We start from the raw sequence: 55,839 nt of genomic DNA, 5'->3' as shown, positions 1-55,839 counted from the left end.
GGGCGCCGCCGCCGAGGGCCCAGCGGTGGACCTGGCGGAAGGGGCGGCCGTCGACGGCCGCGGCGTGCAGCCAGCACTTCAGGAGCGTTTCCGCGGTGTCGGCCGTCGCCGCGTCCATACGGGCCTGCGGCCGGACCGGGGCGAGCAGCGCGGCGGAGCGGGACGCGGCGGTGTCGGGGTCCTCGCAGCCTGTCGTGGGAGACCAGTGCAGACGGGCCGGGGTGTCGCAGAGGTGGCCGGGGTCGTAGACGAGGACCGGGCCGAGCTTGGCCCGGGGACCCTTCGTCTCCGCCCAGACCGTGGGGTCCGAGGTGACGACGAGCGCGGGCCCGTCGGCCTCCAGGATCGCCCGGACGACGGTGGGGCGGCGGGAGGCGGGCGGACCGTGGACGACGAGCGGGGCGCCGGGGGTGGTCCCCGCGACGGGACCGGCGCCGGGGCCGGGCTCCGGAGCGGCGGGTGTCCTCGCGGCCGGGGCGGTGGCGGCCTCCGGAGCGGGGCCGGGCACGGGAACGGGGTCCGTCGCGGCCGCGGCGGCGGAGTGCGGTACGGGTGTGGGAACGGGGTCCGTCGCGGGCGCGGCGGCGGAGTGCGGTACGGGTGTGGGTTCCGGTGCGACCCCGGGGTGCGGCGTGGGCTCGGGGGCGAGGGGCCGAGGGGCGGGCACCGGGTGACGGGCCGCCACGGCTGCTTCCGCGGGCCCGCCCGTGTCCCTGCCTGCCTCTTTGCCTGTCTCCCTGCCCGTCTCGCCGTCCTCGAACAGGGCCGCGTGCCGTTCGGCGCGCTGCCGGGCCCGTACCGCGCGCCAGCGGGTCACCACTCCCAGCACGAAGATCGCGAGCACCACCAGCACCATCAGTTCGCCTATGAACAGGCCCCAGAACAGCCCGTATCCCGAGAGGGCGTCCGCCGGGGTGCCGGGCCAGGCGGCCGGGAGGTCGTGCGGCGCGGTGACGAGCCTGCGCATCGCGAGGGGGGTCTCGGCGAGGGTGACCCCTTTTGGCCAGGCGCCGTGCGCGAACAGACCGGCCAGACCGGTGGCCGTCCACGCCAGGAGTGCCAGCCCGAGCAGGAACGCCAGCAGGCCGATCAGCATCCCGTCCGGGATGCCTCCGCCGCCGTTGCCGTCCCGGCCGGCTGTGCCGTACCCGTTCCCTTCTCGGTTCCCGCCCCCGCCTCCCGTGCCGCGTACTCCACCGTGCCCCGCCATGTCAGGCCACCGTTGACTCGGACGACTCGTTCAGCCGCCGCTGCTGGTACTCGATCCGTGCCGCGCGCTCCTCCGCCTCCAGGTCGGCGGCGCGCTCGTCGTCCGGGACGGTCTCGTCGGAGGAGGACTCGGTCATCGCACGGTCGGTGAAGACGAGCGGCCGTTCCGCCTCGGTGATCAGGTGTTTGACGACCTGGACGTTGCCGTTGACGTCCCAGACCGCGATGCCGGGTGTGAGCGTGGGGATGATCTCGACGGCCCAGCGCGGCAGGCCGAGCACCCGTCCTGTCGCTCTGGCCTCGTCGGCCTTCTGGGCGTAGATCGTGCGGGTCGAGGCCATCTTGAGGATCGCCGCGGCCTCGCGGGCCGCCGCTCCGTCGACGACGTCGCTGAGGTGGTGGACGACCGCCACGAACGACAGGCCCAGCCGTCGCCCGAACTTCAGCAGGCGCTGGAAGAGCTGGGCCACGAAGGGGGAGTTGATGATGTGCCACGCCTCCTCGACCAGGAAGATGCGTTTCTTCCGGTCGGGCCGGATCCAGGTGTGCTCCAGCCAGACGCCGACGATCGCCATCAGGATCGGCATCGCGATCGAGTTGCGGTCGATGTGCGAGAGGTCGAAGACGATCAACGGGGCGTCGAGGTCGATGCCGGCGCTGGTCGGCCCGTCGAACATGCCGCGCAGGTCGCCGTCGACCAGTCGGTCCAGGACGAGCGCGACGTCCAGGCCCCAGGCCCGTACGTCGTCTATGTCGACGTTCATCGCCTCGGCGGACTCGGGTTCCGGGTGCCGGAGCTGCTCGACGATGTCGGTCAGGACGGGCTGCCGGTCGGTGATCGTCTCGTTGACGTACGCGTGGGCGACCTTCAGCGCGAAGCCGGACCGTTCGTCCAGCCCGTGTCCCGTCGCCACCTCGATGATGGTGCGGAGCAGGGCGAGCTGACCGGTCGTGGTGATCGCGGGGTCGAGCGGGTTGAGCCGGATGCCGCCGTTGAGCGCGGCGGCCGGGTCGAGGCGGATCGGGGTGAGCCCGAGCTGCTGCGCGATCAGGTTCCACTCGCCGACGCCGTCCTCGCCCTGTGCGTCCAGGACGACGACCTGGCGGTCGCGAAAGCGGAGCTGGCGGAGCACGTACGTCTTCTCCAGCGCGGACTTGCCGTTCCCGGACTCGCCGAGCACCAGCCAGTGCGGGGCGGGCAGCTGCTGCCCGTAGAGCTGGAACGGGTCGTAGATGTAGCCCTTGCCGGAGTACACCTCACGACCGATGATCACGCCGGAGTCGCCGAGGCCGGGGGCCGCGGTGGGCAGGTAGACGGCCTGGGCCTGTCCCGTCGACGTACGGACGGGCAGCCTCGTCGTCTCCACCTTCCCGAAGAGGAAGGCGGTGAAGGCGTCCGACAGCGCGGACAGAGGATCTCGCATGGCGGGACCGGCCTCCCTCTCGTGTCTCTCGTGTCTCTCGGTTGTCTCGGTGGGGTCGGTCGCGCGGTCAGCGGCGGATGCCGGTGGCGAACGGCAGGGTGTTCACGAAGGCGCGGTGGTGCTCGCGGTCGCACCACTCCAGCTTGAGGTACGACTTGCCGGCGGAGGCGCGGATCGTCCGCTTGTCGCGGGCGAGGGCCTCGGGGGAGCGCGAGGACACGGTGATGTACCCCACGAGGTTCACCCCGGCCGCACCGCTCGCGAGGTCTTCGCCCCGCTGGTCGAGGCGGCCGTGCGCGGCGATGTCGCGCGGGTCGACGGTGCGGTTCATCTTGGCCTGGCGGCTGGCCTCCGCCTCGTCGTTGGTCTTCTCGGTGAGCATCCGCTCGATGGCGATCTCGGTGGGTTCGAGGTCCATGCAGACCGCGACCGTACGGATCACATCGGGCGTGTGGACGAGGAGCGGGGCCAGGAAGTTGACCCCGACGGGCGTCATCGGCCATTCCTTCACCCAGGCCGTGGAGTGGCACCAGGGGGCGCGGGTGGCCGACTCACGGGTCTTGGCCTGGAGGAACGTCGGCTCGACCGCGTCCAGTTCGGCGGGCCAGGCGTTGCGCTTGGTCATCGCCTGGATGTGGTCGATGGGGTGGTCGGGGTCGTACATGGAGTGCACGAGGGAGGCGAGCCGGCTCTGGCCGAGCGGCTGGCGCACCCTGATGTCGGCCTCGGCGAGACGGGCGCAGATGTCGGTGAGCTCGCGCGCCATGACGACGGCGAGGCCCGCGTCCCGGTCCAGCTTGCGGCCGGACGCGGGGCGGGCCGCACGGGCCATGGCGTTGGCCTCGGCGGCGAGCTCACGGGTGTAGTGCATGCAGGCCACGAGGTAGGCGCGGTGCTGCTCGCTGGAGGTGGACACCATGGACTGGAGCTGGTCGTACGAGTCCCGCAGCCAGGCCGGGGAGGAGTCGTCGCCGCGCTGGCCGACGTCCTTGGCGTGCGCGTCGGGGTCGGCGGGGAGGGTACGGGCCAGCATCTGGATGCGGGTCACGAAGCCGTCCCCGTTGGCGACGTGCTTCAGCAGGGTGCCGAAGCGGTCGACGAGAGCCTCCTGGTCCTCGCTGTCGCGCAGGCCGACGCCGGGGCCCTCGATCTCGATCGCGGCGGTGACGGTACGGCGGTCGGCGTGCAGCAGCACGGCGATCTCGTCCGGGCCGAAGGGGGCGGCGAGCCAGTTGATCCGGCCGATGCCCGGGGGCGGGCCGATCTCGACCTCCCGCCCGTCGGCGCGCACCCCGGCCTCCATGGCGCCGGAGCGGTAGGACGTGCCGCGGCGCAGCAGCCGCTTGTAACTCCGGTTGATCTCGTACCACTTGTAGAAGGTGCGGTGCCGGTACGGGACGTACACGATGGCCAGGGCGAGCAGCGGGAAGCCCGCCAGCAGCACGATTCGCGGGGCCAGGTAGGGGATGGCCAGTCCGCTCACCATGCCGAGGAACGCGCCGACGATGATCAGCGCGATCTCCCCGGTCTCGCGGTTCTTGCCGACGATCGCGTTCGGCCGGGCGCGGCCGATGAGATACGTGCGGCGGGGCGCGATCGTGTGGGCCGGAGTCGTCAACGCCCTCCACCTCCCGTGCTGTTGTTACCTGTACTGCCTGATCCGCCGCGCGGGGTGCGGCTGCCGTGCGGGGTGCCGGAGGCCGGACCCGATCCGCTGCGGGGCGGGGGCGCGGTGGGGGAACCGGTGCCGCGGGAGCCGTGCGCGGCGACGCCGCCGCTGACCGGGTTGGCGGGCCGGGGGCCGCCGCCGGTGTCGCCGCCGTTCTGGCCACCGCGGCCGCTGTGCGTCTTGATGCCCTGGGAGACGAGGGCGGCGGGGGAACTAATCAGCGCGGCGGCCTGGGAGCCGTCGGTGGCCTGCTTGCGGTTGGTGCGCGCGCCCTGGATCTCGTCGCCGAAACCGGGCACGAAGCGGTAGATCATCGCGGAGGCGAAGATCGCGAGCAGGATGATGGCGAGCCCGGACACCACGGAGGAGAACGCGTTCGGTCCGTCGTCGCCGGAGAGGGCGCCGGCCAGTCCGAGGACGATGACGATGACCGGCTTCACCATGATCACCGCGATCATGATGCCTGCCCAGCGGCGTACGTGGCCCCACATGTTCTTGTCGACGAGCCCCGCGTAGACGACGGTGCCGAGCAGGGCGCCGACGTAGAGCAGGGCGGCGCGGATGACGAGTTCCAGGTAGAGGACGCCCGCGGCGAGGATCGAGACGAGCGAGACGACGATCAGCATGATCGGCCCGCCGCCGATGTCGGAGCCCTTCTTGAGCGCTTCGGCGAAGGACCCGAAGAAGACGTCTGCCTTGTTCCCGGTGGCCGAGGCGATCACGTCGCTGATGCCGTCGGTGGCGGACACGACCACGTACAGGACGAGCGGGGTGAACGCCGACGCGATGACGGTCAGCCAGAGGAAGCCGACCGCCTCGGAGATTGCGGTGCTGAGCGGGACGCCGCGGATGGCGCGCTTGGCGACGGCGAACAGCCACAGGACGAGCGTGAGGAAGGCGGAGGCGGCGAAGACGATCGCGTACTGGTTGCGGAAGGTCTCGTTGGTGAAGTCGACGTTCGCGGTCTGCTTCACGGCCTCGCTGAGCTTGTCGATGATCCACGCGGCGGCGTCGGCGCAGCCCCGGGCGAGGGAGGAGAGGGGGTCGAGGGATTCGTCGACGGTGGAGCGGTGGGTCTGGCCGGTGGCCGCCTCGCCCTTCTCGCAGTAGTCCTTGGCGAGTCCGACGATGAGGTCGCAGGCGCCGTCGCTCGCGCCGGGCGAGGGCGTCGACGACGGCTGGGGCGGGGACGACGGCGTGGGGTCCGCGACGGCCGGTGAGGCCAGCAGGAGCGACACGACCGGCAGGAGCGCCGCCACCACCGGCAGACCCGCGAGGACCGTCAGGAGGGCGCGGGCGCGCGGGCGTCGGCCGAGGAACGCCGCGAGGGTGCGCGGGCACGGGCGTCGGCCGAGGAGTGTCGGGAAGGAGCGTGTGTGACGGCGTCGGCCGAGGGCCGATGCGGGAACGCGCGCCGATGGGCGGTGACGACGAGACCTGGTGCCCCTCCCGGCGACGTCTGCCCCGCAAGCCATTCCGGTCGCGGCACTAGTGCCGCGACCGGCAACATGTGCCCCGTCGCGTCGTCCGGCACGCCCGCTCGCGGCGTTAGCCGAGAGCCCACGTAGCCCGCTACGAGGGCTTTCGGCCGCCTTGCGATCGCACGCACCGGACGACGCTCCTTCCGGGCAAGCCTTTCCGGTCGCGGCACTAGCGGGCATAGGTGAAGCCTCCGTATCCCTGAACGGCACTGGCGATCTCGTCCGCGGTAGAGGCCCGGTTGTCGCCGTTGACGGGGGTGGGGCCCTCCGTCTGGCTCGACGACTCGATCCGCCAGTCGCCACCGACCCACTTGAGCTTCTGCGTGAGGGTGAACCACCGTGAGGTGACGGGCTTGGTGGAGTCCTGGCCGGCCATGCCGACCAGACCCGTGCACCAGACCTCGACGGTGGCGGTGTCGCCACCGTGCTCGACCACCTTCGTGCCCACGGGCACGGTCCGGGAGACGAAGGTCAGGCCGGACGGGGTGGTGCCGTCCGCGTTGAGACCGATGTTCTCCAGCAGGCCCGGCGAGTACGCCTTCGTCAGGTCGGTCAGCAGGCTCTCCACGACGGCGGGGTCATGGGTGGCCTCGACGATGGACCGGCGGGTGTCGGCGCTGAACATCCCGGCCGAGCCCAGTGCCACCGCGAAGTTGGACGCCGCGCTCTGTGCGCCCTGCTCGTCGTGGGCGAACCCGGTGGGGATCGAACCGTTCTTCCCCGTCACCGGTCTGGTGCCGGTGGCGGCGGTGGACGAGGAGTCGGGCCTGCCGCCCGCGCTCCCCGGGCCGCCGTCCTTGCCGTCCTTGCCTCCTCCGCCCAGGTTCGCGAACGCGATGGCGGCGATCAGGAGGACGACCACGCCGACGACCATGACGAGGGAGCGGGAGGAACGGGCCGGGCGTCGGGCGGCGCCGTAGTCGTCGCACTCGCCGTCGGGCAGGCGCGTACGGGTCTGGCGCGTACCGCCGATGGTGCTGTACGGGTCGGCGGTACGCCCCGGGCCGCCGTAGCCGCGCTCGTCGCCGGTGCTCATCTCTCGCACGCCCCCTCAACCGTTTGCTCGGCCGCTTCCTGAACCGGGTGATACGACGGTAGCCGCACGGCTTCCGGTGCGGGCGCGGTGTGGTGACTCGACATCAGGGGGACGCAACCTCTGCCGGTGGGCACGACGGGCGGGTGGTGGAGGTGGGACGGACAGGGAACGGAGGAATGGGCGCGGAGCGCCCCTGGCGCGGGTGACTGCCGGTCAGACGGCCATCCCGTAGACGATGGTGAACAACGTCCCCAGAGATCCGATGATGAACACACCGGTGAGCCCCGCGACGATCAGCCCCTTGCCCTGCTCCGCGCTGAACGTGTCGCGCAGTGCGGTGGCGCCGATGCGCTGCTTGGCCGCACCCCAGACCGCGATGCCGAGGCAGAGCAGGATGGCGATGGCCATCACCACTTCGATCATCACGCGGGCCTCGTTGCCCAGGGTCCCGAACGGCCCCCAGTTCGGGGCGATTCCGCCGATGATGGTGGTGATGTCGCCCTTTTCAGCTGCCAGGATCATGTAAGTCACCGCCCCTGTTGGGTAGTTCGATGCCCCTGCCACACGACACGGGTCGCCCTCTATCTTCGCTGATGAAACTGCTTTCGTACGACGGCTTGACGGCTCTCTTTACCCGAATCTCGCACGTGTGACCGGTTCGACCATCTGACTGGCGGATCGAATCGGTGTATGAGCGAATACGTATGGTTACTCTGTGTATCACGGAGAGTGACCTCGGGCAATGATCGCCATCGCGTCACCCCGGCCGGAGCCCGGTGTGGACCTGGTGCGTTCAAGGCATGGAGCCGGTCCGTTCCGGGTCGGGACGGGATCCGGTCAGAGCAGAGGGTGACGGGGGACGGGGCGGCGGGGTGGCGTCGTCCAGGTCGGTGGTGGCTGAAAATCGCACCAGGTGCCGTCGAAGGGAAACGTTCCGGTCTCGGCGAGTCGAGCGACCGCGCGGCCCTCGTCCCGGATGGCCGACGCCTCGTCGGGGGTCCAGTAGGCCGGGTGCCCGGTCTTCTCGGCGAAGGACCGTTCGTCCTTCCACCGCCAGCTGCGGTCCGGGGCCACGTCGATGTCGAGTTCGTGGTCGGCGACGTCGATGTCGTCACCGCGGTGGACCCGGTGCTCCAGGTTCACGTACCAGCCGCGGAACCTGCGGTGGCGGCCGAAGAGCCAGAGCACCGAGTATCCGGCACCGGCCGGCTGGTGGAAGAGGGCGCTGCCCATCGGCCACCGGTCGGCGACCAACGGGTATCCCTCGGCCGGGCGTTCGTGCGGCGCGATGTCCCGCAGATGCTTTCCGCGCGGGAGCCTGGTACGCCACATGGGCGTGCCGGTCTCCATCCAGACCAGCTGACCGCTGTCGGTGCGCTCGACGAGGCGCACGGGTACCGAGGTGCTCAGGTGGCCGCCGATGAAGAAGTTCCAGTGAAGTATCCGGCCAGGGGCGTCGTCCATGCCGCTGATCGTGCCCACGGCGCGGAGCGCGGACACGTGGCGTGGTTCGCGGGTCGGTGGCGCGGTACGCACGTGGGTGGTGACGTGCGAGGGCATGTGGAGCGACGGTCGGGCGGGGTTCGGTCGTGGCACGCGTCCCATGCATCTCATGTGTCCCGTATGTCCCAGGTGATTACTTCGGGAGTAATCGCGTGGAGGCGGCGGCGCCCGTAGGAATGGTGTTCCTCTCCGCGCCGACCGGGTGCGGAGTGCCGACATCTTCGGAGGGATCGGCCTTGTCGGTCATACCCACGACCACCCGCGCCGTGGTGGAGGAACTGCTGGGCCGCATCGGTGCCGGCGACCCCGAGCTCATCGCGGAGCTGTACGCCGAGCGGGGCGACTGGAAGCTGAACTGGCCGGAGGGCGAGCACGGTCGCCGTGCCACCCCGTGGATCCGCCACCGCTCCACCCGCGCCGATGCCGTCGCCCATTACCGTGAGCTCGCCGAGCACCATGTGGCGGGGCGGGCGGCCACGGTGATCGAACGGATCCTCGTCGACGGCGACGACGCGGTCGTGCTCGGCGAGATCCGCCAGACCGCCCGCTCGACCGGACGCGCGTATCGGGCCCGGTTCGCCCTGCACCTCACGGTCGAGAACGGTCTCGTCGTCCGGCACCACGTCTACGAGGACAGCCTGGCCGTCGCCCGCGCCTTCGCAGAGGCCGACGCCGTCGATGTCCCGGACGCCGTCGACGTCCCCGGCGCCGAGGGCTCGTAGCGGACCGGACGCGGGCGGCTCAGGGTCGGGCGGAGGCGCCGTCGTCGGCGGTCCCGTCGATGTCCTTGCCGATGCGCGTGTCGGTGTCGGTGTCCGTGTTGGAGACCGTGTCCGTGCCGGAGTCCGTTTCGGAGTCCACGTCGTCGATGAAGTGGTCGAATTCGCCGGCCTGGACGCCTTTGGCGAAGGCATCCCATTTGGCGCGGGTGGTGGTCACGATGTTGGTGGGGTCGCCGGTCTCGCGGAGACGGACGAGTTCGTCCGGGCCGAAGGCGATCTCGATCCGGGGGCCGGTTCCCTCGTCGTCCTCGGGGACGGCGCGGATCCAGGTCAGGTCGGCGGGGATGTCGGTCATGGACGGGATTCTCCTTGACGATGCGTGTGGACGGCGCGTGTTGACGGTGCCGTGGGGAAGCCGGCCGGGCGCCGGGGGCGTGCGTGGGGCCGTGCGCGGGGCCGTGCCGGAGCGCGCGGATCTCCGCAGGACGGACCGCGCCGGGGGCGGGAGCGGGGCGACAGGCGGCGAAGCCGGGCGAGCGGGATCCGCCCCCGCCGTGGGTGCGAGGGATCCGGCCACGTGCGGACCGACGACGACCGCGGGCAGTCCGGTCACCGCCGCAGGTGGTCCGGCGACAGCCGCGGGTGGCCCGGCGGCCTCGTGCACGGTTCGGCGACGGCCGCGGGCAGTTCGGTCACCGCCGCGGGCGGTCCGGCGACCTCGTGCACGGTTCGGCGACGGGTTCTCTTCAGAGGCCCCGGGCGATGGCGTCCACCAGATCGCGCGACTCGGCGGCGTCCAGCGCGAGGGACTCCATGCGGTCCAGCACCTGCCGGTACTTGTGCAAGTGGGCCTCCGCGTCCAGAAGGGCCATGCCGTGCGCCTGGTCCAGCTGCACGGTGTCCAGTTGCGGCACGGATCCGTGCACGTAGTGGACCGGCTGGCCGGTCCCCGGATATCCGCCGGCCCGGAACGGGACCACCCGGATCGTCACGTGATCGCGCTCGCTCATGGCCAGCAGGTGGCCCAGCTGCTGTCTGGCCACGGCCGGACCGCCGAATCGCATGTGCAGGGCGGCCTCGTGGACGACCGCCCGGTAGGGCGCGGGGTCCTCGCGGAAGATGACGGCCTGACGCTTGATCCGGAACGACAGGTGGTGCTCGATCTCCGGGGGCGTGAGGGCGGGGACGACCTGGCGGAAGACCTCGCGGGCATGGTCCGTGGTCTGGAGCAGGCCGGGCAGGCCGGAGACATGGGCGGTGCGCAGCGCGGTTCCGTGGTGTTCGAGTTCCGCCAGGTCCAGCAGTTCCGCGGAGAGGATTTCCCGGTACTCCTCCCACCAGCCCCGTTTCCGGTCGCCCGTCATGGCGGCCAGCGCGTTGACCAGCGCCTCGTCGGGGCAGTGGTAGTGGCAGGACAGCGTGCGCACCCGTTCGGCGCTCACGCCGTAGCGGCCGGCTTCGATGTTGCTGATGCGTGCCTGGTTGCCGCCGAGCAGGCGTGCGGCCTCGGTCGCGGTGATCCCGGCGCGTTCGCGCAGCTTGCGGAGCTCGGCCCCCAGTCGTCTGCGGCGGGCCGTCGGTGTGGCGCTGGGCGGCATCACTCACTCCCCGTCTTGGTCACCCACACGAGCGTATCTGTTACGTAATCCATGGATTTCATGGAATGTATTCCGCATCGGGCTCTAGTGTGTGACGCAGGCCACCGGTCCGGAAGTACCCCGCTCGACGGAGCGGCCTCGTCACCGGACAACCCGAAGCGCATCTTCCGACTTCCCTCCGTGAACGGAGACTTCCATGGTCAGTGCCACGGTATCCCCGCCCTGGACGTACACCCTTCAACTCCCGCGAGATCCCCGTGCTCCCGGTGTGGCCCGCGCGATGCTCCGCACCGCGCTGCGCCTGCACGGCATGCCCGAACTCGTCGAGAACGCCGAACTGCTGGCGAGCGAGCTGGTCACGAACGCGTACCTGCACTCGTCGGGGCCGTACTCATTGCGTCTGCGCAAAGCCGGGCGAGGCCGGATCCGGCTCGGCGTCCGCGACACCAGCCCGCGCATTCCCGCACCGTTCCGATGGAGCGCCGGGGCCCCGGCGGAGCTGGCTGAACGGGGGCGCGGGCTGTATCTGGTGACACTCTACGCGGAGAGCTGGGGAGCGGTTCCCTTGAGCGGCGGAGGGGTCGGAGGCCGTGGGCGGCCCGAACACGCGCCGAGGGCTGCGGAGTTGCCGGACAGAGGCGTCGTCTCGGGGCAGGGCGGAAAGCTGCTCTGGGTGGAGTGCGTGGCCAAGGGGGCAACGGATCGTTCCTCTACGTGAGTTGGGAGCATTCCGGATGCCCACTTCGGCCACTTCGACCCGAACAGGGGCGCCGTGTCGGCCGACAGTACTCCGCGTCGATCGCTTCCCGGGCATGCGGAAAGGGGTCGAGGCGGAGCGATACCGATGGGACGGAATGCGGCGATCGTTGTTTTGCCATTCCAACGGCTACGGCTTTGACGGGCTGTTTCTGAGAGGGGGTTTCCGGTGAGTGGCAGGGAAACAGGCCCGCATGGACATGGAAGCCGCGGCGGGCCGGGCCGGCGCGCAATCCTTGCCCCTTTCGGAGAGATTCGTCCGGAGACGCGCCGAGATCATTCCTCGCCCCGACGCCCACTCCGCCTTCTGGTCCGCCGGGGCGCGCCGATGGGTGGGCCGTCCTCAATGCCCCGGATCCAGGCGGTCGGTGACGGTACGGGAGACGCGGATCACCTGGGTTTTTGAGCCTGGTATTAGGCCCTGGGGCCCATGCCGCGTCCTGTAGTGCTGTGGTCGCATAACGGTACCGGGGGGAACTGTCGCTGCACCCACTCACAAAGCTGGGGAGACTCGCCGTGTCTGGCATACGAGAATTAGCGGTACCGGGCGGTGCCGGCATCGGTGCCGCCGACGTTCCTCCGGGTAGACAGCCGTTGTCGCGCCCCTTGCAGGCGGTGCTGATTCTCGTACGGCTTCTCTTCGCCGTCACCGTCATCGGTGTGATCGACGCGCTCGTCGTGGCGTCGGCCGTCGATGCGGTGGACGGGCGGCTGTTGGGCATGCTCGTGTACGCGGCCCTGCCCGGCGTGATCGGGTTCGTGCTGTCGCTGTACGTGCGGACCGGGGGCGTCTGGATCCGGCGCGGGCTCCTCGCCGTACACATCTGGCTCGCCCTGGGCGCGTTCGCGACCCTGAAGGACGGCACCGCCGGGCAGGGCCTGGCGCAGGTGGTCCTGCCGGTCGTCGTCATCGTCCTGCTCTGCCGGGCCGGTTCGCGCGAGTGGTTCCGGCTGCGGCCCGAACAGCGCGTCCAGTACCGCCCGTTCAGCGTCGCGCGGATGCTGAAGTGGCGTCGTGCCGACGCCGGGCAGACGGCGATGGAGTACCTGGGCATGATCCTCGTGGTCGTGGCCCTCATCGGGGCGCTCGTGGCCACGGGAATCGGCGCGCAGCTGACAGGGCAGATCCAGAATGCCATCTGCCAGCTGACCGGGGGCGCGTGCGCGCCGCCGGACGGCAATGTGGAGGCGGGCAAGGGCTCGGGTGCGACCGGCGGAGGGTCCGGCTCGTCGGGCGGTGCGGGCTCCGAAGGCGCGACCGTGACCGGTGGTACCGGCAGCGGCGGGTCGACCACCTCCGGTGGTACGGACTCGGGCGGTTCGGCCGCGTCCGGGGGATCCGACGCGTCCGGTGGCACGGGCTCGTCGGGCGGCTCCGGCGGCTCCGGTGGCACGGGTGGGACCCAGGGTTCCGGTGGGACCCAGGGCTCAGGCGGCACCGAGGGCTCCGGTGGCTCCGGCGAATCGACCGGCGGCAATTCTTCTTCGCCGGTTGACGCGGGTAGACAAGACGGTTCGTCGGGTTCCTCCGGCTCCTCGGAGGGCGGCTTCCTCGACGGTGTCGTCGGCGACGGCGGCCTGTGGGGCGACGTCACCGGCGTCGTCGACGCGGTCTTCCACCCCGGCGACACGGTCAAGGGCATCGCCGACCAGTACGGCCAGGCGGCACGGGGCGCGGGCAACAAGTGGGACAAGGGCCAGTACATCGCCGCCGCCTGGGACATGACCAAGGCGTCCGGCGGGGGCGGCGGCGCGGTCGCCGGACTGCCCGGCTCCGGGCCCCGGGTCGAGGCGGCGGTGCAGGGCGCGACGCGCGACTACCTCAACGACCGCATCCCGTACAACGCCTCCGCGGCCGATCGCAAGGCGTGGTGGGACGGCCTGTCGCAGCAACAGCGCGACCAGTACCTCGACCTCTCCTCGGACAAGATCGGCTACCTGGACGGCATTCCGGCGGCGGACCGGGACAAGGCCAACCGCAAGAACCTGCCCGAGCTGATCTCGAAGCTGGAGGGCAAGACCGACTCCAAGTCGAAGGAGCAGCTGGCCGGTCTGCGGGAGATCCAGCGTCAGCTGAACGAGGGCAGTCAGCCGCCGATGTACCTGCTCGGCATCAGCGACGAGGGCAACGGGAGGGCCATCGTCTCGTACGGGAACCCCGACACGTCGAAGCACGTGTCGGCCTATGTGCCGGGCCTGAACACCGCGCTGGACGAGGACTTCGCCAAGACGGGCCTCAAGCGCGCCCGCGACACGGCGATCGGTGCCCAGGGCTACGACCCGTCGACCGCGGCGATCGTCTGGCTCGGCTACGACGCGCCGCAGTCGCCGGACGGGCTGCACAGCCTGGCCGTCGCGGGCACCAGCCGGGCGGAGAAGGGCGGAGCCGCGTACAACGACTTCATGTCGGGCATCTCGGCCACCAACCAGAACGCGGACCCGCACATCACCGCCATCGGTCACTCCTACGGTTCCCGCGCCGTGGGGGCCGCGACACAGCACCCGGGCGGTATCCCGGGGGTCGACGACATCATCCTGGTCGGCAGTCCCGGAGTCGGCGTGGACCGCGCCGTGGACCTCGGCGTCGGTGCCGGGCACGTCTTCGTCGGTGCCGCCCAGAACGACCCGGTCACCCACCTTCCGTCCAAGACACAGGTGGTCGTGGGTACGGTGGGGATGATCCTGGGAGGCCCGGCCGGCGCGTACATCGCGGGCGACCTGGCCGACAAGGGCGACGACGACCTCTGGTTCGGCAAGGACCCGGCGAGCAAGGCGTTCGGGGCCAAGCGGTTCCCGGTGGCCCCGGGGACGCCGTTCATCAGTACCGGTGGTGTGAGCTTCGACGCGCACTCCAACTACTTCGACCCGGTACGGGACGCCATGTCGGCGGACAGCATCGCCCTGATCGTGTCCGGCAACTCCGACAGGCTCAAGATGGAGGAACAGCGATGAAGCGAAGGTTCCGGTTCGTCGCGGTGGCACTGGCCGTCGGCTTCGCGCTGACGGGCTGCGGCAACGAACACGCGGGTTCGGGCGGCGAGAGCCCGGGCAATTCCACCGAGAGCAACATGAGCACCAAGGGCACCGGCGGCGACGAGAACACCCAGGAGACCGACGGCGTCCGGCGAGCCAAGAGGACCGACATGAACATGCAGGAGGCCGCGGAACGCTCCGACGGCATGCTCGACTCCGTGCTGGAGGCGATCGACCCCGAGGTGCAGTGGGCGCACGGCCCGACGACCACCGGCACCTGCGACGTGACCCGCAGGCGGACCGTGATGACCATCGTGTCGGCGGAACGCCGCCAGAGCTTCCTGGACCAGGTCGAGAACCACTGGCGCGAGAACGGCTACCGCATCAAGGGCAAGAACGACGACAAGGTCTTCCCCGCGGTCTACGCGCAGACCAAGGACGGCTTCGGGATCAGCGTGAGCGTCCGCGGCAAGGGCCAGGTCTTCTTCGAGGCGGACAGCCCCTGCGTGAAGGAGTCGAAGGTCGCCGAGTCCACGTCCGAGCCGAACGGGCCGGCGTACAAGGGGGTCTACCCGCTCCCGCGCCCCAATGTGCGGTCCGATCACTGGTCGAGCGGCGCGGCCTGACGGGATGTCGGCACGGTGTGGTCCGTGCCGACGCGCGAGGGCTCCGGATCGGCACGCTCTGACTCGTGTTCAGAGCGTGCCGACCGCCGTTCGGCGCACGCCCGTCGGAGTTCGGCGCACCGTGATCCCGTGGCGGCGCGGCGTGCGCCCCGTCGGGAAGCGGTGCGCCCCACCGGGCGGTGGGTGCGCCCCCTGTGTCACCCGAGGTGCGGGAAGGGCCCGTGAACGACCCCGGTGACCCGGTTGATTCGTACACACCCGCGAAAGTGGCCATGAAAACCGCCCCGATGGGGGATGGTTGAGGGGTGCGCAAATTCTGGGTGATCGGTGGGCTAGGCGTCGGCATGGCCATGTGCTTCGTGACGCTGCTCGTCGTCGGCACGTATTCCGCCGCCGCCGGACTCACGAGTTCCGGCAGGAGCGGGGCGGTCGGGCTGGCGAAGGGCGCGGTGCCGGCGAAGTACCAGGGGCTGGTGCAGAAGTGGGGCAACCTCTGCCCGGCAATCAACCCGGCCCTCCTGGCCGCCCAGCTGTACCAGGAGAGCGGATGGAACCCCCGGGCCGAGAGCCCGGCGGCCGCCCAGGGGATCGCCCAGTTCATCCCGGGCACCTGGGCCGGGCACGGGATCGACGGCAACGGCGACGGCAGACGCGACGTATGGGATCCACAGGACGCGATTCCGTCCGCCGCCTCGTACGACTGCGAGCTGGCCGGGTACGTGAAGAAGGTGCCCGGCGACCAGACGGACAACATGCTCGCCGCGTACAACGCCGGGGCGTACCGGGTGATCCGCTCCGGCGGGGTCCCCAATATCGCGGAGACGAAGAACTACGTCACCATCATCCGGTCGCTGGAGAAGAGTTTCGCCCGGCCCGTGGGGCGGGTGCGGCCCTCGGAGCAGGCGGCCGGGGCCATCCACTTCGCCCAGAACAAGCTCGGCACGCCGTATCTGTGGGGTGGCAACGGCACACCGGAGCAGGGCGGGCGGTTCGACTGTTCGGGGCTGACCCAGGCCGCGTACCGCACCGAGGGGATCGATCTGCCCCGGGTGGCGAACGACCAGTACAACGCCGGGCCGCATCCCTCGCGCGACGAACTGCTCCCCGGTGACCTGGTGTTCTTCTCGGACGACCTGACCAACTCGCGGGCCATTCGGCACGTGGGGCTGTACGTGGGAGGGGGCTACATGATCAACGCGCCGTACACCGGGTCGGTGATCCGGTTCGACAAGATCGACACCCCCGATTACTTCGGCGCGACCCGCGTGACGAGGGAAGGGGCCGCGGCCCTCCCGACCGACCTTCCCGGCGACCGTCCGGAGGTCTGACGCGGCGACGGCGGTGGCCAGAACTCTCCGTAAGGCCCAGGCCCTGAGCTGCGACGATGAGTCACTCTTCGATAACGTCATAGTGATCATTCGGTGGAGAGTGGAACGCGCGCACGGACCGCGTCGTTCCCTGGGTGGACTGGATGACCCGGGTGGACCGGGCGGCCCGCGGGCAGCTGTGAGCCGACCGCGCGCACGCCCTCCGGACCGGCCCTCGCCGGCAGGTCCGTACGGACGGGTCCGCACGGGCAGCGCAGCCACGCGGTGATCGAACCAACACGGGGGTTCGTCAGGGCGGTGCACGGGTGTGCCCCGCGTCAGCAGACAAGACAAGGGGCCGCAGCGGATGGCTGGACTCGCAATGGATGGGTCGAACCCCGACGTCGGCCTGCTCTACGAGATCAACGGGCTCGCGAAGTCCGCCCCCGCCTGGTTCGACCGGATCATGGGGTTCGTGGGCGAGTACGGGATCATGCTCGGCATGGTCCTGGTGGTCCTGTGGTGCTGGTGGAGCGTGCGCCGGCGCGGCACGGCCGAGGACTCGGTGACGGCGGTCGCCGGGATCGTCTGGGCGCCGCTCGCCGCCGGGATCGCGCTGCTCGTCAACATCCCCATCCGCGGATTCGTGGAACGGCAGCGTCCGTTCCGCGAACACGCGGGGCTGGAGGTCCTCGTGGAGGGGAAGAACGACTTCTCCTTCGTGAGCGATCACGCCACGATGGCCATGGCTCTGGCGGTCGGACTCTTCGTGGTCAACCGGAAGTTCGGTGTCGTCGCGATCGGCCTGGCCCTCCTGGAGGGCTTCTGCCGGATCTACATGGGTGTCCATTACCCGACCGACGTCGTCGGCGGACTGGCGCTCGGCACGGCGGTCGCCCTGCTGCTCTCCCCGCTCGCGATGATGCTGCTGACGCCGTTGACGGCGGCCGTCTCCCGCTCGGACCGCCTCGGACGGCTCGTCAGGTCGCGCGGTGCGTCGTCGGCGGCGAGGCCCGGTGGCCGGACGGGGACGATCGGGATTCCCGAGCCGCGCCCGGGGTCGGTCTGCCGGGACGGTGAGAAGGACCTGGCCGCGTAGGCCGCGCTTCGAACTCGTGCGCCGGTCGGCCGGGCCGACGCGCTGCCCGTCGGGCCCGGGGCCCGGAGCGCCGCTCCGCCGGTTCCGGGCCGCGATGTGGTGGTGCGTCAGAAGCCGAGGAATCAGAGGGCCTGCGGGAACGAGAACAGGCGCTCGGGGTCGTAGCGCTTCTTCAGGTCCGTCAGACGCTCGGCGGCCGTGCCGTAGTAGGCCCGGCGCCAGTCGCCCAGCGAGGGATCCGGGTAGTTCTGGTACGCCGCCCCGGACGCGTACCGGCCCATCGCCATGTGGGTGTTTTTCAGCCAGTCCTGCTGTGCGCTGCCCGCCGTGCCGTGCTCCCAGGCACCGACGTACTGGGCCAGGACGCGTGAACGGCGGTGGACGAACGCCGTGGCCCGAGGGGCGACCCGGTTGATCGCGCCGCCGAGCGCGGTCAGCGTGATGGTGCCCGCGCCGCCCCCGGAGACCGGGACGCGGGTGAACGCCTCGGCCCGGTCGAGGAGGGCGCCGACGCCCGCCGGGGACAGCGAGCGGTCGTAGAAGTCGGAAGCGGCGGCGTACGTCTCCCGCTGGAGCGTGCCCTGCTCGGTGCGGCCGGGCGTCGAACCCGGCAGATGGCACTGGGCGTCGGTGATGCCCGCGCAGCCCGCGTACCCGAGCATCGCCTCCTGGTAGCCGCGCCGGCGCAGCGACACGGAGGACGCAGGGGCGCCGATCCGGTCGGCGAGACGGTCGACGGCGTTCTGCAGCTCGTCGTACGTGCCGAGACCGAACGCGGCCACCGTGACGGTCGGGCCGCCGCCCGGACCGGCGGCGAGGTGCAGCGAGGACCAGATCTCGTCGGGCTGCGACGGCCCCCACTCCTGCCACGCCGTGACGGCGGAACGGGCCCGCGACCAGGGCCAGGACAGGTAGGCGGTGACGGCCTGCGGGGTCGGGCGGGTGCGGAACGTCAGCTCGGTGACCACGCCGAAGTTGCCGTTGCCCGCACCGCGCAGCGCCCAGAAGAGGTCCGGGTGGTGGTCCGCGTCCGCGGTGACGGTCCTGCCGTCGGCCGTGACGAGGGTGGCGGAGGTGAGGCTGTCGCAGGTCAGACCGTACGCGCGGGAGGCGACGCCGTGGCCGCCGCCGAGGGTGAGGCCCGCGATGCCGACCGTGGGGCAGGAGCCGCCGGGGATCGTCAGGCCGTGGCGGGCGAGGCCCTGGTAGACCTCGATGAGTCTGGCGCCCGCGCCGATCGTGCCGTTCCGTTCGACGCGCGACAGCGACGAGACGTCGATGACGAGGCGTCCGTCGCCGCTCGACCAGCCCGCGTAGGAGTGGCCACCGCCCCGGATCGACACGGGGGTGCCCGTGCGGCGGGCGAAGGCCAGGCATTCGCGGACATCCGCAGCGTGCCCCACGTAGGCCACGGCGGCGGGCTTCAGACCGTCGAACCGGGTGTTGTAGAGCTGACGGGCAGTCGGGTAGTCCCCGTCCCGGGGCCGTACGAGCCTGCCGTCGAGGCCCTTCGCGAGGGCGGACCAGTCGGCCGGACCGGCGGGGGAGGGTTTCGACGAGAGGGATGGGTCCGGTGAGGCGGGTGAGCCGGGGGCGGTCCCGCCCGAGGCGCCCGAAGTGCCCGACGCTCCTCCCGTTCCCGCCGGATCGTCGCCGGGCACGGAAGCGTTGTCGCACGCGCTCGCGGCGCCGGCGAGCACCGCGACGGCGCCCGCGGTGAGCACCGCGCGCCGGCCCGGCCCCGTGCGCGGTTGGGGCACGGGGGGCTGATGGGGCGTGTTCATCGGACCTCCGGGGCATGGGCCGGTGCGGGCCGTCAGGTGGGGGGAGAGGCCGGGCGCGAGGTGAGTGGGGGTGTGCGGCGTGGGGTCAGGGCGAGGCGCGGTGCTCCGAGGCGTCGGCCCGGGCCCGGTCGCGGGAGCGGCGGGCCGGTCCCGACCATCCGCAGGCGCAACGGGCGATGCAGAACGAGCCGCGTTCCACAGTCGTGGGTTCGTGTCCGAAGGACGTGGGAGCGGGGGCGGCCGGCGGGGCCTCTGGGGTGTGTTGGACGTACACCCGTCCACGGTACTGGGCGCCGCCACTCGGCGGTGTGGCGTTCGGGAACGGCGTGACGGGGGACACGGGTTGTCGTTATCCGGAACGGATGGGGGGCTCGGGCAAGCGGTACGGCGTTGGGGGTTGACAGGCGATGGTGGTGCAGCGGCACAGGTCCGGAGGCGGGGCGCGCGCTGTCTGCGCCCTCGCCGTGGTGGGCGTGATGGCGGCGACCGCCGGATGCGGGGGTGATCGGGGCCGCGGCGACAGCACCGTGGCCGACGAGCGGGGCGGGGCCGACTCGCTCGACGCGGTCCGCCGTGCGGCCGAGGTGCTCGGCGGGACGGTGTCCGGCACCGGAACGGGGACGGTGGCTGGAGCCGGGGGCGGGGACGTCGGGGGAAGCGCCCGGGTGCGTACGTCGATGCAGACCGCGGCGGGCGGGACGCGGGTGACGATCAGGGGCCGCGGGGCGTACGACTTCCGCAGGCGCGCCGGCCGGCTGGAGGTCGTACTGCCCGAGGACGCCGCCGGGGCGGACGGGCACCGCCCCGTCACCGAGCTGCTGGTCCCCGACGCGCTGTACATGATGAATCGCGGCGCCGGGGTGCCCGCGGACAAGTGGGTCAAGGTCGACACGACGACGCTGGCGGACGGCAATCTGGTCACCGGCGGGGTGACCGACCCCATGATCGCGGCGGAACTGCTGCGCGGGGCACGGCAGGTGGAGTACGTGGGGCAGGCGGTGCTCGCCGGTGTGAGCGTGCGGCACTACCGAGGGGTTTCGGACATCGGGCGGGCGGCCCGCGAGGCGTCACCGCAATCGCGCGGGGCGCTGGTCGCGGCGGCGAAAGGATTTCGCACCCGAACCGTGCCGTTCGACGTGTACCTGGACGAACAGGGGCGGCTGCGTGAGGTGCGCCACCGGTTCGCCTTCGCCGACGCGGGGCCCGCGGTGGAGGTGACGTCGACGACGTCGCTGTCCGATTTCGGGGTGCCCGTCTCCGTCCGGCTGCCGGACGACGACGACATCTACACCGGGAAGATCGAGGAGCGCTAGTGCTGTGACCGGGAAGGTTTGCCGGGTGGCTCGCGACGTCCGGTGCGGTACATCGCAAGGCGGAGCATCGTCCGCGTACTGGACGTACGCGGGTGATGCGACAACACCGCGAGGTGCCGTGCCGGGCATCGCGAGCCGGTGAACCTTCCCGGTCACAGCACTAGGCGGGGCGCGGAACGGCTTCGTGTGCCGGTACGTCTGTGGAGCACGTGTCGGCACGGCGGCCGGCGCGATGGTGGAACGGAGGACGGGATACGCGTCGGCACGGCGGCGGGTGCGTCCCGGCCGGGGCGGCGGTGGCGGGCGCGAGCGGCCGGGCGGGCCGGGCGGGGTCGGACGTAGGCAAGCCGGCGGAGCAGAAATGGTCCGTCCGTGCCATGCGCGGTGCGTGCTCCGCTCCCTACGCTGGGAAGTCGGCGACGGCAATGAGAGGTGAGTGGCGTGGTGACGCTCGGCACACGGACCGAATCCGACCATGTGGCTCTCGCCGAGATCGAGCTCTGCGGCGAGCTGATGATCGCAGCGTCGGCCGCGATCGGGGAGCGGCTCAGCTCCGCCCGCATCGACGAGGTGCTGAACGTGGGGGTGGTCGCCGAGCGGGCCACCGCTCCCCGGTCCGGTGACCGCCTGGCCTGACCAGTGGTCCTTCCGGCAACGTTCGCCCCGCCACGCCGCCCGGCACCTCCCCAGGCCCACACCTTCGTTCGAGCAGGGGAGATCCCGTCCGAGGGCTTCCGGCCGCCTTGCGATCGCACGCGCCGGACGACGCTCCTTCCGGGCAGATCTTTCCGGTCACGGTACCGGTGGTGATCCGGTTCGTCCTGTTCGATCATCCGCCGTGACGGGTGATGCCCGGGGCCCGGTCGGCGCCCGCCGGGCGTGACCGGTCGTCGCCCGGCCCGCCCGGCTGCGGGCCGGACCCCGTCGTCAGGTGCGGAGCAGGCGGGCGATGGCCTTGGTGGCCTCCTCGACCTTGGCGTCCACCTCGTCGCCCCCCTTGAGCGCGGCGTCCGCCACGCAGTGCCGCAGATGCTCCTCCAGCAGCTGGAGCGCGAAGGACTGGAGGGCCTTCGTGGACGCCGAGACCTGGGTGAGTATGTCGATGCAGTAGACGTCCTCGTCGACCATGCGCTGCAGGCCGCGGATCTGGCCCTCGATCCGGCGCAGCCGTTTGAGGTGCTCGGCCTTCTGGTGGTGGTAGCCGTGGATGCCCCGGTCGTGGTCGGTGACGACCGGCTCGGCCGCCCCGGTGGTGGCGGAACCGGCCACGGGGTCGGGGGCGGTCGAGGCGCCCGAGGTCGTGGCATCCGCCGTGGCGTCGGCGCTCGCGGTGCCGGCGTCCGAGGTGGTCGCGGCGGTCCCGGTGGTGGTCATGGCTGCCTCCCGTATTCCCTTTACTACTGCCATTCGTATACCCCTGGTGGGTATAGCTTAACGAATTCTGCCGAAACGTGACCGGGGGTCCGTGCTGATCTCCGCGCCCCATGCGGGACACTGAAGAACGCCGGTTAGCCGTGGCCGGATGATGCGCCTAGCATCAGCCTGACCGAATCCAAAGCACCCCGAGGACCCCACGTGCGCTTTCGTCTGACCCCCAGGGAGACGAGCTTCTACGACATGTTCTCCGCCTCCGCGGACAACATCGTCACGGGCTCGAAACTCCTGATGGAAATGCTGGGGGCGGACCCTGCCTCCCGAGCCGAGATCGCGGAGCGCATGCGGGCAGCGGAGCACGCGGGGGACGATGCCACCCACGCGATCTTCCACCAGCTGAACTCCTCTTTCATCACGCCGTTCGACCGCGAGGACATCTACAGCCTCGCTTCGTCGCTCGACGACATCATGGACTTCATGGAGGAGGCCGTCGACCTGGTCGTGCTGTACCAGATCGAGGAACTCCCCAAGGGCATCGCGCAGCAGATCGAGGTGCTGGCCCGCGCGGCCGAGCTGACCGCCGAGGCGATGCCCGGGCTGCGGACCATGGACAATCTCACCGAGTACTGGATCGAGGTCAATCGCCTGGAGAACCAGGCCGACCAGATCCACCGCAAACTGCTCGCCCATCTCTTCAACGGCAAGTACGACGCCATCGAGGTGCTGAAGCTCAAGCAGATCGTGGACGTACTGGAAGAGGCGGCCGACGCGTTCGAGCACGTCGCCAATACGGTGGAGACCATCGCGGTCAAGGAGTCCTGAACCACGTGGACACCTTTGCGCTGATCGTGACCATCGGGGTCGCGCTCGGCTTTACGTATACGAACGGCTTCCACGACTCGGCGAACGCCATCGCCACCTCCGTCTCCACCCGGGCGCTCACCCCGCGTGCCGCGCTGGCGATGGCGGCGGTGATGAATCTCGCGGGCGCGTTTCTCGGCAGTGGTGTCGCCAAGACCGTCAGTGAGGGTCTGATCGCGACGCCCGAAGGCGACAAGGGGATGGGAATCCTCTTCGCCGCCCTCGTCGGTGCCATCATGTGGAACCTCGTCACCTGGTATTTCGGGCTTCCGTCCTCCTCCTCGCACGCATTGTTCGGCGGCATGGTCGGCGCGGCGCTCGCCGGCGGGACGATGGTCCACTGGGACGGGGTGATCGACAAGATCGTCATCCCGATGTTCCTCTCGCCCGTCATAGGGCTGGTCGTCGGCTATCTGGTGATGGTCGTGATCATGTGGATCTTCCGGAAGACCAATCCGCACAAGGCCAAGCGCGGTTTCCGGATAGCGCAGACGGTCTCGGCGGCGGGCATGGCGCTCGGCCATGGGCTCCAGGACGCGCAGAAGACCATGGGTGTCGTGGTGATGGCCCTGGTCATCGCGGACATCGAGAGCCCGGAGGATCCGATTCCGGTCTGGGTGAAGCTGGTCTGCGCGCTGATGCTGTCACTGGGCACGTACGCGGGCGGCTGGCGCATCATGCGCACGCTGGGCCGGAAGATCATCGAGCTGGATCCGCCGCAGGGGTTCGCGGCGGAGACCACCGGCGCGTCGATCATGTTCGGCTCGGCGTTCCTGTTCCACGCGCCGATCTCCACCACGCATGTGATCACCTCCGCGATCATGGGCGTGGGCGCCACGAAGCGGGTGAACGCGGTGCGCTGGGGCGTCGCCAAGAACATCATCCTCGGCTGGTTCATCACCATGCCGGCCGCGGCCCTGGTCGCCGCCGCCAGCTACGGGGTCGTGCTGCTGCTCTTCGGCTGACGAACGGCCGTGAGGGCCGCCGGCACGCGCCGGTACGGAAGTCGGGTCCGCCCCGCTTCCCCGTGGGGGGAGCGGGGCGGACCCTTTGCCTTACGGGTGGCACCGCCATGCAGCACCCAAAGGCCATCCTTGGGGGTCGGGGATCCGGCCCTCCGCCGGTCCGGAGGAGGGCCCGGCCTCCGTTATCCGAACCGGCCCGAGATGTAGTCCTCGGTGGCCTGGACGGACGGGTTGGAGAAGATGCGCTCCGTGTCGTCGATCTCGATCAGCTTGCCGGGCTTGCCGACCGCCGCGAGGTTGAAGAACGCCGTGCGGTCCGAGACGCGGGCCGCCTGCTGCATGTTGTGCGTCACGATGACGATCGTGAAGCGCTCCTTCAGCTCGCCGATCAGGTCCTCGACGGCGAGGGTGGAGATCGGGTCCAGGGCGGAGCAGGGCTCGTCCATCAGCAGCACCTCCGGCTCGACCGCGATCGCGCGGGCTATGCACAGACGCTGCTGCTGACCGCCGGAGAGGCCGGAGCCGGGCTTGTTCAGCCGGTCCTTGACCTCGTTCCAGAGGTTGGCGCCGCGGAGCGACTTCTCGACGATGTCGGGAAGCTCGCTCTTCTTGTACGAGCCGTTCAGCCTGAGGCCCGCCGCGACGTTGTCGAAGATCGACATGGTCGGGAACGGGTTGGGGCGCTGGAAGACCATGCCGACCGTGCGGCGCACGGTGACCGGGTCGACGCTCGGCCCGTACAGGTTCTCGTCGTCCAGCAGCACCTTGCCCTCGACGCGGCCGCCGGGGGTGACCTCGTGCATGCGGTTGAGGGTGCGCAGGAAGGTGGACTTGCCGCAGCCGGAGGGGCCGATGAAGGCGGTCACGGAGCGGGGCTCCACGGTCATCGAGATGTCCTCGATGGCGAGGTGGGAGCCGTAGTAGGCGGACAGGCCGCTGACGTCGATGCGCTTGGCCATCTGAATCACTGCTTCTTTCTGTGGCCGCGTCGGCGGCCGGTCACGGGGCGGGAGCCGCACGTATCAGTGCTTCGGGGCCTTCCAGCGGGCGATGCCGCGGGCCACGAGGTTGAGGATCATGACGAAGGCGATCAGCACGAGGGCGGCGGCCCAGGCCCGGTCGTACGACTGCTCGGTGCCGACCTTGTACTGCTCCCAGATGTAGAAGGGGAGCGAGGACTGGGCGCCCGAGAACGGGTTCGTGTTGATCAGCTGGCTGCCGAAGACCAGCAGCATGATCGGTGCGGTCTCACCGGCGATGCGGGCGATCGCGAGCATCACACCGGTGGTGATGCCGCCGAGCGCGGTCGGGAGGACCACCTTCAGGATGGTGCGCCACTTCGGGACGCCCAGGGCGAGCGACGCCTCGCGCAGCTCGTTCGGGACGAGCTTGAGCATCTCCTCGGTGGAGCGGACCACGACCGGGATCATCAGGATCGTGAGCGCCAGCGCGCCCATCAGACCGGACGGGTCGGTCTGCGTCATCAGCATGATCGAGAGGATGAAGAGACCGGCGACGATCGACGGGATGCCCGTCATGACGTCGACGAAGAAGGTGACGGCGCGGGCCAGCGCGCCCCGGCCGTACTCGACCAGGTAGACGGCGGTCAGCATGCCGATGGGGGCGGCGATGAGGGTGGCGAGGCCGACCTGCTCCAGGGTCCCGATCAGCGCGTGGTAGACACCGCCGCTGGCCTCGGAGCCGAGCACCCCGGCCATCGAGTGGGTCAGGAAGTACAGGTCGAGGCGTTCGGCGCCCCGGCTGATCGTCGTCCACAGCAGGGAGGCCAGCGGGGCGACGGCCAGCAGGAAGCACACCCAGACGATGCTGGTGGCGAGCCGGTCCTTGGCCTGGCGCCGGTTCTCCACGACCGAGGTCGTGATGTACGAGATGACGACGAAGAGGAGGGCGGAGAAGAGCCCCCACTGGGTGCGGCTCTCCCAGCCGGCGGCGATGCCGGTGCCGACGCCCAGCACGAGCGCCACGGCCGCGAAGCCGAAGGGAGCCCAGCGGGGGAGCGACCGTGTGCCGAGGCCGGTCCGGGGGGCGACGGTCGCCGCGCGGGCGGGGACCTCCTGGACGCCGGTGTTCGCTGCGTGGCTCATGCGTTGGCCCCCGAGTACTCCTTGCGGCGGGCGATGATGAGCCGGGCCGCGCCGTTGACCAGCAGGGTGAGGACGAAGAGGACGAGGCCGGAGGCGATCAGGGCGTCACGCCCGAACTGGTCGGCCTCGTCGAACTTCGCGGCGATGTTCTGGGCGAACGTTCCGCCACCCGGGTTGAGCAGATGCCCGGAGATGACGAAGCTCGGCGACAGGACCGTGGCGACGGCCATCGTCTCGCCGAGCGCCCGGCCCAGGCCCAGCATCGACGCGGAGATCACGCCGGAGCGGCCGAAGGGGAGCACTGAGAGGCGGATGACCTCCCAGCGGGTGGCGCCGAGGGCGAGGGCGGCCTCCTCGTTCATCCTCGGGACCTGGAGGAAGACCTCGCGGCTGACGCTGGTGACGATCGGCAGGATCATGATCGCGAGCAGGATGCCGACGGTGAACAGCGAGCGGGCGACGCCGACCTCGGTCTTGTCGAAGATGTACGTCCAGCCGAAGAAGTCGTCGAGCCAGAGGTTGAGGCCCTCCAGGTACGGGACCAGGAAGAGGGCGCCCCAGATGCCGTAGACGATGCTCGGCACGGCGGCGAGCAGGTCGACGACGTATCCGAGGGGCGCGGCCAGCTTGCGCGGCGCGTAGTGCGAGATGAACAGGGCGATGCCGACGGCGACCGGGACGGCGATGATCATCGCGACGATCGAGCTGACGACCGTGCCGAAGAGCAGGACCGCGATGCCGAAGACCGGCGGGTCGCCGGCCGGGTTCCAGTCGAAGGCGGTGAAGAAGTTGCCCTCGTTCTTGGAGACGGCCAGTGCGGCGCGGTAGGTGAGGAACACGGCGATCGACGCCATGATCACGAGCAGCAGGATGCCCGAGCCCCGGGAGAGCCCCAGGAAGATCTTGTCGCCCGCGCGCCCGGTACTGGGGGCGCGGCCGGTCGCCGCCGGTGGTACCGGCGGCGTGTCTATCGGTGTGGTGGAAGCCATGGTCTTTCCGGTCTGTGTGGGGGAGCGGCGTGGCTCCCCTGGCGGCGGTGCACCGGATGGGGGGTGGCGGGCCGGTCCGGAGGGGTGCGCCGGACCGGCCTGCCGGGTGTTGCTGGTGTTGCTCTGGTGTTGTGGTGTCGCGCGACGCGTGGTACTGCTCGTCGCGCTTCCGGGTTACGAGAGGGAGGCGATGGTCTCGCGGACCTTGGCGTTGATCTCGGCCGGGATCGGCGCGTAGCCGGCGTCGGTGAGGAGCTTCTGGCCCTCGTCACCGGCGGTGTAGTTCAGGAAGGACTTGACCGTCGGCAGGGTCTCGGACTTGTTGCCCTTGTCGCAGACGACCTCGTAGGTCACCAGGACGATCGGGTAGGCGCCGTCGGCCTTGGTCGCGTAGTCGAGGTCGAGGGCCAGGTCCTTGCCGGTGCCCTTGATCTTGGCGGCGGCGATGGCCTTGGAGGCGTTCTCCGGGGTGGCCTTGACCGGGGTGGCGGCACCGGTGGCGATGTCGACGGTGGGGATCGACTGCGCGGTGGCGTAGCTGAGCTCGAAGTAGCCGATCGAGCCGTCGACGGCCTTCACCTGGGAGGCGACACCGGAGGAGCCGGACGCGGCCTGGCCACCGGGGGCCGGCCACTTCTTCTCGGCCTCGTACTTCCAGTCGCTCGGCGCGGCGGCGTTCAGGTACTTGCCGAGGTTCTGCGTGGTGCCGGAGTCCTCGGAGCGGTGGAAGGGCTGGATCGCCTTGTCCGGGAGCTGGACGCCGCTGTTGAGCTTGGCGATCGCCGGGTCGTTCCACTTCTTGATCTTCGTGTCGAAGATCTTGGCGAGGGTGGGGGCGTCCAGCGTCAGGTTGTCGACGCCCTCCAGGTGGTAACCGATGGCGATCGGGCCGCCGACCATCGGGAGGTTGATGCCCTGGCCGCCCTTGCAGATCTTCTTCGAGTCGGCGACCTCTTCGGGCTTCAGCGCGGAGTCGGAACCGGCGAAGCCGACCGTGCCCTGGTTGAAGGCGATGATGCCTTCACCGGAGGAGGACGACTTGTAGTTGATCTCGACGCCCGAGCACCCGGCCATGTAGTTCTTGGCCCAGAGGTCCATGGCGTTCTTCTGCGCGCTGGAGCCGGAGGCGAGCAGCTGGCCCTTGGCGTCGTCGCACTTGATGTCCGACGCGGCGCTCGTCTTGCCGCCGTTGCCGCCGGCGGACCCGTTGCTGTTGTCGTCCGAACCGCACGCCGTGAGGACCAGGGCGCCGGAGACGGCGAGGGCACCGAGCGCGGTGGCACGAAGCCGGTTCTTGCGCTGAAGCTTCACTTTTCGGGTGTTCCTTCCAGGAGCCGCCGATGCCTTTTTTCTTCTACGACGGCGCGCGATGTGGTGGGTGCTGCGGCTTTTCGCCGTGCACCGTGCACCGCCGAAGTTAGGCAGAACAGGTGAAGCGGTTTACGGGGGCGGGTGAACGGGAGGTGAACCGTGCTGGACGGTGCGGTTCTCGCCACCGGTCGCCCGGTCCGGTCCGGGGGCGGTTCCGGTCCCGGACCGGGGCGCGGTCCGGGAACGGCGGTGGCGCGGGCACGGGCACGGGCCACGAGGCCGGTACGGGAGTGTCGGACGGCCGACGGGCGGGCCGGTGCTGCCGGACACCGGCCGACGGGCCGGGCCGGGAGGTCAGACGGCCGACGGGCCGGGCGGGGAGGTCAGACGGCCCGCAGCCCGGCGAGCCAGACGTCGAGCAGGTCCCGGTCGTGGTCCTGTGTGAGACGAGCCCGGGCGTCCGCCGGGGCGAGCCAGGCCAGCCGGTCGACCTCGGATCCCGGCACGAACGTGCCGCCAGTGGCCTCGGCCGCCCAGTAGGCGACCTCCTTGGGCCGCCCGTTCACGGCGTACCGCACCGTGGGGAGCACGGTCCCCAGCGCGCAGTGGTGTCCGGTCTCCTCCAGGACCTCACGGCGGGCGGCGTCCCGGGCCGACTCGCCGCGCTTCAACTTGCCCTTGGGGTGCGACCAGTCGTCGTAACGGGGCCGGTGCACCAGGCAGATCTCCATGCCGCCGGTGCGTTCCGAACGCCGCCACAGCACGCATCCGGCTGCCAGGACCGGTCCGTTCGCGGAGGGTTTGCCCGCCGGCCTTCCGGCCCGGGCGGCGGCGTCGGTTCCTGCGGCACGGGCGGCGGGCCTTCCGGCGGACGCGGCGTCGGAACCGGGCGCGGGCGGCCTGCTCATGGCGTGGTCACCGCCGCCGAGGTGTACGGCCAGCTCGCCCGGAACATCCCGCGCGCCGCCCCCGCCTCGTGCCGCTGGTCCGCGTGCAGCACCCCGAGGGCGTACGCGGTCGCGGGCGCGATCCGGGGGGTGCGGGCCGCCGATGCCGCCGCCGCGGCGGCCTCCGCCGCATCCCGGTGCAGGTCGAGGGCGCGCCCCGCCGCGGTCAGGACCGGGTCCGGGGCGCCGCGGACCACCTCGTGGGCGTACCGGTGCAGCCGCAGCAGCAGCCGGGTCCGGTGCCAGGGCGCGTCCAGCGCCTCGTTGTACGGCTCGGTTGCCCCGTCCGGCGGCAGCGCGGCCACCACGCCCAGCAGCTGCTGCTCGGCCCGCTCGGCGGGGCCGTGCAGCATCTCGTGGGCCGGTGCGGCGGCCGACGCGGCGAGCGGGACCTCGGAGGCGAGCAGCGCCACGGCGTCGGCCACCGCGTGGAAGCGGGAGGAGCCGAGTGCCTGGAGCGCGGCGGAGTGGGCGCGGGTCCGGGCGAGGGTCAGCTGGCGCTCCAGCAGGGCCCCGGCGCGGGCCGCGCCGACGCCGAGGGCGGCACGGTCCTTGTCGTCGGGTCCGTGGGGTCCGGCCCCCGTTGCCTTGCGGGCGGCGGGCAGTGGTCCGCCGGACACGTGGTGCAGCGCTTCGAGGAGCCGGTTCAGCCGGGTCGCGTAGGCGTGTTCCCGGGCCAGGGTGCCCGACAGCCAGGCCAGTTCGGCGCGCAGATGCTCGGCCCAGGCCGGGTCCAGCACTGCCCGGAAGGTGTGCAGGGTGCCGCCGATCCGGCGCGAGGAGCGGCGCAGCGCAGCGGCGGCCTCCTCGGCGGATCGGGTCCCGGCATCCGAGGATGCGCTGTGCTCGCGGTGCAGGCGCAGGCTGCGGAGGAATTCGGCGGCCCGTTCCTGAAGGTAGGGCGCGAGCACCGCGCCCGCCGTAAGGTCCGCCTGCGTCGTCGTCTGGTGGTCATGGCGTCGCACGCCGGCGCCTCCGGGCGTCAATGAGCATTTCCTGTACGTGCCGCAGTGGCTGGCCGTCCGTGTCCGTGGAATGGCGGGTCCAGTTCCCGTCGGGACCGAGGTGCCAGGAGGAGGTGGTGTCGGCCATGCCGGTCTCCAGGAGCCGGTTGAGTGCGGCGCGGTGGGCGGGGTCGGCGACCCGGACCAGTGCTTCGATCCGGCGGTCGAGGTTGCGGTGCATCATGTCGGCGCTGCCGAACCACACCTCGGGTTCGTCGCCGTTGCCGAACGCGAAGATCCGGGAGTGCTCCAGGAAGCGTCCCAGGACCGAGCGGACCCGGATGTTCTCGGAGAGGCCGGGGACGCCGGGGCGTATCGCGCAGATGCCGCGTACCCAGATGTCCACCGGGACCCCGGCCATCGCCGCCCGGTAGCAGGCGTCGATGACCGCCTCGTCGACCATGGAGTTGACCTTGATGCGCACGTAGGCGGTCCGCCCGGCCCGCTGGTGGGTGATCTCCTTGTCGATCCGGGCGATCAGCCCGTCGCGCAGCGAGCGCGGGGCGACCAGGAGGCGGCGGTAGGTCTCGCGGCGGGAGTAGCCGGAGAGCCGGTTGAAGAGGTCGGAGAGGTCCGCCCCGACCTGCGGGTCCGAGGTCAGCAGGCCGAGGTCCTCGTACAGCCGGGCGGTCTTGGGGTGGTAGTTGCCGGTGCCGACGTGCGCGTAGCGGCGCAGCGTGTCGCCCTCCTGGCGGACGACGAGCGAGAGCTTGCAGTGGGTCTTGAGGCCGACGAGCCCGTAGACGACGTGGCAGCCGGCCTCCTCCAGCTTGCGCGCCCACTTGATGTTGGCCTGCTCGTCGAAGCGGGCCTTGATCTCGACGAGGACGAGGACCTGCTTGCCGGACTCGGCGGCGTCGATCAGGGCTTCGACTATCGGTGATTCGCCCGAGGTCCGGTACAGGGTCTGCTTGATGGCGAGGACGTCGGGGTCCGCGGCGGCCTGCTCCAGGAACGCCTGGACGGAGGTGGAGAACGAGTCGTACGGGTGGTGAAGCAGCACGTCGCGTTCGCGCAGCGCGGCGAAGATGTCGGGCGCGGAGGCGGACTCGACCTCCGCCAGGTCGCGGTGGGTTCCCGCGATGAACTTGGGGTACTTCAGCTCGGGCCGGTCCAGCGACGCGATGCCGAACAGCCCGGTCAGGTCGAGCGGCCCGGGCAGCGGGTAGACCTCGGAGTCGGACACCTTCAGCTCGCGCACCAGCAGGTCCAGCACGTACGGGTCGATGGACTCCTCGACCTCCAGGCGCACCGGCGGGCCGAAGCGGCGCCGCATGAGCTCCTTCTCCAGGGCCTTGAGGAGGTTCTCGGCGTCGTCCTCCTCGACCTCCAGGTCCTCGTTCCGGGTGACCCGGAACATGTGGTGGGCGAGGACCTCCATGCCCGGGAAGAGCTCTTCGAGGTGGGCGGCGATGACGTCCTCTATGGGCACGTACCGCTGCGGCGACGCCTCCAGGAAGCGGGTCAGCAGCGGCGGCACCTTGACCCGGGCGAAGTGGCGGTGCCCGCTGACCGGGTTGCGCACGACGACGGCCAGGTTGAGCGAGAGACCGGAGATGTACGGGAAGGGGTGCGCCGGGTCGACGGCCAGCGGCGTCAGCACCGGGAACACGCGCTGCCGGAAGAAGGTGAACAGGCGGGCCTGCTCCTTCTCGGTCAGATCGGGCCAGCGGATCAGCTGGATGCCCTCGTCGGACAGGGCGGGGGCCACGTCCTGCTGGTAGCAGGCGGCGTGCCGGGCCATGAGTTCGCGCGAGCGGGTCCAGATCAGGTCCAGGACCTCGCGGGGCTGGAGCCCGGAGGCGGAACGGGTGGCGACACCGGTGGCGATGCGGCGCTTGAGCCCGGCCACCCGGACCATGAAGAACTCGTCCAGGTTCGAGGCGAAGATGGCGAGGAAATTAGCCCGTTCGAGGAGGGGGGTCGCCGGGTCCTCGGCCAGTTCGAGCACCCGTTCGTTGAACGCGAGCCAGCTGCGTTCCCGGTCCAGGAACCGGTCGTGCGGCAGCTCGTCGCCGTCGATGTCGGGCTCGTACGCGTCGACGTCGCCGTCGATGTCGGGATCGAGGTCGGCGGCGGTGGACAGGGCGGCCCCGTCGCGTGAGGAAGCGGCAACGGCGTGCGGCCGGTGCGCGGCGAGCGAGCCGACCGACGGCTGCGTGGTGGACCGGACCGGGACCTCGGAGCTGGGCTGCTGGCTCATAAACCCATTCTTCCGCGCCCGGGGCTTCGAGGGCGCGCCGGAGGACGTGAAGACCGCGGGAAACGCGCGGTCCGTACGGTCCGGAGCGCCGTCCGTGTGGACCGGAGCGCCGTCCGTGCGGCTCGTGCGGTTCGTACGGCTCATGGGGGCGGCGGAGTTCGCGCGCCCGGGGCGCCCGGCGCGCGCTTCGGGGACCGTACGGTTTCCGAGGCCCGTGAGGTTCGTGCGGTTCGCGTGGTTCGCCTGGTCTCCGCCGGGATGTCTCCCGTCGTGAGGCGTCGGCACAGCTGGCTGCATTCTGAGAGGGTGGCAAGCCCTTCTGAATGGCTGGTAACGGCGACATGACGTGCAGGAAGCGGTGTGCCGTGCGCGGACCGTCCCGGCCCCCTCGGAAAGGGGGCCGGGACGGTCCTTGGCCGGAGCTTCAGCTGTGCTGACGCCGCAGCACCCGGAACGCGAGGAGGACGGCGAGCGCGGCCAGGGCGAGCAGGATGCCGGTCTCGACGAGCTGGAGCGGCCAGAAGTGCGAGGCGGGGTGGTAGTCGGCGAATTCGGTGACACCGCCGAGCTCGCGCATGCAGGCGTCGGGATCGGCCGCCGTGTAGGCGTCGGGGCAGTCCCTCCAGTGCACCTCCTTGCCCGTGGCCGTGAGCATGCCCGAGTCGACCCACCAGACATCGCCCTTCGGCCGGCGGCCGTCGAGGACCCGGGCCGTCGGCCAGAAGTCCTCGCGTACCCGCTGCTGGATCTTCATCACGAGGCCCAGGACGAGGACGGACACGGCGATGGAGACGACGGTGCGACGCACGAGCAGGGCGATGAGCGCGCCCACGGCGACCGCCAGCAGTACGTACCCGACGGACACCGGCCCCATGACCGGGTACACGCCCTGCTGGTACCAGCCGAGCCCGTAGACGTACGGGCTGTTCATCAGATGGGAACGGCCCCAGTGGTAGACCAGGATCAGGCCGACGGCTCCGCAGGCCATCAGGGCGGCGGGCACCGCGAGCCGCGCCGCCAGCCACTGCGCGGGGGCGCTGGACTGGGTCCAGGCCATACGGAACGTCCCGCTCTCCAGCTCCCGGGCGATCAGCGGGCCTGCCACGAAGGCTCCGACGAGCACGGCGAGCACCATCATGGTGGTGCCGCCGTCCGCCAGGAACGTCTCGGCGCTCGTGCGCGCGTAGGTGGGCTGATAGACGTCGTCGCCGCAGGGGGTCGTGTCGCCGTCGGCGCACAGCTCGTCGCGGCCCGCGACCGTGACCCAGATCCGCAGCACGACCACGGTGCAGATGCCGAGCAGCAGCAGCGCGCCGCAGGCCCACAGAGCGCGCCGGTGCTGGCGCAGGAGAACACGGATCTGCCCGCGCACACCGCCGCGCGAGGCGGTACCGGCAGCCGCGCGCGTGGTGCCCCGCGAGGGGGAGACGCCGATCGCGTTCATGCCGTCACCTCCTCGCGGGCATCGATCCCGGCCCCGGTTCCGGCCTCGGCGCTCGGTGTGAGCAGGGCCGGTGCCTCCGGCGACCGCAGATGGGCCAGCAGCAGCTCCTCCAGCGAGGGCTCCGCCGCCTCCCACACGGCCGTGTCCACCGGGCCCTGCCTGCGCACCAGCGTGGTCTGCACGCGCCCCGCCGTGCGGGACTCGACGACGGTGTGCGGCGCGGTGTCCCGCACCGGGCCGGTGAGCAGCGCGTGCGCGGTGAGGAGGTCGTCCGTCTCGCCGCCCAGCCGGACCCGGCCGCCGTCGACCAGCAGGAGGTAGTCGCAGGCGTTCTCCAGCTCGCCGAGGATGTGCGAGGACATCACGATGGTGGTGGAGTGCTCGGCGGCCTCCGCCATCAGCGCGCCCATCAGCTGATGGCGGGCGAGCGGGTCGAGATCCGCCATCGGTTCGTCCAGCAGGAGCAGTTCGGGCCGCTTGCCGAGGGCGAGGGCCAGCGCGAGCCGGGTGCGCTGACCGCCGGAGAGGGTACGGACCGTCGCGTCGCGCGGGAGGTCCCCGGCGACGCGTTCGGCGGTGTCCTGGTCCCAGCTGTCCGGGTTCAGCTCGGCGCCAGCCCAGAGCGTCCCGGCGACCGTCAGTTGCGGGTACAGCGGCTTGTCCTGGGCCACGAACGCCACCCGCGCCCGCGCCTGGCCGGGCGCCGCGCCCAGCACCCGTATCGCCCCTTCGGCGGGCCGCAGAAACCCCGCGGCCAGGGCGAGCAGGGTGGACTTGCCGGCGCCGTTGGGCCCGACGAGGGCGCACACGCGCCCGGCGGGCAACCGGAACGAACAGTCGCGCAGCGCCCAGCCCCCGCCTCTCCTGTTCCGGTACTGCATGCCGAGGCCGACGGCCTCGATCGCGACGCCTGCCGCCGCGGCGCCTCCCGCGCCCCCCGCGCTCGTGGCTCCTGTCATCCGGGTCATCCGGGCTGATCCCCCTCGAAAGTCCTGTCCAGTACGGCGGTGAAGAGCGCGCTCACGTCGTCCTTCTCCAGGCCGGCCGCGCGGGCCCGCCGGGTCCAGTCGGCGAGTTCGGAGCGCAGCGGGGTGTCGTCGACGGCCGCCGCGCCGCCGAGCGTCCGCGTGACGAAGGTGCCGAGCCCGCGCCGGCCCTCGACCAGGCCCTCGCGTTCCAGCTCCCGGTATGCCTTGAGCACGGTGTTCGGATTGATGGCGGTGGCCTCCACGACCTCCCGTGCGGCGGGCAGCCGGTCGCCGGGCTCCAGCAGGCCGAGCCGGAGGGCCTGTTTGGTCTGCTGGACGATCTGGAGGTACGTGGCGACGCCACTGCGCCGGTCGATGCGGTACTCGATCGCTGCGGGTCCTGCCATGCTTCCCCCCTTTCACTAATTAAGTAGTGAAAGGGTGTTGCAAGAGAGGGGCGGTGTCAAGCGGACATCCGATTCCGGTGTCCGCCTGACACCGCCCCTGGTCACGTCGGGCGGTTCCCGCCGCGGCCCGGGCCCTCGCGCCGCGCGCCCCGCGCAGGTCTGCGGGCCCTGTGCCGGCTCAGGTCTCCGTGCGGTACATCAGGTCCACCTCGTGCGTCGCGAAGCCCATGCGCTCGTAGACGGTCAGGGCGGCCTTGTTGTCCGCGTCGACGTAGAGCATCGCGGTCGGCAGCCCCTGCGCGGCGAGGTGGCGCAGCCCGATCGCGGTGAGCGCCTTGCCGAGCCCGCCGCCCTGCGCGTCCGGCCGGATGCCGAGGACGTACACCTCGCCGAGCTGCTCCTCGGCGTGCACCTTCGTCCAGTGGAAGCCGATCAGTTCGCCGCCGCGCTCGGCGAGGAAGAAGCCCTTCGGGTCGAACCAGGGCTCCGCCTTGCGGTCGTCCAGGTCGCGCTGGGTCAGCGAGCCCTGCTCGGGGTGGTGGGCGAAGGCCGCGCGGTTCACCGCGAGCCAGGCGGCGTCGTCCTCGCCGGGGACGAAGGCGCGGATCGTGACACCGGGCGGAAGCACCGGATCCGGGATGTCCGGCGGGGTCAACGGGCGGCGCAGCTGGCGCAGTTCACGGAAGAGGGAGAGGCCGAGGACCTGGGCCAGATGCCGGGCGGCGGACTTCCCGCCGTGCGCCCACACGCGCAGCCGCTTGCCCGTCACGGCGAGCAGCGCAGCACCGAGCGCTCGCCCGTGCCCCTGCCCGCGGTACGCCGGGTGGACCACCAGCTCGGCGGCCGGTGCCTCTACGGGGTCGGTGTCCTCCAGCTGCGCGTACCCCACCAGGGTCGGTCCGCTGCTGAGCAGCAGGTGCCGCACTCCCTCGCGCCGCCCGCCGCGCAGCTGCAGCCGCCCCTGCTCGGACACGGCCTGCCTGCCGTCGGAGCGGGCCGCCTCGGCGAGCAGATCGGACACCGCCCGGGCCTGTTCGGGGGAGAGGGCGTCGAGCGTCTGGATCGACCGCCCGGGGGCGGGCAGAGGTACGTCAGTCGTCATGTGTACGAGCGTACGGGGGCGAGGCGGCGGTTGGCGGGTGTCACGGGACCGGGAGAGCCGCAACGGCACGGAGCGGGGGGCGGCCGTGGTGCCATGGGCCGAGGCCGGGGGCAGCCACATATGGCTCGGCCTCCTCGTGGCCCAGTCGTCCTCGCGGCTCGGTCTCCGCGGGGGCGCAGGCGCCCTGGGGGGCTCAGCCTCCTGCGCCTCCGCGACGGAGCGCCTCGCGGGTGACCCGGGACAGGTCCTCCGAGCTGGGCATGAGTTCCCGTACACCCGGGGGCAGGGGCGCGTACGTGCTCACCGCGAGCGGCTGGTTCTGCGGCTGGAGGGCGAACTCCACGGGCGTCTCGTCCCGGCTCTCCGCGACGAGGATGCCGAGAGTCTGGTCGTCGCGCTCCGGGTCGCGCAGGAGCTCATGAGGGTGATGACGTGGCCCCGGGGCATGTGCGCAACAGCCTGTTGCGCAAACGACTATGGGTTTTTTGTCAGGCCGCACAGGTCTCCGGAGGTCGCATGTGCGGTGACGTTTCTGCCCCTCTATGTGAGCCGTACGGGTGATGTGGGAACTCCGTCGCGATTCCGACCGCATGGCAACCAGTTCGTAACCGCGCACATCTGTCGCGCTACGCGCGTTGACCCTAGGCTGCGCACGAAGTCTCCAGACTCGTCAACGCTCTTTGACCTCCGCTGAACTCACAAGGGGACAGATGTCAGCGAAACCGCAGAAGAACCGCGCGCCCCGGCGGGTGCTCGCCACCGCGGCCGGGCTCGCCACGGTCGGCGCGCTCGCCGCCGCGATGCCGGCCGGTGCCCACGACCGGGGGCATGGCCACGGTCACGGTCACGGCCACCACAAGCCCGCCCGCACCGTCGACGTGCAGCTGCTGTCCTTCAACGACCTGCACGGCAACCTGGAGCCGCCGGCCGGCTCGGCGGGCACGGTCAATGAGACGCAGGCCGATGGCACGGTCAAGCCGATCCCGGCCGGTGGCATCGAGTACCTCGCCTCCTCGCTGCGCACCGCGCGCAAGGGGCACCCGTACTCGATCACCGCCGCCGGTGGTGACATGGTCGGCGCGAGCCCGCTGCTGTCGGGGCTCTTCCACGACGAGCCGACCATCGAGGCGCTCAACAAGCTGGATCTGGACGTCACGAGCGTCGGCAACCACGAGTTCGACGAGGGCGCGGCAGAGCTGGCCCGCCTTCAGAACGGCGGCTGCCACCCGGTCGAGGGATGCTACGAGAAGGGCAAGAAGTTCAAGGGTGCCGACTTCCCGTACCTCGCCGCCAATGTGACGAACGAGAAGACCGGCCGCCCGATCCTCAAGCCGTACACGGTGTGGAAGAAGAACGGCGTCAAGATCGGCTTCATCGGCGTGACCCTGGAGGGTACGCCGAACATCGTCACGGCCAACGGCGTCAAGGGCCTGAAGTTCCACGACGAGATCAAGACCATCAACAAGTACGCCAAGGAGCTGGATCGGCAGGGCGTCAAGTCCATCGTCGCGCTGATCCACGAGGGCGGGCAGCCCGCCTCCACCTCGTACAACTACGACTGCGACAGCTCCGGCCCCGGTGACGGCATCTCCGGTCCGATCACCGACATCGCCAAGGGCATCACGCCCAAGGTCGACGCGCTGGTCACGGGCCACACCCACCAGGCGTACGTCTGCACCATCCCCGACCCGGCGGGCAACCCGCGCATGGTCACCTCGGCCTCGTCGTTCGGCAAGCTGTACACGGACACGACCCTCACGTACGACCGCCGCAGCAAGGACATCGTCCGTACGTCGGTGAAGTCGGCCGGCGCGCAGAACCCGCGGTCGGTCAACCACATCGTCACCCGGGACCAGCCCAGGGCCAACGACATGACGGCCCTGATCGAGCGCTGGAACGCCCTGGCGGCCCCGATCGCGAACCGTCCGCAGGGCTACATCAGCGCCGACATCGACGGCCGCGGCTCCACGGCGTACGAGAAGCCGCTCGGCGACCTGATCGCGGACGCCCAGCTGGAGGCCCTGGCCCCGGCGGACAAGGGCGGGGCGGTCCTGGCCCTGATGAACCCGGGCGGCATCCGCGCGGACCTGGTGTACGCGTCGGACGACGGCAAGACCGACGGCGTGGTGACGTACGGCGAGGCCTTCACCGTGCAACCCTTCACCAACATGATGAACGTCGTCGACCTGACCGGCGCCCAGCTGATCACCGCGCTCCAGCAGCAGGTCAGCGGTCCCAACGAGGCCGGCCCGAAGATCCTCCAGATCTCCAAGGGGCTGACGTACACCCTCGACATGACGAAGTCGGGTGCGGCCCGCGTGGTCACCGACACCATCAAGCTGAACGGTGAGGCGATCGACCCGGCGAAGACGTACCGCGTCGCCATGAACGAGTTCCTGGCGGGCGGCGGCGACGGCTTCGCGGCCCTCGGCCAGGGCACGAACAAGCTGGTCGGCCCCTCCGACCTGGACGTGTTCAACGCCTACCTGGCGGCCCACTCCTCGGCCGCCGCGCCGCTGGCCCCGCCGGCGGCGGACCGGATCACGGTCATTCAGTAACTCTCCTACGGGGAAACCACCCGTACGCGGAGGACGACTTCCGCGCACGACGAATCGGGGCGGCGGGCCGGACGGGCCCGCCGCCCCTCGCCGCTCTCGAGGCCCCGGCCGTCTTCGTCGTTCCTTGCCGTCCTTGCCGTCCTTGCCGTCCTTGCCGTTCCTGTCGTGCCTGCCGTTCTCGCCGATTCCGCTGTTCCTGCCGTCTCTGCCGTCTCTGCCGTCTCTGCCATTCCTGCTGTTCCCGGCGGGCGAGGGCGCGGAGAACGGCGAGGGCGCGCCAGGGGTTGAAGTTGCCGCTGCGGCAGCTTCTACCGTCCTGACCAGGGCCGGAGAGACCGGCCCGGTAAGGCGTTCGTGAGGGGGCCTTCGTGAAGGAGACAGCGATGGAATGGCCGATCGCGGAGGTCGCTCGGATGTCGGGAGTGACGGCGCGGACCCTGCGTCACTACGACGAGATCGGCCTGCTGCCACCCGCCCGGATCGCGCTGTCCGGCCACCGCTACTACGAGGAGCCGCAGCTCCTGCGACTTCAGCAGATCCTCGTGCTGCGGGCGCTGAGGGTCGGGCTGCCCGAGATCGGCCGGATCCTGGCCGAACGGGTCGACGAGGTGGAAGCCCTGCGCGGCCACCACCGACGGCTGCTCGCGGAGCGGGACCGGCTCGACGCGCTGGCCGCCACCGTCTCCCGCACGATCGCCGAACTGGAAGAGTCCAGAAAGGACGGCCGATCCGTGACCACCATCAACCGACCGGAGAACCTGTTCGAGGGTGTGCAGCCCTCCCAGTACGAGGAGAACATGCGCGACTTCCCCGAGCTCGCCGAGGAGGTCGGCCGACGGGCCGCCACGATGGGCCCGGCCGAAGCCGAGGCCGGGCACCGTCGGCGCACGGAGCAGATGATCCGGCTGGCCGAACTCATGGCCGCCGGGATTCCGGCCGACGCCGAGCCCGCGCAGGACGAGATCGATGCCCAGTACCGAACCCTGTCGGAGATGCGTGCCGCGTCCGCCGACGAGTTCCAGGCGATCGGGCGGGCCTGCGTGGACAACGAGGTCTGGCGCACCGCGTACGAGGCGATCGCCCCGGGCCTGGCCGCCTACCAGCGCGACGCCATGGAGGCGTACGCCACGCGCAGGCTGAGCTGAGCCATGGCGAGGCCGCTGCCGCTGCCGTGCGCGGCATCCGGCAGCTGCCTTCGCCGACCAGGGCCGGGTCCGGGCTGGGGCTGGGGGCCACGCCCGACCAAAGCCCAGGCCCAGGTCCGGTCCAGGACCGAAGTGCAGGCTCGGGTCCGGTCCCGGACCGAAGTGCAGGCCCGGGTCCTGTCCCGGACCAAAGTGCAGGCTCAGGTCCGGTCCCACGGCCTGACCGCCTGCCCAGGCTCGGTCAGGCGTCCCGGCCGGCCTCCCGGGCCACGCGTTCCAACCGGTCCCGATGGTCCTCCCACCACCGGGCGTCGCCCGGCGGCATGTTGCCGTTGTCCTTGTCCATCCCGACGGCGCCGTCCGTGAGTTCGCGGAGGATGTCGGCGTGACCGGCATGCCGGTGGGTGTCCGCGATCACGCGTACCACGGCATGGTGCAACGTCACCTCGTCCCGGCCGTCGGGCCACCACGGCACCCTGCCGACCGTGTCCAGCGCCAACGCGTCGATCGTCGCATCCGCGTGCGCCCATGCCTGGCGGTAGAGGCCCACGATGTGTTCGCGCGACTCCTCGGCCGTGGCCCACATGTCCACGTTGGGCTCGGCATCCGCTTCGAGGCAGGCAAGCACTATGCCGGACGGCCGCCCGAAGGTGTCGCCGAGATAGCCCAGCTCCACCCCGGCCACATGCTTCACCAGGCCCAGGAGGTTGGTGCCGGTCGGTGTGCGCGGGCGGCGGACGTCGTACTCGGAGAGCCCTTCGAGCTTCCACAGCAGGGCGTCGCGGGCCGTCTGGAGGTAGTAGCGGAGATCGCTCTTGGCGCTCTCGTCGCTCTCGTTGCTTTTGGCGTGGTCCGGTACGGTCATGGGACCCAGTCTGGACCGAGTGACCACCCCGCACCGGCTTTTCACCGCCCAGAGGTGCTTACAAAGGGCTCCCCGTTACGAGCCCTGGGACCGGCGGCCTGTCGCGGAGGCGAAGCCCAGCCAGGTGTGCCGGTTGCCCGCCCAGCACCAGCCGACCTTGGGTGCGTCGCGGCGCTCGCGACCGTCCCGGCCGGTGCCGTTGCTGATCCAGATCGCAGGCGTGCGGGCGTCCAGGGTGCCGTTGGCCTTGCGCAGCCTGGAACCGATGGTCATGAAGCAGTGGTTGCGTTCCAGGGCGGTGGGTTGTTGCAGCACCCAGTGGATGCCCTCGGTGATCAGCAACGGCGTACGGGCCTCGGCCGTCAGGGCGGGCAGTGCCTCGTTCGGGCTCCAGTCGGCCATCCGGTCGCCGCGGTCGACGCCGGTGAGGAGGTAGAGCGGGGCGTCGGGCAGCGGGACCGTGTCGAGCGGAGCGAAGAGGTCGACATCGGGCATGTCGACAACGACGAATCCCGCCTTGCCGTCGCGACGCAGCAGCGGCGCGAGGACGGAGGCAGGGGCCCGGTCCGGGTGAACGGCGAGCAGGGCGGCGTCGCAGTCGGCGGTGTCCTCGGCGGCTTCGGCGAAGCTGCGAAGCTCGGTGGCGGGCAGCCCGGCGATCTCGTGCACTCCCAGCTCGATCAGCCGCTCGGCCTGGGTGCTCAGGGCGGGGAGCGAGGAGGGAAGGACAGGGGTGGCAGACGCGGTTTCGGGCACGATGCTCCCTGGGGTAGCGATGCGGAGGGACCCCGAGGGAACGCGGCGCCACGCCGGATTGTTCCCGGCTTCGCTGCCGCCTCCGCTCGGTCCGGACGTGCCGGCGACGCCTGCCCCTCCACCCGCTGAAACGTGGCTGCGTGCCTTCCTCGACGGCGCGAAGGAAGGCGAGTTCGACGCCCTGGCCTGCTCGACGGCTTCGTTCCTGAAGTGTGGGTCCGTCAGCGTGCCGGCGGACCCTTCCTGGATCTCAGGCGGCTGTCCCGAGCGTGAACCAGACCGCCTTCCGGCACGGAATGTTGCCGCCGAGGATGGTCGCGCCCCAGGCCAGGGCCAACCGCTCCACGAGCAACAGCCCCTGGCCACCGACCCGTTCTGGTTCGAAGCGGAAGTCCGTCGGCGCCGGAAGCGCCCAATGGGCGTCTTCCGTGACCGCGACCGTGACCCGCGTCCGCAGGACAGCCGCCTCGACGCCGATCACAGAAGTCTGTGTATGGCGATGCGCGTTGGTGACCACTTCGGTGACGCACAAGCGCGCGTCGTCGACGAGATCGCGGTGACTGCTGAGCGTGAGCAGCGACGCGAGGAAGTCCCGCGCGAGCTTCGCGGCGCATGCGGTACTGGGCAGGGCGAGCCGGTAGGTCTCGCTGTCGAGCGGGCCGGGCGGCGGAGGAGTTGCGGTGGCGGTGCTCATGTCGTTCTCCCAACGCGGTGCGGTCTGAACGGGTGCGTTGCTCGTTGTCCGTGGCGATGGCTGTGACGAAGGCGTGGTTCAACATGCCTCCGTGCGGCTGCACTTCGGATGCGGTGGTGTGCGGCGCGGGTGCTGTGGCCACGCTAGCGTGGATGTATCAATTGTTGTTGGGCATCCAATAACTAGTGCTGTAAGTGGACCCCTTTGAGGGATGTGGCCACACTGGGATTCGACAAGAGGAGAGGTTGATGCCACCGAGGAAGCCCCCTACCGCGCGGCAGCGTCGACTGGGCGCGGAGCTGCGCAAGATGCGAGAGCACGCCGGTCTGACACCGACCGAGGCGGCGGCTCTGCTGGGCACGGATCGCACCACCATCAGCAACACCGAATCGGGCCGGTTCGGGGTGAGTGGCGCGCGGGTGCGCGCCTGGGCCGACCACTACGCGTGCCATGACACGGTGTATGTCGACGCGCTGGCCGAAATGGCCGAGGAGCGGATAAGGGGATGGTGGGAGGACTACCGGGGCGAGCTTTCGGGTAGCGCACTCGATTTGGCGGAACTTGAGCATCACGCGGTCGGGTTCCGGTCGGTACAGATCATGCATATGCCTGGCCTGCTTCAGACCGAGGACTATGCACGCGCCGTCTATGCCGAAGCCCTGCCCGCGCCGAACCCTGCGAGCCTTCGACGCAGGCTCTCGCACCGGTTGAGGCGCAGGGACGTCCTCGACCGGCCGAATCCGCCCACTTGTACGTTCCTGATCCACGAAGCGGCCCTGCGGATGCAGTACGGCGGGCGCAAGGTGGCGGCCGGGCAGCTCGAACACCTCTTGAAGGAGTCGGAGCGCGACAATGTCACCGTGCGAGTGATCCCGTTCGCGGCGGGCGGCTTCCCGAACGCCGGTAGTTCGACTCACTATGTCTACGGTCCGGTTCCGCAGCTCGACACCGTGCAGACGGACGCTCTGCTGGGTTCCGGATTCGTCGACGGCGAGGCGCGGCTCCGGGTCTTTCGGGCGGTTCTCGACCGTACGGAAGGGCGCTCGCTCGACCCGCAGAGTTCGAAAGACTTCATCAAAGAGGTCGCAGAACAAGTATGAAGGCGTGAGAACCATGGAAATTCAGTGGCGGAAGTCGTCCAAGTCGGCGGATGCGGACGGCGACAACTGCCTGGAACTCGCCGAGTGCGGAGGGGAGATCCTCATGCGTGAGAGTGACAACCCGGACGTGGTCATCCGTACGACCCGGGCCAAGCTGCGCGCCTTTCTCGGTGGCGCGAAGGAAGGGGAGTTCGACGATCTGGCCTGATCTCTAGTGCCGTGACCGGCAACGTTTGCCCCGTCGCATCGTCCGGCACGCACTCCCCCAAGGCCTTAAGGGCCAGGGGGGACCCCCTTCGGCGTTGGCCGAAAGCCCACGTAGCCCCGCTACGAGGGCTTTCGGCCGCCTTGCGATCGCATGCACCGGACGCCGCTCCTTCCGGGCAAACCTTGCCGGTCACGGCACTAGCTCTCTCGCACTCCGGGCGGTTCCCATCGGCGCAGGTGGGGGCCGCCCGGAGCGTTTCGGTACGGGCTTGAATCGGTCACGGCGTAGCACTTACAAGGCAACTATGCATCACTCGTTAGAGATGCAACGCTTGATACGGGCTCGCTCAACGGGCTAGCTTGCCGTGTGCCGTCCACCGGGCGCGCCTCGGGCGAGCCGTTTGCGGCGGCACAACTCCTCGACGTACTGCGCCCGTTGAGGAGCCCCACAAGGGCTGCCCCTTGCCCGCGCTCGTCACGCCGGTGACGGGCAAGGGGTGGCTGCGACACCGCACCGGAAGGCCGACCATGAATGACGCGGATGACGCGGATGTCTCGGAACACCCCATCGCCCCCAAGACGCATGGGAGGTCCGGTGCGAGCGGGTCGTCTACCGGTCCATGGAGGCTGACGAGGTGGCCGAGGCGTCCGCCGGTGTGGTGGTCGATCCCGCCGAGGCGATCCGCCGCATCCGCGCGGAAGTGCACGAGCGCGCCTCGGAGTTGCCGCCCATCGGGCGACATCGCGCGCTGAGCTGGGTGGACGAAGGCGGCAGCATCGGTGCGCTCGCCGTGCTGTGCCGGGGCGAACCCTGCGGCTTCGCGCTCGCCCACCGGGCCGTTGGCCCGAGTGGACCGTACGGCCGCGTCCCGCGTCCCGCGTACGGGGCCGGTGGCCGCGATCGCGATAGTGGTTCGCCCTGTTCCGAGTCTGACGTGCGCCCGTCATAATCCGAGGGCCGTTCCCCCACCGCAGACGGAGGCGCCCCGCATGAGCAGTCCGTACGCCGGTTCACGTCGCACGTTCCTCGCAGGCGCACTCGCCGCAACCGCCACTGTCCTCCTGGGCGCGGGCTCCGCCGGCGCCGGGACCCGGCAGGCCCTCACCACTCAGGAATGGATGGGTGCCCTCCCCGACGCCACCGCACTGCAACGCCTCACGATTCCCGGTTCGCACGACTCCGGCGCCCGTTACGGCGGCCCCTGGACGGAGTGTCAGAACACTTTCATAGCTGATCAGTTGAGCAGCGGCATCCGCTTTCTGGACGTGCGGTGCCGGGTCACCGGCGGCTCGTTCGCGATCCATCACGGGGCCTCGTACCAGAACATGATGTTCGGCGATGTCCTGGGCGCCTGCTGGGACTTTCTGGCCGCGCACCCCACCGAGACCGTGCTGATGCGGGTGAAGCAGGAGTACTCGGAGGAGAGTGACGCGACGTTCCGCGCCGTTTTCGACGACTACCTCGACGTACGGGGCTGGCGACCGCTGTTCCGCATCGATCCGGCACTCCCGTCGCTGGGCCAGGCGCGCGGCAAGGTCGTACTGCTCGCGGACAATGGCGGACTGCCCGGCGTACGCTACGCCGACCCCGCGCTCTTCGACATCCAGGACGACTACATGGCGGAGCCGTTCGCCAAGTACCCCAAGGTCGAAGCGCAGTTCCGCAAGGCAGCCCGGCAACCCGGGAAGCTGTACATGAACTACGTCAGCACCGCGGCCCTGCTGCCCCCGCGATGGAACGCGGACCGGCTCAACCCCCAGGTCCACTCGTTCCTCGACGGCTCCGAGGCGTCCGGCTGGACCGGTCTCGGCATCGTCCCGCTGGACTTTCCCGCTACCCGGTCGGGCCTCGTGGAGTCACTGATCCGGCACAACCCGGGGCTCTGAGGAACCCTGGCGCGGAGGCGGTACGCCGCCAGCACTGATCGTTTTCGGGCCGACGTGCTGAATGGTGTGTTCCGCGTCGGGTGGGGGAACAACACGGCTCCGGATTGGCATGTCATACAGGGGGGCTCGTGGAGACTGATCTTGCTGCGGTGGCTGTGGGGGTGCTGGCCGCGGCGTTGACGGGGGCGGCGACAAACCTCGGGCAGGAGACCGTGTCCGCGGTGGTACGGGCCGTGAGGGAGCGGATGGGTACGACGCCGCGGGGACGGGCGGCCCTGGCCGGGTTGGAGACCGCGCCGGACGACGCCGGGGCGCGCAGGGAGGCGGAGGCGGTGCTCCGCGAAGAGGTCCGGGCGGACCCGGCTCTCCAGGGCACTCTGGCGGTCCATCTGAATGCGTCGGCAAGTCACGCGACCGGCAGCGTCGTGATCAACGGCGGCAAGGTTCGCGGCAGTCAGATCTCGGTCGGGCCGATCACCATCAACAAGCCGAACACGACGGGTGGGCTGCTGGTTCTGGCGGCTGCTCTCCTGGTCGCCGTCGCCCTCATCGTCTACGGAGGTGTGCGGCTCGTCGGCGACGGATCACCGGGGGACGGTGGTGGCAGGAGCGGTGTGAAGGCGCGGGCGTTGAGCGTGGCCGAGACCGAGCAGATGATGCCGGGCCTGACGGACCTGCCCGGAACCTGGGGGACCTCCAGACCACCGGGAGCGGAGGCGAGCGGAGAAACGAAGTGCCACCAGGGTGCGGCCGAGTACGAGGCGGTGGAGGGCTCCCGCACGCTGGACCTGAAGGTGCGGTTCCTGGCGTATGCCTGCGAGAGCACCGCGCTCGCGGCCGAGGGCTACACCTCGCTCGTGAAGTCGTCGACAAACCCGGGAAGCCGGAATGAGCGCCCCTTCCCGGCGCGGAAGTTCGGCGACGAGAGCGCGACGGCCGCGTACGCGGTCGAGGACGAGTACATGGCGGACCCCAGTCAGGTGGGTCAACACCTGATGTCGAGGGCACGGGTCGGGAACGTCGTCATCGAGATGCACTACGGGCCGATCCGCGACGAGGCCGGCTCCGAGCAACAGGCGGAGCAACTCATGCGGATCATGTGTGATCGCGCGCGGGAGGCTCAGGCGCAAGGGTGACGGGCCGCGGTCCGGGGCCAGCGGTCCGGGGACCGCGGTTCGGGGGCTGGGGTCCGCAGCCACCGGCGCGCAGAGTCCCTCTGCGCGCCGGTGGTGGCGAAGGCGTCGGGGGCGAGCCGGCCGGCTGCTGACCTCGCCTCCGGACTTCGAGCCTAGACGTCCGTGGACGTCGGACCGGAGATGGGCGTTGTCACCGCAACACGCACGGCTCCGGTGGCCGAGGGGGCGAGCTGTGCGATCGTTCCCTCTTCGGTGTGAAGCGCGACCAGGGCAGGGGAGCCCGCCGCCGTCGGTAGGTGGCGCATGTGCCAGCCCGTGCGCTGGAGGTAGTCCTGAGCGCGTTCCAGGACCTTGGCGATCTCGGCCTCGGGCAGCGGCTGGGTCGACCACGTGTGGTGGACCGATGCGCCGGACTCGTCCCGGACGGTCCTGAGACCTTCCCCGGGCTGTGTGGGAGCCGACGCTACCTGCAAGGCGTCGTAGATCCGGCTGGAGTGGCCGAGGACACGGCTGCTGGTGGGATCGTCGGCCTGCGGGGCTTTCAGTGCGGCGGGGTCGGCCGTGGCGGCGCTTGATGACTTTCCGGGCGGGAGGAAGCAGGCTGACCTCACCTTGAGGGTAGCGATGCCTTCGCCCTTGGCGCGGTCCAAGATCCCTGTGATGCCTTCCATCCAGAAATCATTGAGTTCCGTGCGCATGCTGACCCAGGGGTAGGGGCCGGACATGTCCTCTTTATCTGATGAGTCGTACTCGTAGCCCTGCTTCAGCCAGGCATCCCGTGCTTGCAGCACAAGGTTCTTGGCCTCCGCCCCCGGAACCCCGGTCAGCTTGTAGAAGAGGGTGACTTGCAGTCGGTCGTCGGGGCCGTGGTCATCCCTGGCGATGCAAGGGCCAACGGCCTCGGGTCCGGTGCGTTCCAGTACCGGTTTGGGCGACATGCCGTCCACCGCCTGGCGAATGATTTCTTCTGCCCGGTCGATCGCTTGCTGCTCATTCATCGTGATCTGCTTCGGTGCGTCTCCGTCGTCTTCCTGTGTCCCACACGCGGTCACCGTGACCATCATGGCCAGTAGCACAGCAGCCGGGATTGCTTTCCGTGGATTCACGGCTGTCCTCCGGTGACGATCTTCGCCAGGCTGTTAAGGGGTTTCTTGTCCCAGTACTGGGAGTGTGCGGGCATCATTTCGCCGCCCGAGCCCGGGAACTTCCCGCCAGGGACATCGAAGACCGTGCCGCCGAAGTCGTCGGAGACCGGGTCGGTCCCGTGGACGATCGAGTGGTCGTCGAAAAGCCTCATATACGCCTTCGGGTTGAGGGGAGCGAGGGGGCCCGCTGGTGGCGGGGCGAGGTTGATCAGGTCGTTCTTGGCCGTCGCCGCGAAAACACGGTCCGGCGGGATGTTCAGGTCCTTCGCGTGATCCACACCCACGCCCGGGCTGCCCACCATGATCGCGTTGTCGACCGGCAGGTCCAGATGCGTGCTCATGGTCTGGCCGGCCACCAGGGACCCGTAGCTGTGGCCCAGGAGCGTCTGGTTCACATCGTGATGATTGGCTTCCTCGATGCCCTGCACGAAGTGGCCCAGCGGCACTTCCGCCTTGTCGGCCCACTTGGTCTCCGTCGCTTCGGTCGTGATGCCCTGCGGGGCGTCGTACCCCAGCCACACGATCGAGGCTGTCCCTCGGGAGCCGTCGGTGGCTTCCGCCTGCGCCTGGAGAAGCTGGGCCCTGCTGATGTCCCCGTCGATGGACTCCAGCTTGGCGAACGTCCCCGGTACGTACGTCACCACGTTGTCGGCGGTGTCCGGATTGCCGATGGAGACGATGGCACGCCCCATGTCGTTGCCGTCGAATCCGAGCAGATAGGGCCGATTGCTCTCGCTCGTGTAGCTGTCGAAGCGTCTCTGGATGGCGTCCATGCCCTTGAAGCCGTTTTCGAGCTGCTGCTTCTTCTCGCTCCACTCCTTCCATTCCTCGCTCGGGACCCTCGCGCCCGGCACCTCAAGACCCGTTTCGGGGTCGACGAAGGGCCGGTAGTGTTCGGGCTCCCTCTTGAGCCAGGAGTCGTACTCCACCTGCTTGGCGGCGCGCTGTTCCGCGAGCACCAGACGGTTCGCGTCGTCGCGCACGTCGGACGGCAGGCCGTCGAGCGCTCCGATGCTCGCGGGATGCAGGGATACGTAGGCGGCGCGCTGTTCCTCGGAGAGGCCCTTCCACCAGTTGGCGTTGTCCTGGGGCCAATCGTTCTTCGGCGGCGGCTTGATCGTGTCGAGGTAGGCGTCGGCCGCCGTGCGTACGCCGCTCGTGTCCGACGTGACGTCCGCCCAGTCGCGTGCGGACACGGTCAGATCGTCGTCGGCCTTCAGCGCGCGCAGTTTCGGAGCCCATTTCGCGTCGGCTTCCGTGGCTTCCTTCAGCGCGTCGGCGATCCGGTTCGCGTACTCGACGGCCTTGCCGTAGTTGGGGTTCGGGTGGATGTCCACCGCTTGGCGTTCCATGGCGTCGGACGTGCTGGTGCCTCCGCCCTGCCCGGTCACCGTGCCGCCTTCGGCCGTCTTCTCCTCGCCGGGCTTTCTGCCCGCCGGATACGTGACCGAGCCGTCCGCGTTCACCTTGCAGCCGTCGGCCACGGCGTCAGCGAGCGCTGCGCCCAGCTTCCGTTTCGCTGCCGTCATGTCGAAGGCGAACCCATTGAGGGCCGTGCCGACCACGCCGCATTCGGTCTGCACGTAGTGGAGATTCTCTGCCAGGGCTTGGAGCTGCGTCTGTGACGCCTGCGCCGCCTCACCTCGCAAGGACTTGCGCATCCCTGCGGCGACCGTGTTCTCGATATGGTCCTTGGCCGCCTGCGCCATCTGGCTCATGGCGTGGTACCCGTCGGCGGCCTCCTCGAACTCGGACGGCTTGAGGGCCTTGAGCGCGCTGAAGTCCATGCCGCCGTCACCGGCCCTTGTCCTGGCCGCCGACGGCGTCCGTGTCCGCGTACTTCTGTTTCAGCCTGTCGAGTTCGCCCTTGACCGCTTCGTCAGTCGCCAACTGGTCGTTGCCCGCCTGCTCCAGGAGCTTCTGGAGGGTGCCGCACCGTTCGCCGACACTTCTGGCGTACTTCTTCCAGGAGTTGTACACGTCCTTCTGTGCCGCCGCGCTCAGGCAACCCGTCACCTCGCCGAGTCCGGCCTGACCGTCCTCCAGTTGCGTCAGCGCGGTGCTGATGTTCCCGCGTAAGGAACCGATCCCTTCGCCGGCCGTGGCCCACGCCTTCCTGCTGGACTTCAGTGTGCCGGTCGCGGCGCCGTCGGCCAAGAAGCCCGGCTCGGCCGGGGCCTGGTTCAGGCGCATCGCCACGGATTGCCGACCGGTCACGTCGGCTTTGATCTGCTCCCACTCGTCCCACGCCATGCGCGGTCCCTCCCCGTTTGTTTCTGCGAATCCGGGCTCGGCCGAGGACACTACCTCGCGGTGGGGCAACGCTTGGAGCAAACTCGTAACCCCGGTCCCGGCGGGGTGCGGGAAGGAGCGGTTTTCGGTCGCGTCATGCGACAACGTCGGGCGGACATGGTGTTGTTGACAGGCGGAGATCTTCGGTGGTGTGTGCGGCCGTCGCCTGTTCCAGTGAACTCCATGTGACGGGTGTTGTGGTCGGCGCCGTGCCGTCACGGTGTACGGGCTCGCCGAGGACGGTGCGTCGACCGAACCTTTATGAAGCAGTGACGCCACGGCGGCGGTTTGGGAAATGTTTACGAGTGCGTATCTAGTGCCGGTCACGGCGCTAGTGCCGTGACCGGCACTAGCGTCGCTGGCCGGCAACGTCCCGACCAGCTCCCGCGTCGTGAGCACGTGCCGTCCGGCCTGCGGGCGCCCTATACAGGGCTGGAGCGGTCGGGGTGCGGCGGTCGGCGGCGTCGTCGGCGGGGGTAGTGCGGTGGGGGCGTGGGTGTCCGATGCCGCGGACCGGGTCGGAGGGAGGAAGCGGGGAGGGATCACGCCGAGGAAGACGAGGCCCTTCCGCGGCGGGGTTCCGGGGCCTGCTCCTGTCAGGGTCCGATTTTCGGCGTGCGGTTCCCCGAGCGGTCCCGGGGCGACCGCACGCCGTTCCGGTCCGTGCGGGTGAGCCGGCCCCCGCCCCCGTTCACTGCCCCGGCGGCGGTTGCGGGGCTCCTGGCAGTCGGATCGACGCGATCGTGCCGCTTCCTTCGTCCTCGTCCGGCGCCGGGCGCAGGGAGACTGTTCCGCCCGCCTGCTGGATCGTGCGGGCGACGATGGACAGGCCGAGGCCGGAGCCGGGGAGCTGGCGGGCGGACGGGGAGCGCCAGAAGCGTTCGAAGACGTGCGGCAGCTCCTCGGCGGGGATGCCGGGGCCGTGGTCCCGTACCGTCAGTTCGCCGTCCCGCAGGGCGACCTCGATCGTGCCGCGCGGCGGGCTGAACTTGACCGCGTTGTCCAGGACGTTGACCACCGCGCGCTCCAGCGCGGCCGGTTCGGCCCGGACGTACCACGGGGTCAGGTCGGCCCGGATGGTCAGCTCGGGGCCGCGCAGCCGGGCGCGTTCCAGGGCCGTGTCCGCGATGTCGTGCAGGGCGACGACCTGGAGCGGGCCGGGTGTCGCCGCGTCGGGGCGGGCCAGTTCCTGGAGGTCGCCGATGAGCGACGCCAGCTCCTTCATCTGCGCCTTCACCGACGTCATCAGCGCCTTGCGGTCGTCCGGCGGGATGGCCCGGCCGGTCTCGTCGCTGCGGGCGAGGAGTTCGATGTTGGTACGCAGCGAGGTCAGCGGGGTCCGCAGCTCGTGCCCGGCGTCCGCGATCAGCTGTGCCTGGCGGTCCCGCGAACTGGCCAGGGAGGCGGTCATGGAGTTGAACGAGCGGGACAGCCGCGCGATCTCGTCCTCGCCCTCCGCCGGGATGCGGACGGTGAGGTCCTCGGTGCGGGCGACGTGCTCGACCGCCTCGGTGAGTTCGTCCACGGGCCGCAGCCCGGTGCGGGCGACCCAGAGACCGGCCGCCCCCGCGCCGAAGACGCCGATGCCGGAGACGACCAGCAGCACCCACGCCAGGGTGGACAGCGGGTCGTTGATCTCGCTCATCGGGCGCGCGACGGACACCGCGATGCGGCCCGTCGCCCCGCCCGGGATCTGGGTGATCTGCACCAGCGGGTGGGTGTAGACCCGCATCCTTGTGCCGTTCGCGGCCGTGGCCGAGTGCAGGGCGTCGGCCCGGTCCTGGTCGACGACCGCCATGTCCGCCCGGGTCACCGGGAGCGGGGACACGTCGGGGGCGTTGCACACCGTGCCCTGGGAGTCGATGAGCTGGACGGTGTACTTCCCGGTGAACGGCCGGGGCGGCAGCGGGGTCGTGCCCCGGCAGTACGCGTACAGGTCCGACAGATACCTCGTGTCGATCTCGGAGCTGCGCAACGAGGAGTCCAGCTGGTTCTCCAGCTGCTCCCGGGTCACGAACCAGCACGCCGCCGCCACCGCCGCCACCGCGAACGCGACCGCCGTCGCCACCAGCAGCGCGAGCCGGGTGCGCAGTGGCCGGGTGCGGAGCCGGCGCAGGAACCCGGCTGTCCGTGCCCCGGTCGTCCGTGCCCCGGCCGTCGGCGACCCGCCCGCCAGTGTCCCGCCCGTCGGCGCCCCGGTCATCCGTCACCGCCGCCGGTGCGGAGCGCGTAACCGACCCCCCGCACCGTGTGCACGAGCCGCGGTTCGCCGCCCGCCTCGGTCTTGCGGCGCAGGTACATCACGTACACGTCCAGGGAGTTGGAGCTGGGTTCGAAGTCGAAACCCCACACCGCCTTGAGGATCTGCTCGCGGGTGAGCACCTGGCGCGGATGCGCGAGGAACATCTCCAGCAGGGTGAACTCGGTGCGGGTCAGCTCGACCCGGCGGGTGCCCCGGGTGACCTCGCGGGTGGCGAGGTCCATCCGCAGGTCGGCGAAGGCCAGCACGTTCTCGTCGGTGCCGCCGCCGGTCGCCGCGGTGGCGTACGAGCTGCGGCGCAGCAGGGCCCGGATGCGGGCGAGGAGCTCGTCCAGCTCGAAGGGCTTGACCAGGTAGTCGTCGGCACCCGCGTCGAGGCCGGTGACCCGGTCGCCGACGGTGTCGCGGGCGGTGAGCATCAGGATGGGGGTGGTGGTCCCGGCGGAACGGAGCCTGCGGGCCGCCGTCAGGCCGTCCATCCGGGGCATCTGGATGTCGAGGACGATGAGGTCGGGGGCGTACGACTCGGCCCTGGCGAGGGCGTCGACACCGTCGACGGCGACCTCGGTGCCGTACCCCTCGAACGCGAGGCTGCGTTGCAGCGCTTCGCGTACGGCGGGCTCGTCGTCGACGACCAGGATGCGCTGCGGATCGTCCTCGGCGGGGCTCATCGCTCGTTGTCCTCTTTTCGTTCCGTGCGGTCCTGGCTCCTCTCAGCCTCGCACGGCCTTGGCGCGTCGTCGCGCGGCCCGGCTCCTGCGGCCCGCGGCGGAACGGACCTCCGGGGCGCGCCGGGGCCCGGAGGCCCGGTGCGCGTCCGGCTCGGCGGCGTAATCCGCGGCGGAACCCTCGATGGAATCCGCGGCAAGCTCTGTGACGAGAGCGAGCGGCAGGGCCAGGTCGGCCGGGCCGGTGAGGGTGTGGGTGGGGTGTTGCATGGCTGTCTCCTCAGGAACCGTTGCCGGCCCGCAGGGTGGCGAGGTCGGCCTTGAGCGTGTTCACCGGGATGGCGAAGCCGAGGCCCACGCTGCCCGCGTCGGCGCTGCTCGATCCGCCTGTCGAACTCGCTGAGTACATCGCGGAGTTGATGCCGATGATCTCGCCGTTCATGTTGATGAGCGCGCCGCCGGAGTTGCCGGGGTTGAGCGAGGCGTCGGTCTGGATGGCCTTGTACGTGGTGGTGGAGTCGCCGGTGTCCCCGTTGAACTGCCGGCCGCCGAACTCGAACGGCCACTGCCCGCCGCCCGGCCCGCTCCAGCCCTGGTCCTGGCCGCTGCCGCCGCCGTCGTCCTTGGCGACCGTGACATCGCGGTCGAGCGCGGAGACGATGCCGCTGGTGACGGTGCCGGTGAGGCCCTCCGGAGAGCCGATCGCGACGACCTGGTCGCCGACCGCGACCGTCGAGGAGTCGCCCAGCGTGGCCGTCTTGAGGCCGCTCGCGCCCTGGAGCTTGAGGAGAGCGAGGTCCTTGTCGGGGTCGGTGCCGACGACATGCGCGGTGTACGAGCGGCCGGTGCTGAGCGTCACCTTGATCGACGAGGCGCCGGAGATGACGTGGTTGTTCGTGACGACCTCGCCGTCGGACGTGATGACCACCCCGGAGCCGGTGGACTGGCCCGCGTTCGAGGTCGCGTTGATCTCGACGATCATCGGTGAGACGGCCTTGGCGACACCGGTGACGGTGCCCTTGCTGCTCTGCGAGACCGTGGTGCCGGGGATGACGCTTCCGGCGCCGGTGCCGGTCGCGTCGTTCCGGGTCAGCTGTCCGATGGCGGTGGCGGTGCCACCGCCCACGGCCGCCGCCACGATCGCCACGGCCGCGAGGAGGGCCACCGGACGCCTGGCCCGGCGCCGGGGCTCGGCCGGCTCGGCGGGGGGCGCGGGGGAGTAGGACGGCGGTGGCGGGTACGACGCGTCACCGTCGCCGTACGAGGGGTACATCGGGTACTCGCCGCTCGGGCGCTGGCTCTCTGTCATGTCCTAAAGCGTCGGGGCCGAACATGAGAGCAGCCTGAGCGCGCCCTGAGAAGCCCGGCAGAACCTCGTATGCCCGATATAACGACCTCGTCCACGATTGGCAGTGGGGGAAGGAGCGGCGTCTGGGGCCTTCGAATCCAAGGCGGAGGAGGGAGTCGGATGGGGTCTCCCCTGCTCGAAAGCAGCTGAGAGCTCGGGGAAGGAGCGTCGGTGACTGACGACAACGCCGGAGGCGGAGGTCCCAGACACCGCGACGCCGCTGACAATCGTGAACGAGGTCGTAAAGCCGAAAGGGCCGCGGCCGACACCCCCGGGCTGCGCCCGGTGCATCCGGCGCGTCCCGGGCCCCGACGGACGGTCCGGGGTCCGCGCGCCGACGGTACCGTCACACCGCGGTGCCGGGCTCCCCGCAGCCGCACGAGCGCCGGACCACCAGTGCCGAGGGGAACTGCTTCAGCCGTTCCCGCCGCGACCCCGACACCCGCAACGAGTCGTCGAGCACCAGGTCCACGGCGGCCCGCGCCATCGCCGGGCGGTCCGAGTGGACCGTGGTCAGCGGCGGGTCGGTGAGCCCGGCCTCCTTCACGTCGTCGAAGCCCGCGACCGCGAGCTCCCCGGGCACGTCGATCCGCAGTTCGCGCGCGGCCCGCAGCACGCCGATGGCCTGGTCGTCCGTCGAGCAGAAGATCGCGGGCGGCCTGTCCGGGCCCGCGAGCAGCTTCAGCGCCACCTGATAGGCGTCGTAACGGTTGTACGGGGCCTGGAAGAGGCGGCCCTCCGTCGAGCGGCCCGACTCCTGCATCGCGCGGCGCCAGCCCTCGATGTGGTCGGCGACCGGGTCACCGACCACCGGGGTCGACTCCACGCCGCCGAAGCACGCCACGTACTCGTTGCCGTGCTCCAGCAGGTGGCGGGTGGCGAGCTGGGCACCGCCGACGTCGTCCGTGACGACCGCGACGTCCTCGATCGCCTCCGGGCGTTCGTGCAGCAGCACCACCCGCGCGTCCCACGCCTCGATCTCGGCCGCCGCCCGTTCGCTGGGGCCCTGGCTGACCAGGATCAGCCCCGAGACCCGCATTCCGAGGAACGCGCGGAGATAATGCACCTCGCGCTCGTCGCGGTAGTCGGAATTGCCGACCAGCACCATTTTCCCGCGCTCGGCGGCGGCCTGTTCGACCGCGTGCGCCATTTCCGCGAAGAACGGCTGCCGGGCGTCCGGCACGATCATCCCTATGAGGTCGGTCCGCCGCGAGGCCATTGCCTGGGCGACCCGGTCGGGCCGGTAGCCCAGCTCCTTGATCGCGGCGAGCACCCGCTCGCGCGTGGCCGGGGCGACCGGCCTCGGTCCGTTGTTGATGACATAGCTGACCACCGCGGTCGACGTACCCGCCAGTCTCGCCACATCGTCCCGCGTCACCTTGGCCACGCGCGGCAGTCTACGCGGATCGACCCTCCGGAAGGCAGGCCGTACCTCGGCTCATTCCGAGGCACCGGCCCTCGTCGGCTGCTCCGAACGGGGCGCGGAGCCGGTCGCGGCCGGTGTCCTGACCTCCGCCGCGGCCCGGGTCCCGGCGGGAGCCGCGGCCTGTGCCTTGGCCTCCTCCGCGGCGCGCTCCACCTTCTCCGGGACGACGAAG

Annotated in this window: 53 protein-coding genes (2 of these 53 running past the window's edge); 17 read left to right on the top strand and 36 right to left on the bottom strand. The window is 70.6% G+C overall.

From position 1 onward, the window contains the following. The 7 genes from ACFYY6_RS26740 to ACFYY6_RS26710 form a co-directional block, all read right to left on the bottom strand. Positions 1–1,210 carry the 5' portion of a type VI secretion protein gene (locus tag ACFYY6_RS26740; RefSeq protein ID WP_389195497.1) on the bottom strand. Its footprint begins 524 nt before the window's first position, so only the first 1,210 of its 1,734 coding nucleotides appear in the window; its start codon is at positions 1,208–1,210; the stop codon falls past the left edge of the window. Between the two features lies 1 nt (position 1,211). Next, complete coding sequence (locus ACFYY6_RS26735) at positions 1,212–2,633, bottom strand: ATP-binding protein (protein ID WP_360118941.1); 1,422 nt, start codon at positions 2,631–2,633, stop codon at positions 1,212–1,214. Between the two features lie 67 nt (positions 2,634–2,700). After that, the gene (locus ACFYY6_RS26730) at positions 2,701–4,251 is read right to left on the bottom strand and encodes an SCO6880 family protein (protein WP_351523638.1); all 1,551 of its coding nucleotides are present in this window, start codon (positions 4,249–4,251) and stop codon (positions 2,701–2,703) included. Beyond that, entirely contained in the window at positions 4,248–5,561 is a 1,314-nt protein-coding gene (locus ACFYY6_RS26725) for a hypothetical protein (RefSeq protein WP_386608921.1), read from the bottom strand. The genes ACFYY6_RS26730 and ACFYY6_RS26725 overlap by 4 nt, the downstream gene beginning before the upstream one ends. Before the next feature lie 391 nt (positions 5,562–5,952). Continuing rightward, positions 5,953–6,819, bottom strand: a complete 867-nt coding sequence (locus ACFYY6_RS26720; protein ID WP_351635106.1) for a hypothetical protein — start codon at positions 6,817–6,819, stop codon at positions 5,953–5,955. A 213-nt stretch (positions 6,820–7,032) separates the two neighbouring features. Next, the gene (locus tag ACFYY6_RS26715; protein ID WP_018101695.1) at positions 7,033–7,341 is read right to left on the bottom strand and encodes a hypothetical protein; all 309 of its coding nucleotides are present in this window, start codon (positions 7,339–7,341) and stop codon (positions 7,033–7,035) included. A gap of 315 nt (positions 7,342–7,656) precedes the next feature. Further along, positions 7,657–8,379, bottom strand: coding sequence for a DUF402 domain-containing protein (locus tag ACFYY6_RS26710; protein ID WP_388650745.1), 723 nt, complete (start codon positions 8,377–8,379; stop codon positions 7,657–7,659). 188 nt (positions 8,380–8,567) lie between these two features. Between ACFYY6_RS26710 and ACFYY6_RS26705 the strand changes: the two genes are divergently transcribed. Further along, the gene (locus ACFYY6_RS26705) at positions 8,568–9,044 is read left to right on the top strand and encodes a nuclear transport factor 2 family protein (RefSeq protein ID WP_351523664.1); all 477 of its coding nucleotides are present in this window, start codon (positions 8,568–8,570) and stop codon (positions 9,042–9,044) included. Between the two features lie 19 nt (positions 9,045–9,063). Here the strand turns inward: ACFYY6_RS26705 and ACFYY6_RS26700 are convergent, their stop codons facing one another. Next, positions 9,064–9,399, bottom strand: a complete 336-nt coding sequence (locus ACFYY6_RS26700) for a DUF397 domain-containing protein (protein WP_351523642.1) — start codon at positions 9,397–9,399, stop codon at positions 9,064–9,066. Positions 9,400–9,790: 391 nt separating this feature from the next. Then, the gene (locus ACFYY6_RS26695) at positions 9,791–10,642 is read right to left on the bottom strand and encodes a helix-turn-helix transcriptional regulator (RefSeq protein ID WP_351523644.1); all 852 of its coding nucleotides are present in this window, start codon (positions 10,640–10,642) and stop codon (positions 9,791–9,793) included. Positions 10,643–10,838: 196 nt separating this feature from the next. On the opposite strand from ACFYY6_RS26695, the gene ACFYY6_RS26690 reads away from it, so the two are divergent. The 5 genes from ACFYY6_RS26690 (at position 10,839) to ACFYY6_RS26670 (ending at position 17,403) form a co-directional block, all read left to right on the top strand. Continuing rightward, positions 10,839–11,360, top strand: a complete 522-nt coding sequence (locus ACFYY6_RS26690; protein ID WP_351523646.1) for an ATP-binding protein — start codon at positions 10,839–10,841, stop codon at positions 11,358–11,360. Between the two features lie 554 nt (positions 11,361–11,914). Beyond that, positions 11,915–14,350 (top strand): alpha/beta hydrolase, encoded by a 2,436-nt coding sequence (locus tag ACFYY6_RS26685; RefSeq protein WP_351523648.1) that lies wholly within the window; start codon positions 11,915–11,917, stop codon positions 14,348–14,350. Then, positions 14,347–14,997 (top strand): hypothetical protein, encoded by a 651-nt coding sequence (locus tag ACFYY6_RS26680; RefSeq protein ID WP_351523650.1) that lies wholly within the window; start codon positions 14,347–14,349, stop codon positions 14,995–14,997. Before ACFYY6_RS26685 ends, ACFYY6_RS26680 begins: the two co-directional genes overlap by 4 nt. A 305-nt stretch (positions 14,998–15,302) precedes the next feature. Then, a complete protein-coding gene (locus tag ACFYY6_RS26675) occupies positions 15,303–16,325 on the top strand; it encodes a bifunctional lytic transglycosylase/C40 family peptidase (protein WP_351523652.1) in 1,023 nt (340 codons plus the stop codon). A 346-nt stretch (positions 16,326–16,671) separates the two neighbouring features. Beyond that, positions 16,672–17,403: a phosphatase PAP2 family protein gene (locus tag ACFYY6_RS26670; RefSeq protein WP_351523654.1), complete on the top strand. Its 732-nt coding sequence runs from the start codon at positions 16,672–16,674 to the stop codon at positions 17,401–17,403. Between the two features lie 122 nt (positions 17,404–17,525). Here ACFYY6_RS26670 and ACFYY6_RS26665 read toward each other — a convergent pair whose 3' ends face one another. Both ACFYY6_RS26665 and ACFYY6_RS26660 read right to left on the bottom strand, forming a co-directional pair. Beyond that, positions 17,526–19,187 carry an FAD-binding oxidoreductase gene (locus tag ACFYY6_RS26665; protein WP_388650741.1) on the bottom strand — a complete coding sequence of 554 codons (1,662 nt, stop codon included), beginning with the start codon at positions 19,185–19,187 and terminating at the stop codon, positions 17,526–17,528. 85 nt (positions 19,188–19,272) lie between these two features. Further along, on the bottom strand, positions 19,273–19,461 hold the full coding sequence (locus ACFYY6_RS26660; protein WP_351523657.1) for a hypothetical protein: 189 nt from the start codon (positions 19,459–19,461) through the stop codon (positions 19,273–19,275). A 133-nt stretch (positions 19,462–19,594) separates the two neighbouring features. Here ACFYY6_RS26660 and ACFYY6_RS26655 point away from each other — a divergent pair, with 133 nt between their 5' ends. Both ACFYY6_RS26655 and ACFYY6_RS26650 read left to right on the top strand, forming a co-directional pair. Then, positions 19,595–20,500: a hypothetical protein gene (locus ACFYY6_RS26655; protein WP_351635117.1), complete on the top strand. Its 906-nt coding sequence runs from the start codon at positions 19,595–19,597 to the stop codon at positions 20,498–20,500. Between the two features lie 441 nt (positions 20,501–20,941). Then, positions 20,942–21,136 carry a hypothetical protein gene (locus ACFYY6_RS26650; RefSeq protein ID WP_351524655.1) on the top strand — a complete coding sequence of 65 codons (195 nt, stop codon included), beginning with the start codon at positions 20,942–20,944 and terminating at the stop codon, positions 21,134–21,136. A gap of 291 nt (positions 21,137–21,427) precedes the next feature. Here ACFYY6_RS26650 and ACFYY6_RS26645 read toward each other — a convergent pair whose 3' ends face one another. Beyond that, positions 21,428–21,874 (bottom strand): metal-sensitive transcriptional regulator, encoded by a 447-nt coding sequence (locus ACFYY6_RS26645; protein WP_351524654.1) that lies wholly within the window; start codon positions 21,872–21,874, stop codon positions 21,428–21,430. 201 nt (positions 21,875–22,075) lie between these two features. Between ACFYY6_RS26645 and ACFYY6_RS26640 the strand changes: the two genes are divergently transcribed. Both ACFYY6_RS26640 and ACFYY6_RS26635 read left to right on the top strand, forming a co-directional pair. After that, positions 22,076–22,696: a DUF47 family protein gene (locus ACFYY6_RS26640; protein WP_351524653.1), complete on the top strand. Its 621-nt coding sequence runs from the start codon at positions 22,076–22,078 to the stop codon at positions 22,694–22,696. A gap of 5 nt (positions 22,697–22,701) precedes the next feature. Continuing rightward, entirely contained in the window at positions 22,702–23,700 is a 999-nt protein-coding gene (locus ACFYY6_RS26635; RefSeq protein ID WP_389195491.1) for an anion permease, read from the top strand. A gap of 182 nt (positions 23,701–23,882) precedes the next feature. Here ACFYY6_RS26635 and pstB read toward each other — a convergent pair whose 3' ends face one another. From pstB to ACFYY6_RS26575, 12 genes are all read right to left on the bottom strand, one after another. Then, positions 23,883–24,659 (bottom strand): phosphate ABC transporter ATP-binding protein PstB, encoded by a 777-nt coding sequence (pstB, locus tag ACFYY6_RS26630; protein WP_351524652.1) that lies wholly within the window; start codon positions 24,657–24,659, stop codon positions 23,883–23,885. Between the two features lie 63 nt (positions 24,660–24,722). Continuing rightward, entirely contained in the window at positions 24,723–25,805 is a 1,083-nt protein-coding gene (gene pstA / locus ACFYY6_RS26625) for a phosphate ABC transporter permease PstA (protein WP_351524651.1), read from the bottom strand. Further along, positions 25,802–26,794 (bottom strand): phosphate ABC transporter permease subunit PstC, encoded by a 993-nt coding sequence (gene pstC, locus ACFYY6_RS26620; RefSeq protein ID WP_389195488.1) that lies wholly within the window; start codon positions 26,792–26,794, stop codon positions 25,802–25,804. The genes pstA and pstC overlap by 4 nt, the downstream gene beginning before the upstream one ends. A gap of 174 nt (positions 26,795–26,968) precedes the next feature. Beyond that, entirely contained in the window at positions 26,969–28,105 is a 1,137-nt protein-coding gene (gene pstS / locus ACFYY6_RS26615; protein WP_351524649.1) for a phosphate ABC transporter substrate-binding protein PstS, read from the bottom strand. A gap of 383 nt (positions 28,106–28,488) precedes the next feature. Then, positions 28,489–29,013: an NUDIX hydrolase gene (locus tag ACFYY6_RS26610; protein ID WP_386608879.1), complete on the bottom strand. Its 525-nt coding sequence runs from the start codon at positions 29,011–29,013 to the stop codon at positions 28,489–28,491. Then, positions 29,010–30,017: a CHAD domain-containing protein gene (locus ACFYY6_RS26605; protein WP_351524648.1), complete on the bottom strand. Its 1,008-nt coding sequence runs from the start codon at positions 30,015–30,017 to the stop codon at positions 29,010–29,012. Before ACFYY6_RS26605 ends, ACFYY6_RS26610 begins: the two co-directional genes overlap by 4 nt. Beyond that, a complete protein-coding gene (locus tag ACFYY6_RS26600) occupies positions 30,004–32,259 on the bottom strand; it encodes an RNA degradosome polyphosphate kinase (protein ID WP_351524647.1) in 2,256 nt (751 codons plus the stop codon). Before ACFYY6_RS26600 ends, ACFYY6_RS26605 begins: the two co-directional genes overlap by 14 nt. 424 nt (positions 32,260–32,683) lie before the next feature. Continuing rightward, entirely contained in the window at positions 32,684–33,703 is a 1,020-nt protein-coding gene (locus tag ACFYY6_RS26595; RefSeq protein WP_389195485.1) for an ABC transporter permease, read from the bottom strand. Further along, positions 33,700–34,671, bottom strand: a complete 972-nt coding sequence (locus tag ACFYY6_RS26590) for an ABC transporter ATP-binding protein (RefSeq protein WP_388650733.1) — start codon at positions 34,669–34,671, stop codon at positions 33,700–33,702. Before ACFYY6_RS26590 ends, ACFYY6_RS26595 begins: the two co-directional genes overlap by 4 nt. After that, positions 34,668–35,078 carry a GntR family transcriptional regulator gene (locus ACFYY6_RS26585; RefSeq protein ID WP_351524645.1) on the bottom strand — a complete coding sequence of 137 codons (411 nt, stop codon included), beginning with the start codon at positions 35,076–35,078 and terminating at the stop codon, positions 34,668–34,670. Before ACFYY6_RS26585 ends, ACFYY6_RS26590 begins: the two co-directional genes overlap by 4 nt. 178 nt (positions 35,079–35,256) lie before the next feature. Further along, positions 35,257–36,180: a mycothiol synthase gene (gene mshD / locus ACFYY6_RS26580; RefSeq protein ID WP_351628329.1), complete on the bottom strand. Its 924-nt coding sequence runs from the start codon at positions 36,178–36,180 to the stop codon at positions 35,257–35,259. A gap of 193 nt (positions 36,181–36,373) precedes the next feature. Next, complete coding sequence (locus ACFYY6_RS26575; RefSeq protein WP_351628332.1) at positions 36,374–36,523, bottom strand: hypothetical protein; 150 nt, start codon at positions 36,521–36,523, stop codon at positions 36,374–36,376. 367 nt (positions 36,524–36,890) lie between these two features. Between ACFYY6_RS26575 and ACFYY6_RS26570 the strand changes: the two genes are divergently transcribed. Then, positions 36,891–38,738: a bifunctional metallophosphatase/5'-nucleotidase gene (locus ACFYY6_RS26570; RefSeq protein ID WP_389195482.1), complete on the top strand. Its 1,848-nt coding sequence runs from the start codon at positions 36,891–36,893 to the stop codon at positions 38,736–38,738. Between the two features lie 383 nt (positions 38,739–39,121). Then, positions 39,122–39,883 (top strand): MerR family transcriptional regulator, encoded by a 762-nt coding sequence (locus ACFYY6_RS26565; RefSeq protein WP_389195479.1) that lies wholly within the window; start codon positions 39,122–39,124, stop codon positions 39,881–39,883. A gap of 241 nt (positions 39,884–40,124) precedes the next feature. Here the strand turns inward: ACFYY6_RS26565 and ACFYY6_RS26560 are convergent, their stop codons facing one another. The 3 genes from ACFYY6_RS26560 to ACFYY6_RS26550 all read right to left on the bottom strand — a co-directional run bounded on the left by ACFYY6_RS26560 (position 40,125) and on the right by ACFYY6_RS26550 (position 42,198). Further along, positions 40,125–40,748: a DinB family protein gene (locus ACFYY6_RS26560; protein WP_386608885.1), complete on the bottom strand. Its 624-nt coding sequence runs from the start codon at positions 40,746–40,748 to the stop codon at positions 40,125–40,127. A 75-nt stretch (positions 40,749–40,823) separates the two neighbouring features. Further along, positions 40,824–41,504 (bottom strand): DUF5701 family protein, encoded by a 681-nt coding sequence (locus ACFYY6_RS26555; RefSeq protein ID WP_389195475.1) that lies wholly within the window; start codon positions 41,502–41,504, stop codon positions 40,824–40,826. Positions 41,505–41,754: 250 nt separating this feature from the next. Continuing rightward, positions 41,755–42,198, bottom strand: a complete 444-nt coding sequence (locus ACFYY6_RS26550; RefSeq protein ID WP_351628345.1) for an ATP-binding protein — start codon at positions 42,196–42,198, stop codon at positions 41,755–41,757. 248 nt (positions 42,199–42,446) lie between these two features. Here ACFYY6_RS26550 and ACFYY6_RS26545 point away from each other — a divergent pair, with 248 nt between their 5' ends. From ACFYY6_RS26545 to ACFYY6_RS26525, 5 genes are all read left to right on the top strand, one after another. Then, complete coding sequence (locus ACFYY6_RS26545; RefSeq protein WP_351525880.1) at positions 42,447–43,298, top strand: helix-turn-helix transcriptional regulator; 852 nt, start codon at positions 42,447–42,449, stop codon at positions 43,296–43,298. A 13-nt stretch (positions 43,299–43,311) separates the two neighbouring features. After that, a complete protein-coding gene (locus ACFYY6_RS26540; protein ID WP_351525878.1) occupies positions 43,312–43,506 on the top strand; it encodes a DUF397 domain-containing protein in 195 nt (64 codons plus the stop codon). Between the two features lie 619 nt (positions 43,507–44,125). Beyond that, on the top strand, positions 44,126–44,455 hold the full coding sequence (locus tag ACFYY6_RS26535; RefSeq protein WP_351526066.1) for a hypothetical protein: 330 nt from the start codon (positions 44,126–44,128) through the stop codon (positions 44,453–44,455). 40 nt (positions 44,456–44,495) lie between these two features. Beyond that, positions 44,496–45,392, top strand: coding sequence for a phosphatidylinositol-specific phospholipase C (locus ACFYY6_RS26530; protein WP_351526065.1), 897 nt, complete (start codon positions 44,496–44,498; stop codon positions 45,390–45,392). Between the two features lie 128 nt (positions 45,393–45,520). Next, complete coding sequence (locus tag ACFYY6_RS26525) at positions 45,521–46,528, top strand: hypothetical protein (protein WP_351526063.1); 1,008 nt, start codon at positions 45,521–45,523, stop codon at positions 46,526–46,528. A 152-nt stretch (positions 46,529–46,680) separates the two neighbouring features. Here ACFYY6_RS26525 and ACFYY6_RS26520 read toward each other — a convergent pair whose 3' ends face one another. The 9 genes from ACFYY6_RS26520 to ACFYY6_RS26480 form a co-directional block, all read right to left on the bottom strand. Next, positions 46,681–47,592 carry a hypothetical protein gene (locus ACFYY6_RS26520; RefSeq protein WP_386608890.1) on the bottom strand — a complete coding sequence of 304 codons (912 nt, stop codon included), beginning with the start codon at positions 47,590–47,592 and terminating at the stop codon, positions 46,681–46,683. 38 nt (positions 47,593–47,630) lie between these two features. Then, entirely contained in the window at positions 47,631–49,460 is a 1,830-nt protein-coding gene (locus ACFYY6_RS26515) for an alpha/beta hydrolase (protein WP_389195470.1), read from the bottom strand. 7 nt (positions 49,461–49,467) lie between these two features. Then, positions 49,468–49,926 (bottom strand): hypothetical protein, encoded by a 459-nt coding sequence (locus ACFYY6_RS26510; protein WP_351520943.1) that lies wholly within the window; start codon positions 49,924–49,926, stop codon positions 49,468–49,470. 730 nt (positions 49,927–50,656) lie between these two features. Further along, positions 50,657–52,168 carry a HAMP domain-containing sensor histidine kinase gene (locus tag ACFYY6_RS26505; RefSeq protein WP_351628360.1) on the bottom strand — a complete coding sequence of 504 codons (1,512 nt, stop codon included), beginning with the start codon at positions 52,166–52,168 and terminating at the stop codon, positions 50,657–50,659. Then, positions 52,165–52,896 carry a response regulator transcription factor gene (locus ACFYY6_RS26500; protein WP_351520946.1) on the bottom strand — a complete coding sequence of 244 codons (732 nt, stop codon included), beginning with the start codon at positions 52,894–52,896 and terminating at the stop codon, positions 52,165–52,167. Before ACFYY6_RS26500 ends, ACFYY6_RS26505 begins: the two co-directional genes overlap by 4 nt. Positions 52,897–52,938: 42 nt before the next feature. Beyond that, complete coding sequence (locus tag ACFYY6_RS26495; protein ID WP_351520947.1) at positions 52,939–53,163, bottom strand: hypothetical protein; 225 nt, start codon at positions 53,161–53,163, stop codon at positions 52,939–52,941. Between the two features lie 10 nt (positions 53,164–53,173). After that, positions 53,174–54,202: a S1C family serine protease gene (locus ACFYY6_RS26490; protein ID WP_389195465.1), complete on the bottom strand. Its 1,029-nt coding sequence runs from the start codon at positions 54,200–54,202 to the stop codon at positions 53,174–53,176. 385 nt (positions 54,203–54,587) lie between these two features. Further along, the gene (locus tag ACFYY6_RS26485; protein WP_351520949.1) at positions 54,588–55,628 is read right to left on the bottom strand and encodes a LacI family DNA-binding transcriptional regulator; all 1,041 of its coding nucleotides are present in this window, start codon (positions 55,626–55,628) and stop codon (positions 54,588–54,590) included. A 51-nt stretch (positions 55,629–55,679) separates the two neighbouring features. Further along, a protein-coding gene (locus ACFYY6_RS26480) for a response regulator transcription factor (RefSeq protein ID WP_351520951.1) crosses the window boundary here: on the bottom strand, positions 55,680–55,839 show its end. It continues 653 nt past the right edge of the window; the window shows 160 of its 813 coding nt (coding positions 654–813); the start codon falls outside the window, past its right edge; the stop codon is at positions 55,680–55,682.

This window comes from Streptomyces sp. NPDC001750, from assembly GCF_042892615.1.
Taxonomy (GTDB): domain Bacteria; phylum Actinomycetota; class Actinomycetes; order Streptomycetales; family Streptomycetaceae; genus Streptomyces.
The sequence above is the reverse complement of the archived record's forward strand: the minus strand, read 5'-3'. Positions and strand labels throughout refer to the sequence as shown.

Coding starts and splice junctions, on each gene's coding strand:
- pstA (WP_351524651.1), bottom strand. CDS start 25,805: ATGAGCCACGCAGCGAACACCGGCGTCCAGGAGGTCCCCGCCCGCGCG.
- ACFYY6_RS26695 (WP_351523644.1), bottom strand. CDS start 10,642: ATGCCGCCCAGCGCCACACCGACGGCCCGCCGCAGACGACTGGGGGCC.
- ACFYY6_RS26590 (WP_388650733.1), bottom strand. CDS start 34,671: ATGACCCGGATGACAGGAGCCACGAGCGCGGGGGGCGCGGGAGGCGCC.
- ACFYY6_RS26715 (WP_018101695.1), bottom strand. CDS start 7,341: ATGATCCTGGCAGCTGAAAAGGGCGACATCACCACCATCATCGGCGGA.
- ACFYY6_RS26490 (WP_389195465.1), bottom strand. CDS start 54,202: ATGACAGAGAGCCAGCGCCCGAGCGGCGAGTACCCGATGTACCCCTCG.
- ACFYY6_RS26550 (WP_351628345.1), bottom strand. CDS start 42,198: ATGAGCACCGCCACCGCAACTCCTCCGCCGCCCGGCCCGCTCGACAGC.
- ACFYY6_RS26720 (WP_351635106.1), bottom strand. CDS start 6,819: ATGAGCACCGGCGACGAGCGCGGCTACGGCGGCCCGGGGCGTACCGCC.
- ACFYY6_RS26680 (WP_351523650.1), top strand. CDS start 14,347: ATGAAGCGAAGGTTCCGGTTCGTCGCGGTGGCACTGGCCGTCGGCTTC.
- pstC (WP_389195488.1), bottom strand. CDS start 26,794: ATGGCTTCCACCACACCGATAGACACGCCGCCGGTACCACCGGCGGCG.
- ACFYY6_RS26545 (WP_351525880.1), top strand. CDS start 42,447: ATGCCACCGAGGAAGCCCCCTACCGCGCGGCAGCGTCGACTGGGCGCG.
- ACFYY6_RS26645 (WP_351524654.1), bottom strand. CDS start 21,874: ATGACCACCACCGGGACCGCCGCGACCACCTCGGACGCCGGCACCGCG.
- ACFYY6_RS26540 (WP_351525878.1), top strand. CDS start 43,312: ATGGAAATTCAGTGGCGGAAGTCGTCCAAGTCGGCGGATGCGGACGGC.
- ACFYY6_RS26610 (WP_386608879.1), bottom strand. CDS start 29,013: ATGAGCAGGCCGCCCGCGCCCGGTTCCGACGCCGCGTCCGCCGGAAGG.
- ACFYY6_RS26505 (WP_351628360.1), bottom strand. CDS start 52,168: ATGACCGGGGCGCCGACGGGCGGGACACTGGCGGGCGGGTCGCCGACG.
- ACFYY6_RS26735 (WP_360118941.1), bottom strand. CDS start 2,633: ATGCGAGATCCTCTGTCCGCGCTGTCGGACGCCTTCACCGCCTTCCTC.
- ACFYY6_RS26560 (WP_386608885.1), bottom strand. CDS start 40,748: ATGACCGTACCGGACCACGCCAAAAGCAACGAGAGCGACGAGAGCGCC.
- ACFYY6_RS26570 (WP_389195482.1), top strand. CDS start 36,891: ATGTCAGCGAAACCGCAGAAGAACCGCGCGCCCCGGCGGGTGCTCGCC.
- pstB (WP_351524652.1), bottom strand. CDS start 24,659: ATGGCCAAGCGCATCGACGTCAGCGGCCTGTCCGCCTACTACGGCTCC.
- ACFYY6_RS26530 (WP_351526065.1), top strand. CDS start 44,496: ATGAGCAGTCCGTACGCCGGTTCACGTCGCACGTTCCTCGCAGGCGCA.
- ACFYY6_RS26655 (WP_351635117.1), top strand. CDS start 19,595: ATGGTGGTGCAGCGGCACAGGTCCGGAGGCGGGGCGCGCGCTGTCTGC.
- ACFYY6_RS26690 (WP_351523646.1), top strand. CDS start 10,839: ATGGTCAGTGCCACGGTATCCCCGCCCTGGACGTACACCCTTCAACTC.
- ACFYY6_RS26595 (WP_389195485.1), bottom strand. CDS start 33,703: ATGAACGCGATCGGCGTCTCCCCCTCGCGGGGCACCACGCGCGCGGCT.
- ACFYY6_RS26495 (WP_351520947.1), bottom strand. CDS start 53,163: ATGCAACACCCCACCCACACCCTCACCGGCCCGGCCGACCTGGCCCTG.
- ACFYY6_RS26520 (WP_386608890.1), bottom strand. CDS start 47,592: ATGATGGTCACGGTGACCGCGTGTGGGACACAGGAAGACGACGGAGAC.
- ACFYY6_RS26600 (WP_351524647.1), bottom strand. CDS start 32,259: ATGAGCCAGCAGCCCAGCTCCGAGGTCCCGGTCCGGTCCACCACGCAG.
- ACFYY6_RS26700 (WP_351523642.1), bottom strand. CDS start 9,399: ATGACCGACATCCCCGCCGACCTGACCTGGATCCGCGCCGTCCCCGAG.
- ACFYY6_RS26710 (WP_388650745.1), bottom strand. CDS start 8,379: ATGCCCTCGCACGTCACCACCCACGTGCGTACCGCGCCACCGACCCGC.
- ACFYY6_RS26510 (WP_351520943.1), bottom strand. CDS start 49,926: ATGGCGTGGGACGAGTGGGAGCAGATCAAAGCCGACGTGACCGGTCGG.
- ACFYY6_RS26500 (WP_351520946.1), bottom strand. CDS start 52,896: ATGAGCCCCGCCGAGGACGATCCGCAGCGCATCCTGGTCGTCGACGAC.
- ACFYY6_RS26665 (WP_388650741.1), bottom strand. CDS start 19,187: ATGAACACGCCCCATCAGCCCCCCGTGCCCCAACCGCGCACGGGGCCG.
- ACFYY6_RS26670 (WP_351523654.1), top strand. CDS start 16,672: ATGGCTGGACTCGCAATGGATGGGTCGAACCCCGACGTCGGCCTGCTC.
- ACFYY6_RS26515 (WP_389195470.1), bottom strand. CDS start 49,460: ATGGACTTCAGCGCGCTCAAGGCCCTCAAGCCGTCCGAGTTCGAGGAG.
- mshD (WP_351628329.1), bottom strand. CDS start 36,180: ATGACGACTGACGTACCTCTGCCCGCCCCCGGGCGGTCGATCCAGACG.
- ACFYY6_RS26585 (WP_351524645.1), bottom strand. CDS start 35,078: ATGGCAGGACCCGCAGCGATCGAGTACCGCATCGACCGGCGCAGTGGC.
- ACFYY6_RS26535 (WP_351526066.1), top strand. CDS start 44,126: ATGGAGGCTGACGAGGTGGCCGAGGCGTCCGCCGGTGTGGTGGTCGAT.
- ACFYY6_RS26565 (WP_389195479.1), top strand. CDS start 39,122: ATGGAATGGCCGATCGCGGAGGTCGCTCGGATGTCGGGAGTGACGGCG.